This is a genomic window from Bacteroidota bacterium (assembly GCA_016711505.1).
In the GTDB taxonomy this organism is placed as follows: domain Bacteria; phylum Bacteroidota; class Bacteroidia; order AKYH767-A; family 2013-40CM-41-45; genus JADKIH01.
The window spans coordinates 115344-173014 of the sequence record JADJSV010000007.1 but is presented as its reverse complement, the minus strand read 5'-3'; the positions used below and the strand labels follow the sequence as shown (position 1 = coordinate 173014).

The window sequence follows — 57671 nt, the reverse complement described above, 5'->3', positions numbered from 1 at the left end:
CGAATGCGGGGATAGCGATCAGGTTTACGTTGGCGCAGTAAAATGGTGAGTGATGAGTAGCACTGAATACTAAATTGAAATCGTTTGCATTACAAAAATAGAAAGAGGTCATTGGAAATAACCAATGACCTCTTTCTATTTTTGTGTTATGATGATAGTCTGAAATTTGAAACTGGTGCTACTCACCAATTACCACTCACTACTTACCAATTTTCTAAAAGATTAAAATATTCCCATAAATACATGCGTTCTGGATCTCACACAAACGCACCGCTTGAAAATATTTTTCTCTGTCGTCTTTACGACTCTTTGCAGTTTTTCATATGCTCAGGAAAGTTCAACTCAATCAGGAGATTCATCAACGACTTCGGATTTTAAAAAAGTTTCAAGCACATTTGTCATTCGGACAGATGTATTGGACCTACTTGCAACATTGATTGAACCAAATAATTTAAGTATTACTGCCGGATTGGAATTTTCACTGGCTAAAAAATACTCGATTCGTCTTCATGCGAGAACTGAACATATTAGCGACAGATTTTTTTCTACAACAGAATTCAGAAGTGGTCCGGAAATAGTAAAATATTTTTGCGAGAATGTAAATGGGTCATTTTACGGAGGGGCATATCTGGAATATAATTTATATAAAAGCATAAAATACGAAGGAAAATTTACCACCACCAGAATCAATAAATTCTTCAGTCCGGGTATAACTACCGGTTATTGCTATTCAGCAGCAAAACATTTTATAATAGAACCATCACTTCGGTTCGGGTATGGAGACAGATTCGAAGAAACTCATATGAATGTACGGATTGGGTTGTATGTGGGATGGATCTTGTAGGTACTTGTATTTATTTAATTCGACAATAGATCATTAATCAGAAATTAGAAACCGTCAAATCTCTAATTACTAATCTCTATTCACGATTTTCCTTCTAGCCGCTGAAATCTGAAAAAAAATATATACGTTTGTAAAAACATACAAATATGAATTTCCCTGAAAACCTGAAATACACAAAAGACCACGAATGGGTTTTAATTAATGGCAATACAGCTACGATTGGAATCACTGATTTTGCGCAAAGCGAATTGGGTGATATCGTTTACGTAGAGATTGAAACGGAAGGTGATACTTTAGACAAAGAAGCGGTATTTGGGACAGTAGAAGCCGTAAAAACGGTTTCTGATTTGTTTATGCCGGTTTCAGGAAAAATTACTGAATTCAACAGCGGACTTACAAAGAATCCGGAATCTGTAAATAAAGATCCATACGGAAATGGCTGGATGATCAAGGTAGAAATGGGTAATGCTGCTGAAGCAGGCGAACTTATGTCTGCTGCTGATTACAAAAAACTGATTGGCGTAGACGCATAATTCATGTTCTGGCGATACAATAGGGCTGCTTTTCTATGGGCAATATTGATACTTGTCCTTTGTGGTCTTCCCGGTAGCAATTTCCCAAAACTATCATTTCTGGAATGGTTACGTCCTGATAAAATCGTACACCTTATCCTTTTTGGTATTCAAAGTTATCTTCTGATAATTGGATTTATCCGTCAAGATCGTTTTCCGGGATTAAGAGCAAATGCTATTCGCTTGGGAGTATTGTTAAGTATTTCTTACGGTGCATTAGTAGAAGTGCTTCAGACTACCGTTTTCATAGGTAGATCAGGTGATATCAGGGATGCACTTGCAAATTCTATCGGAGCATTTATTGGGCTTTACTTTTTCAGGAAATTTGGAAAAAGACAAGTTACCGGCAATGGTGAAAAAATGAAAATCTAAATTCAATCTGTGAGATCTGGGAGATCTGCGGGAGAAAAACACACAGCAATTTTTTCCCGCAGATCTCGCAAATTCCGCAGAAAATCCTCAGAGTTTCCTCCGGAAATAAAATTTATTTCTTTTAAGATTAAATTTATAGAATTCAATTGACCTGAATGATCTCGCAGAGGTCTCTGCGGATTTTCTGCGCATTCTGCGCAAATCTGCGGGAGCAAAAACACGAAGAAATTTTTCCCGCAGATCCCGCAGAACTCGCAGATTTTTCGCAGATTCTTTTTATCCAAACTTGAATGCAGGTCGGGTAATCATTGAACATTTTCAACGTACCTTTGTTTTTCAACTATGAATTCTCAAAAACACAAAATAATTGTTGCAGTTACCGGCGCCAGCGGAGCTATCTATGCAAAAGTACTTTTCGATAAACTTTTATTACTGAAAGATCAGATCGAAACTGTAGGCATAGTTTTTTCAAGTAATGCAAAAGATGTCTGGGAGTATGAACTTGGCAATAAAAACTATGATCAGATCCCATTCAAAATTCACGACAAAAATGATTTCTTTGCTCCTTTCGCCAGTGGTTCTGCCAAATACAATACAATGATAATTTGTCCATGTAGTATGGGCACGCTGGCAAGAATAGCAACAGGAATTTCAAATGACCTTATTACCCGTGCTGCAGATGTTATATTAAAAGAAAGAAGAAAGTTAATAATGGTAGTCAGAGATACTCCCTACAGTTTGATCCATTTGAACAACATGAAAACCGTCACAGAAGCCGGTGGAATTGTTTGTCCGGCCTCCCCTTCTTTTTATAGCAAGCCCAAAGATTTTGAAGCCCTTGCAGCCACAGTAATTGACCGCGTATTGGATCTGGCCGGATTAGACCAGAGCACATTCCGCTGGAGCGAATGAAGCCAAAAGGCCTTTTAGTTGTGTGTTATCAACCGATTGTCACAGAAAATCGTCTTTTTTAGTTAAAAAAAGAATATCTCTGATAATTAGCAGTTTAAAATGTTTAACACTCACATTCAATAAAACGCTTGACATTACGTATGGAATATGATAATTTAGACAGACCAAAAGCTAAACCGAATACCATGTTCGAGTATACAAAGCAAATTCTCACGAAAGTGAGTTTCGATAGAAACCTTTTTCGTAAAGAGTTGATCAAATCTCTTCGTCTGCTTAAAAGAGATGAACGTCGGTTATTAAAATTATGGTGTGTAGCTACTTTCGCTACATACAGCGATGTTATCATAGACGCTTTCAGGAAGGTTCACTCCTGATAAATTCCAGATTTCTTTTTATCCCTTGAAATCCCGTTCGCTTGACTGCGGACTTACTGAATATTGTTGTAAAAATCTCTGCTGTCATTTCATACCATTCTTCTTTGTTCAGATCCAGTAATGCTCTGTTGGCATTCAACCTTTTTTCTGTGAGTGGTTTTGAAAAACGATTCCACGGACAAACATCCTGACAAATATCACAGCCGAAAACCCAGTTTTCAAATTGACCTTTTACTGTTGTTGGAATTTCATCTTTTAGTTCGATGGTGAAATAAGAAATGCATTTGCTTCCATCGACAACATATGGTTTTATGATTGCATCCGTTGGACAGGCATCTATACATCTAGTGCATGTTCCACAAAAATCTTCTACAGCACCATCAGGAATAAGATCAAGATCTGAAATTATTTCTGCAATAAAATAAAATGATCCGCTTCCTTTATTAATCAGGTTTCCATTCTTACCAATCCAACCCAATCCACTTTTTTTAGCCCAGGCACGGTCAAGCACAGGTGCAGAATCAACAAAAACTCTTCCTTCAACATTACCAATTTTCACTTCGATTGAAGCAACTAATTCCTGAAGCTTTTCTTTTATCACAAAATGATAATCTTTTCCATATGCATATTTGCTGATCTTTGGTGCAGATTCATTTTGTATATCTGATGGGTAATAATTCAGCAAAAGAGAAATCACACTCTTAGCTCCGGGTACAAGCAACCGCGGATCAAGACGCTTATCAAAATGGTTTTCCATATAAGCCATTTTTCCATGACGATTCTGCAACAGCCATTGCTCAAGTCTGGGAGCTTCTTCCTCCAGAAAATCAGCCTTTGAAATTCCACAAAAGTCAAAACCCAGCCGTAAAGCTTCGTCTTTGATCCATTGTGAATTCTCGTGTTTTCTGATATCCATCCGGCAAATTTATTCCTTTTCCCATATAGTTTGGAAATAAATTGGTTTAAGGTGTTTAAGGGTTTAAGGTGCCACGCTCTTGTTAAGTTGCGACCACACCTTAACTCCTCAAACCTCCTCACTTTTCACTTTTCACTTTTCACTTTTCACTTTTCACTTTTCACTTTTCACTTTTCACTTTTCACCCCCCCCCTAAAAATATTTTCCAATTTCCTTGACTTTCTCGTTTTTTTAGTGATACCTTTGTGATATCATTTTAATATCAACCACAATGATCAAAGAAATTAACTACAAAGCATCATCAGGATTTCTGATGTTAGCTCTTTTGTTCGCCATTGTTATCGGCGGCATTTATTTTATTAATGAGCAATATCCATTGGGAATAATAATTTCCGGTTTATTGTTTTTTATGATCACACCAGGATTCATGATCGTAAATCCGAATGAAGCAAGAGTACTTGTCTTCTTTGGTAAATATTCAGGCACTGTGAAAGACAACGGATTTTTTTGGGTTAATCCGCTGATGAGTAAAAAACTTATCTCACTCCGCGCAAGAAACCTGAACGGACAATTCCTGAAAGTGAATGACAAAATGGTAAGCCCTATTGAGATAGCTGCAGTAATTGTATGGCAGGTGAATGAAACATCAAAAGCCTTATTCGAAGTGAATGATTACAACATGTACGTCAACATTCAAAGCGAAGCTGCCATCCGTCACCTTGCAAGTTCATTTCCTTACGATAATCTTGAAAGTAATGACGACGAAATTACTTTGCGCGGCGCACCTGAAAAAGTTCATGAAATGCTTGTCGTAGAATTGAACGAACGCCTTGCAACAGCAGGTATCAATGTTCTAGAAGCGCGCATCAGTCACCTGGCATATGCACAGGAAATTGCACATGCAATGCTTCAACGCCAGCAGGCAACAGCAATAGTTGCAGCACGTAAACAGATCGTTGAAGGTGCGGTAGGAATGGTAGAAATGGCATTGAAGAGATTGTCAGAAAACAAGATCGTAGACCTTGACGAAGAAAGAAAAGCAGCGATGGTGAGTAATCTCTTAGTTGTTCTTTGCGGTGACAGAAGTGTAAATCCTGTTATCAACACAGGCACATTGCACAATTAATAACTAGCCAATGGCGGAGAAAAAAGCTTTCGTTCTAAGAATCAATCCCGAAATCATCAAGCAGCTCGAAAAATGGGCTGCTGATGATTTTCGTAGTGTCAATGGGCAGATTGAGTTTCTTTTGCAAAAAGCGCTTGCAAGAAAGTGGAAGGATGAAGAAGGGGAAATGAAGAGGAATGAAGTGGAATGAAGTAAAATGAAGTGGAATGAAGTGGAATGAAGTGGAATGAAGTGGAATGAAATGGAATGAAGTAAAGAAAAAGTAATTTCTTTTACGGAAAAAAATTATTTCCTTGGTGATTTTGGATTGGGTGAATTTGCTTGGGTAAAATTTTCCTTTGAAGTTCTGATGCTTTTGGAAAGTAAATTTAAAAGATCATTGTTTAGAGATTTTATGTTTTCAAACTCTGATTGGTTCATGTAGCCTGTCGTGTGTAAAAGTTTCAGCCAATAGAAACTTTCTTTTGCTTCTTTTAGAGCGATAGAAAGTTTATGGATAAAGTCTGGTTTGCTCTGAGCGTATACAGATTCAGAAACATTTGCGCCAACCGATGTACCGGATCTTAGCAATTGCTTTGTTAAAACATATTCATTTTTTTCTTTAGCAATTCTTTCTGTGCATTTAATAATTGCAATGGAAAATTCAACACTCTTATCAAGACAAACATTCGGAGCTTTCATAAAAGAAATTTTCCATGAATGTAAATGGTCTTATTTTATTAAAAAAATTATTTCAAAACTCTCCTCTTAAAATCTCCTTATTATATATGTATTTATTTCATCCAAAGCTTTCATCCCCTTACTCTCTTCATTCCTGTTATTTCCTTCATTTCACTTCACTTCATTTCATTTCATTTCACTTATTTTAATTTTAACTTCATTCCACTTCTTTCTACTTCATTTCCTTCATTTCACTTCATTCCACTTATTTTCACTTCATTCTACTTCATTCCACTTCCCTTCAAAAGAGCCCTCCCGCTTGTCCAACGTATTTCTTCCCCAAGTGCCGATAGGCAAGTTCCGTCGCTTCCCTACCACGCGGAGTTCGCTTAAGATATCCTTCCTGAATTAAAAACGGTTCATAAACTTCTTCTATTGTTCCGGCTTCTTCGCTGACGGCTGTGGCAATGGTTGTTAGTCCGACAGGACCACCTTTGAATTTATCGATGATGACAGATAAAATTCTGTTATCCATTTCATCGAGGCCGTGTTGATCGACATTTAATGCTGCTAATGCAGTATGGGAAATATCAAGATCAATGACACCATTACTTTTTATCTGTGCGAAATCACGTACCCTTCTTAGTAGTGCATTTGCAATCCGTGGTGTGCCTCTGCTCCTTCTTGCAATTTCGAAAGCAGCTTCTTCAATTATTTCTGTTCGCAGTAATTGTGAAGAACGTTTGATGATCTTTTGTAAAAGTTTTGCATCATAATATTCCAGTCGACTTGTTATTCCAAAACGTGCGCGCAACGGTGAAGTCAGTAAACCGGATCGTGTCGTTGCACCGATCAATGTAAAAGGATTTATTTTTATTTGAACAGATCTTGCATTCGGACCGGATTCGATCATGATATCGATCTTGTAATCCTCCATCGCCGAATAAAGATATTCTTCCACGACTGGACTCAACCGATGGATCTCATCAATGAACAAAACATCATTCGGTTCCAGATTGGTGAGCAATCCGGCAAGATCGCCGGGTTTATCGAGGACAGGGCCGGAAGTAGTTCTGATACTTACCCCAAGCTCATTTGCAAGAATGTATGCTAATGTAGTTTTACCTAATCCCGGCGGTCCATGTAAAAGAACATGATCAAGAGCCTCATCACGTTGCTTAGCTGCCTGAACAAAGATCTGCAGATTTTCCAATATGGCAGCTTGTCCGGTGAAATCATCAAAACCTTGCGGTCGCAAGACTTTATCGAGTTCCTTTTCAGTTGAACTCAATTGATCGCCGGAAGGGTCTAAATTAGGATTGATCATATATGGCAAAAGTAAGGGTTTGAATCTCACGAAATCCAACAGGAGCGTATTATTTTGAACCCCTCAATTCGTAATACAATTCATCTAACGATAGTCTGAAATCGATAGAAAAATTAAATCCTGGCAGTTTTTTCGTTTGTTCTTTTGAGCGCAGCAAAGCGAATCGATATCCTGAAGAGATTCCGAAGCCAAACCAACGTAAGACATTATATTGTGCAGTAACTTCCGGCTGGTAGAGTATAATAAATTCCGAAGGTCCGTTGACCCTTTTGGATAAGTTTCTGCTGATATACTCGTAGTGAGCAGATCCCAAAGCCAGATTAAATGGAATTACTGAAAATTGCCAGGGGAATTCATGATAGAAAAAATATTCAGCAGATAAATTGAAATAATAAAGTTCCAGTTGGCCGTTAGTCTGGAATGTGTAGTTTTCTTCATCAACTGAAATTGTTGTTACCACACCATTATTTGCCAATGCAAAATATCCAATCCCAAACCTTACTTTTTTGTCGAACGTAACGCCGGTCTTTATACCATCAAAGCTGGCAAAGTCACCATCAATAAATGTATTGTAAGAAGCAAGGTTGAGGAAGAATTTTGGTTTTGTGCGCAAACTCTTTTCTATATCCTCTGTGAACTGTCCAATGCAATTGTTTTGGAATAACACCATCAAAAAAAAAGGAAGTAGAAAAAATCTGCGCTTTGACGGCATCTCGCTTTCCTCAGAATTTTTTTTCTACCGCTTCGATAACAATAATTTTCTTTCCAACCAATTCTTTACCATCCAAACCAACCATTGCTTTTTCTGCATCTTCTTTCTTTTTGAAAGTAACGAACCCAAAGCCTTTAGATTCCCAGGTAATTTTATCGTATACAATTTTTGTATCGACGATCTCTCCAAATTGACGGAAAATAGACTCAAGTAAAACTTCGTTCACTGAACCCTCTATGTTTTTAACGAATAATTTCATGCTGTAAATGTAGAAATTTTATGTAATCCTGTGACAATAAGGCTACGTCAAAACATCACATTTATTCGATCTGCAAATCCTCCATTTGTTCTGAATATTCAAAGTAAAAAGGCTAATATCAACGAGCTTCGAATCCCGAATTACGAATCTCGATTTTCGATTTTTTTACATATCTTCGCCTTTCATAAAAATTTTGTGAGCGATTCACTTGTCATAATCCCTACGTATAACGAAAAAGAGAACGTAGAAAAAATGATCCGGAAGGTTTTTTCTCTGGAGAAAGAATTCCATGTTTTAATAATTGATGATGGATCACCCGATGGTACAGCAGCTATTGTAAAAAATCTGATCCCGCAATTTTCCGGAAAATTATTCATTGAAGAAAGAAAAGGAAAACTCGGATTAGGTACCGCATACATACACGGTTTCAGATGGGCAATTGAAAGAAAATATGATTTCATTTTTGAAATGGATTGCGACTTCTCTCATAATCCTGATGACCTGATCCGGTTATACAAAGCTTGTAAAGACGAAGGCGGCGACTTATCGGTCGGATCGAGATATATTCGTGGGGCAAATGTTGTAAACTGGCCTTTAGGAAGAGTTGTGATGTCATATTATGCTTCTGTTTATGTTAGAATAATAACAGGTATCAGAGTGAAAGACACTACAGCAGGATTTGTATGTTACCAAAGAAAAGTCTTAGAAACCATTCCTCTTGATCTTGATTCGTTTTAAAGGGTATGCATTTCAGATTGAAATGAAATTTACTGCTATAAAATGCGGTTTCAAATTGATTGAAGTGCCGATCGTTTTCACAGACAGGACAGAAGGAACCAGTAAAATGAGCAAAGGAATATTTAAAGAGGCTATACTTGGAGTAATACAGATGAAATGGCAGAGCCTTTTCAGGAAATATCCTAAATGGAATAAGAAGTGAAAAGCTATATTATAAAGAATGCCCGCATCGTAAACGAAGGAAAGATCTTTTCTTCAGACGTGCTTTTAAAAAACGGACGGATTGAAAAAATTGCTTCTGAAATTTCATCACCAAATGCTGAAATTATAAATGCAGAAAACAATTTTCTACTTCCGGGAATGATTGACGATCAGGTACACTTTCGTGAACCCGGTCTAACACATAAGGCAGATATTTATACTGAATCAAAAGCAGCTGTTGCCGGAGGAATTACTTCCTTTATGGAAATGCCGAATACCGTTCCTAACACTTTGACACAGGCTTTACTGCAGGACAAATACGATCTTGCTTCATCGAAATCCCTTGCGAATTATTCATTCTTCATGGGTGTTTCCAACGACAATTACGACGAAGTCATGCGCACAAATCCAAAAACTGTTTGCGGTATAAAGATCTTCATGGGATCTTCTACCGGAAATATGCTTGTAGATGCACCTTCAACTCTTGAAAGAATTTTCGGAAATTCAGAAATGCTGATTGCTACTCACTGTGAAGACGAGAAGACTATCCTACACAATATGGAAAAAGCCCGCAATCAGTATGGAGAAAATGTTCCAATGTGGATGCATCCGCAGATCAGAAGCACTGAAGCGTGTTACCTTTCCTCCTCCTATGCTGTAGCACTTGCTAAGTCTAAAGGAAGTCGTTTGCATGTTTTACATATCAGCACTGAAAAAGAACTTGATTTATTTGACAACATAATTCCGCTCGGTAAAAAAAGAATTACTGCAGAAGCCTGCGTTCATCATTTGTTCTCTGACGAAAGTGATTACGATAGATTGGGCACAAAGATCAAATGGAATCCTGCCGTTAAAACGGAAGCAGATAAGATCGCAATATTAAAAGGCGTACTTGAAAATAAGATCGACGTCATCGCCACTGATCATGCTCCACATACTTTGGAAGAAAAATCGCAGACATACTTCAAAGCGCCATCAGGCGGACCATTAGTGCAACATGCATTGCTGTCATTGATGGAACATTACCATGACAAGAAGATCTCGATTGAAAAGATAGCTGAAAAAACCTCGCATGCACTTTCTGAATGTTTCGGAATTCCCGACCGCGGTTATATTCGTGAAGGATGTTATGCTGATCTTGTCCTGATCAACCCAAATAAAGAATATAAAGTTACACCATCGAACATTTTATATAAATGTAAATGGAGTCCGTTTGAAGATTACACTTTCCGTTCAACAATTGAAAAAACATTTGTGAATGGAAATCTGGTTTTTGATAACAATGAATTCGATGAGTCAAATAAAGGTCAGCGATTAGCGTTTACAGGATTGAACTGATGAAAAAAATCTTCGCAATTTTATTATTGATTATAACTCTGGTTGCATGCAGCAAGAAAAAACCTGATGTTCCGGAAGGTGTACTTTCTATGAAGGATCTTCAGGAAATTTTATCAGACATTCATATTGCACAAGCCGCTTCAACCAATGCTGTCTTGTCAGACTCATCAATTTACAACAACAAAGAGTATATTAATTATATTTTAAAACAGCACAACATTAAGCGTGAAGACTTTTTAAAGAGCATGAAATTTTATACCGAAAATCCTGTTTTGCTTGAAGAAGTATACGATTCAGTGATTACGCAATTGAGCAGAATGCAAGCGGAGAGTGAAGCCGGGAAATAAACGAAAAGTGAAAAGTGAAAAGTGACTTTTTTCTTAGTAAAGTGTTTAGTTTTTGAAGAGTGATGCGGTATGACTTATTGAATTTTCAATAGAAATAAATTCAATTCCGATTTCCTTTTTTATTTTTTCGTTCAGGTATTTCCAGTGCATGTTTCCATTTCTCGCTGTTTCTTTGGTGACCATGGATTTATCACGCATAATAAAACTGCGGAATGCTTCGGCGCGCCAGCCAAGTTCGGCGATTAATGGAGTAACTTTTATTGTTGCTTTTGGTTTATTTAATCCCTCGGCAATTTTGTCGAATACAAATTGATATGGAAGATTTTCACCGTTGATCACGAAACGTTTTCCGGTTACACCTTTATTCATGAGTTCAATTGCACATTTGGAAACATCGCGGTAATCGACAAAACCCGTACTGCCGGTTGCATAAAATTTCAATCCTTTATTGACAGACGAGAACATTTGAGAACTTCCCGAATTCCAGTCGCCCGGACCAATAATGATTGTTGGGTTAATGATAAAAGCTGAAAGCCCCTCTTCTATTCCACGCCACACTTCTCTTTCACCACCATATTTACTGATGGCATAATTTGAATTTTCAGAAGATGTTTTCCAGACATTGTTCTCATCAACGCTTTCACTACCTGCAATTCTTCCAAGTGCAGCAACAGAACTTACATGACAGAAACGTTTCACTTTTTTATCGAGTGCCATGTTTACAACATTGGCTGTTCCTTCCACATTCACTTTCATCATGAGATTTCTTTCCGATGGAAGAAATGAAATCAATGCTGCGGAATGATAAACCACATCAACATTTTCAAAAGCATCTTCAAGTGAAAAGATATCGTTTACATCACCTTCAACCCATTCAACATTTTTCAAACGTTCCGGATCAGCAGAAAAAATCCGGTTGACGACATCCATTTTACTGGAAATCCTGCGCATTGCTTTTACTCTTTCATTCACTGAAAGATCAAAAAGTAAACGGGCTCCGACGAGGCCGGTTGCGCCGGTGATTAGGATCATGGGGCGAAGTTATCTCAATTAGTTCAAGGTTCAAAGTTCAAAGTTGTCTTCGTAGGCGCCTACGAAGACAACTTTGAACTTTGAACCTTGAACTTTGAACTTTCAATTTTGAACTCTACATTAGCCCCATGAAAATGAAGAACTTTATTGAAGAATTACGCTGGCGGGGAATGCTGCACGATATGATGCCGGGAACTGAGGAATTACTTAATTCTGAAATGGTTACAGGGTATATCGGCTTTGATCCCACTGCTGATTCGTTGGGGGTTGGAAATCTGGTTCAGATCATGACTTTGCTTCATTTTCAGAATGCTGGACATAAACCGATTGCTTTGGTAGGTGGTGCAACAGGAATGGTTGGTGATCCTTCAGGTAAATCGGCTGAACGGAATTTATTGAATGAAGAAACACTTCAGCATAATCTGAACAGTCAGAAAAAACAACTGGAGAAATTTTTGAACTTTAACTGCGGTGAAAACTCAGCAGAGATCGTAAACAATTACGATTGGTTTAAGAATTTCTCTTTTCTTGAATTCATCCGTGATGTCGGAAAACATATTTCCATCAATTACATGATGGGAAAAGATTCCGTTAAAAACAGAATGGAAACCGGAATGTCGTTTACAGAATTTTCATACCAACTTGTACAAGGATATGATTTTTACTATTTGTGGAAGAATCACGGAATAAAAATACAAATGGGTGGTTCCGATCAGTGGGGAAACATTGTTACCGGAACAGAATTGATCCGTCGTAAAGATGGCGGTGAAGCATTTGCTTTAACGACTCCGCTTATAAAGAAAGCCGATGGAACAAAGTTCGGTAAAACAGAAGGCGGAAATGTATGGTTAGATCCAAAAAGAACTTCACCATATAAATTCTACCAGTTCTGGCTGAATACTTCTGATGAAGATTGTAGTACTTTCATTCGCATTTTCTCTTTGAAAGGACGTGAAGAAATTGAATCACTCGAAGCAGAACATTTAAAAGCTCCGCATCTGCGTCTGCTTCAAAAAGAACTTGCAAAAGAAATTACGATCAGAGTTCATTCAGAAAATGATTATAATGCAGCAGTTGAAGCATCGGAAATTCTTTTCGGAAAAGGAACAGCAGAATCGTTATTGAATTTATCGGAGAACGATCTTCTTTCCGTTTTTGAAGGTGTACCCCAAGTAAAAATTTCAAAAGAAGAAATGAATTCCGGAATAAACGTAATTGAATTTTTCTCCGACAAAACTCAGATCTTTCCATCACGTGGCGAAGCAAGAAAAATGCTTCAAGGCGGCGGTGTGCTAATCAACAAAACAAAAGTTGAAGACCCGGAATTAAATGTTAATGCTGAGCATTTGATGAAAGGGAAATATTTGCTGGCGCAGAAAGGAAAGAAAAATTATTACTTGGTAACAGTTGAATAAAATTTAACTAATAACGAATAACTATTGTTTCGTAACGAAGTTGGGTGTTTTGTAGCTACTCATTATTTACTATTAGCTATTCGTTCTTTTTTCCTTGCTCCTTATCGTACTTATTATTCATCCTCTGCAACAAAATCGAAACTCCAACCACCATTGCGACTGAAAAGAAAAAATTGAATCCAAGATTAATATAATCTTGTTTGCTTAATGTTCCCATTCGTTTTTGAATGAGGTAAATTGAAATTAAGCTTCCAACACCAACTGAGACAAAGATGATGGCGAAACGGCGTGTCTTATTCATTGTAATTTATTGAGAGGCCAAAAGTACACATTAAATTTATTCTACCATGAGATTACAACCGCGGATATCGCTGAAATCGAATCTTCCGATGATTTCAAACGAAGTAGGACTATGCGATATTCCAAGATCCTGAGTTGCAATAAAGGCGCATGAATCCAGATTGGCAAGATCGATAACATTCACTGCTCCGCTTTTACCCATTTCTGCGGATTGCATCGGATCATTCATTTCCCGTATTAATACGCGCATCCATGGAGGAGTATGAAAAACTCCTTCCCCTTTGGAATATGCCTGCGACAACATTTCTGTCATTCCGTATTCAGAATGGATAGATTTCACTCCAAAGGCAGGCTTCAGCAATTCATGAACTTCTGTACGGATCATTTCCTTCCGTTTGCCTTTCATTCCACCGGTCTCCATTACATTCAATTCCGGAAAACTAAGGCTATATTGATCTGCAAAATCAAGAAGAGCATAGGTTACTCCAATCAGTACAACATTTTTATTTTCTGCCCGCAATTTCATCAGCAGAGTTTTCAACTTATCATATTCATTCAGGAAAAAACCGCTTCGCAGATCCTTACTTTCAGAGATCAGTTTTTCCATCATGTAAATTAATGACGAACCTGATCGTTCCAGATATGAAGGAAGCAATGCAAGAAAAACAAAATCCTCAGGCTCTCCATAAAAAAATCTGAACGTTCTGATAAATGATTCTTCATACAGATCAAGTTCCTTTACAAAATGCTTTGAAGAAACACTTCCGGTTGTTCCACTGCTGAGAAAAATTGCCTGCTCCTGAAAATTACCGGTCTTAATTTCATTCGTCTTGAATAACTCAACCGGAAGAAATGGAATATCTGAAAGTTGTTTCACTGATTCAGGATTCACTTTACATCCTTCTACAAAAGTTCTGTAGAAAGAATTATTTTCAATTTGATAATTAAAAATATCCAATGCCAACTGAAGAAAAGATTCAGGTGTATGTTCTTCAAAAATTCGAAGACGAAGTTCATTTCGTTTCATGAGATCAATTTTTCGACTGGTGGATAATCGGTTGAATAATGTAGTCCTACACTTTCTTTTCTTGCTTGCGCAGATTTCACGATCAGATAAGCAACTGTGATCAGATTACGCAACTCACAGAGGCGAGGTGAAACGATCGTTCGTTCATACAAACCTTCTGTCTCACCATAGATAATTCTCAATCGGTCCATTGCCCGTTTCAATCGCTGATCAGATCGCACGATACCAACATAATTGCTCATCACATTCTGCAATTCACGCAAATTAGAAGTGATTAAGACAAGTTCATTCGGTTGTACTGTACCTTCTGAATCCCATTCAGGGACATTTGTATTAAATTCTATTGCCCCTACTCTTTTTATAACATCAGCTGCTGCGCGATGAGAATACACAAGTGCTTCAAGCAGAGAATCCGAAGCAAGACGATTTCCGCCATGCAGACCTGTGCAGGAACATTCTCCTGCAGCATATAAATTATTGATCGAACTTTTTCCATCAAGATCAACTACAATTCCTCCGCATTGATAATGAGCAGCAGGAACAACAGGGATCATTGCAGTAAAAGGATCGATTCCAAGTGTATTACATTTTGCTAAAATATTCGGGAAGTGAGATTTGAATTCTTCACGGTCAATATGCCGGCAATCAAGATAAACGAAATCTTCCCCGCGGACTTTCATTTCATTATCGATCGCGCGGGCAACAATATCTCGTGGAGCAAGTGATTTTCTTTCATCATAATTTTGCATGAACTCTGCACCATCTTTTGTCTTCAGTATACCGCCCATTCCACGGACAGCTTCGGTAATTAAAAATGAAGGATGTTCATTCGGATTATATAGAGCTGTCGGATGAAATTGTATAAACTCCATGTCCTTCACAATACCTTTTGCACGATAAACCATTCCTACTCCATCACCGGTTGCAATGACTGGATTAGTTGTTGAACGATACACTTGTCCGGAACCACCTGTTGCAACTAAAGTTATTTTAGAAAGAATTGTTTCAACTTCGCCGGTATGTAAATTGAGTGCATATGCACCAAAACTTTGTATATCCGGATTCGACCGTTTTACTTCTTCGCCTAAATGATGTTGAGTGATAATATCGAGAGCGAAGTAATGCGTATACATTGAAATATTCGGGTGACTTCTGATCTGTGCAAGCAATGCACGTTCTATTTCATTTCCTGTTGCATCTTTGTAATGCAAAACTCTGTTTGCACTATGTCCGCCTTCTTTTGCAAGATCATACTCACCATTCTCATCTCTGTCAAATCGCGTTCCCCAATCGATGATCTCACGGATACGGTCAGCACCTTCGGTAATCACAGTCCGCACGACTTTTTCATCGCACAAACCTGCACCGGCAATCAATGTATCCTTAATATGTTCTTCGAAAGAATCGGGAGCTTGTAAAACACCGGCTATTCCACCTTGTGCATATTTGGTATTCGTCTCATCAGCATTTGCTTTGGTGATGATCAGAACCTTACCAAATTCAGCAACTTTCAATGCAAAAGTTAAACCGGCAATACCGGACCCAATAATTAAAAAATCAACCTGACGCCTCATACTTTTGATTTCGGATACGGAATTCGGATTAGGCTAAACAATTAAAGCCATCTCTTGAAATTAGACATCAAAAATAAGGGTATAATGGTTATAAAACTAGTGAAATATGTATCTTCCTTTAAACGTTTTTTTATTTCCCCAAAATACCGAATAACCGCAGATTTTTGACTTTAACCTGACCTTGTCAAACCACTTCGGAAAAAATCCTCATCAACATCTACGCAGAAGCGACACCAAATCCTGCGGCGATGAAATTTGTTGTTAATCGATATTTACTGGAAGAAGGCAGCGTTGAATATACTTCTAAAGAATCAGCGCATAATTCACCATTGGCTCAACAACTGTTTGCATTCAGCGGAATTACTTCTGTTTTTATAAGTTCAAACTTCGTAACACTTTCCAAATCGAACGATCTCGATTGGTATGAATTGATTCCTATCATCAGAACTTTTCTGAAAAACTTTTTCGAAAACGATGAAAAAGTTTTTACCGGACCTAATCAACAGGTTGCGGATCCAACAATTGAAAGAACAAAAACAGCTTCAGCAGTTGAAACAAAAATAATTGAAGCGTTAGAAGAATATGTAAAACCCGCAGTCGAACAAGACGGCGGTGCAATTCATTTTAAATCTTTTGAAGATGGAATTGTAACTGTTGTAATGAAAGGCTCTTGCAGCGGATGTCCATCATCAACCGTAACTCTTAAATCGGGAATTGAGCGATTACTTAAACAGTTGGTACCTGAGGTGAATGAGGTGGTTGCAGAAGCCTTGTAAACTAATAACGAATAATTAATAACGAATAACGGGCGTTGTAGCAAGAATCTAATGTGCTACAACGCCCGTTATTAGTTATTAGTTATTCGTTATAATCCGAGTAACGTGCGATTTGGATCATTTCCGCCAAACAGCATCAAAGTCGGATTTTCCAGCATTTGTTTTACTTTAACGAGGAAGCCTACTGATTCGCGGCCATCGATGATGCGGTGATCGTATGAAAGGGCGACGTACATGATTGGGCGCACTTCAATTTTTCCATCAACTACAACTGCACGTTCAACTATGTTGTGCATTCCTAAAATTGCTGATTGTGGTGGATTGATTATCGGTGTTGAAAGCATTGAACCAAAAACACCACCGTTAGTTATGGTAAAAGTTCCACCGGTCATTTCTTCTAAAGTAATTTTTCCATCACGGGCTTTTGTTGCAAGTTCATTCACTGCAGTTTCAATCTGAGCAAGCGATTTGCTTTCAGCATTACGGATCACAGGAACCATCAGACCTTTCGGCGCGCTTACCGCTATTCCAATATCGCAGTAATCATGATAAACAAGTTCAGTTCCGTCAATTTGTCCATTAACAGCAGGAAATGACAGCAATGCTTCACAAACAGCTTTTGTAAAAAATGACATAAAGCCTAACCCTACACCATGCTTCTCTTTGAAAACATCCTTGTATTGTTTTCTGATTTTCATAATGGCACTCATATCAACTTCGTTGAATGTTGTGAGCATTGCAGTTTCCTGTTTCACTGCAACCAAACGTTCAGCAACTTTTTTACGAAGCATTGTCATTTTCTCACGACGAACATTTCTTCCGCCACGTGTACTCATGTCAATGATATTCGGATTAAGTACATCTGCTTTTGTAATTCTTCCGCCTTTACCTGTGCCTTCTATCTTGTCAGCAGCAATTCCTTTTTCACGAAGAATTTTTTCTGCAGCAACTGAAGGAACACCTTCAGCATATGTCTTTTCAGAAACAGGTTGATCTTTTTTTACTGTTACAGGTTCTTCTTTGGTTTTAGTTGCAGACTGAGGTTTTGATTCTGCTTTTGTTTCAACTTTCGCTTCAACTTTTTCTTCGGTTTTGGCGGCTGGCTTTTCACCTTTTGCTTCCGTATCAATTGAACAAACAACTGAACCTACAGCAATTGTCTCCCCTTCTTTTGCAAGGATCTTAATTACACCTGAAGCTTCTGCATTTAAAGTCAAGGTTGCTTTATCTGAATCAATCTCACATAACTCTTCATCCTTTTCAACATAATCGCCGTCTTTCTTGATCCATTTAGCAATTTGTACTTCCGTTATTGATTCACCCGGACTTGGTACTTTCATTTCAACTACTGACATAACTTCGAAAATTATAGGTATAATAATTATTTTTTAAACGCTTCTGCTAATAACTCTTTTTGTTCACGCTCATGAGCTTTGTAACTACCGGTGGCCGGACTAGCACTTTCCGGCCTGGAGATAACTCTGAATGGCATTGTTCCATTCGTCATTCGCAATATGTACGACCAGGCACCCATGTTTACAGGTTCTTCCTGCAGCCATACCCAATCTTTTGCATTCTTATATTTTGCTTTAATGTTATTCAATTTCTCAACAGGGAATGGATACAATTGTTCCATTCTGATTAAAGCAACAGTATTCAACTGATCTTTTTCTTTTTGTTCAAGTAAATCATAATACACTTTTCCTGAACAAACGATAACTCTGGACACTTTTGCTGCATCAGCAGAACTGTCGTCGATGAGTTCTTCAAAATGGCCTTTGGCAAGATCATTCATGGAAGAAGTACATCGTGGATGACGAAGCAAACTTTTCGGCGTGAAGATCACAAGTGGTTTACGAAACGGTCTGTGCAACTGACGACGCAACACATGAAAGAAATTCGCTGGAGTTGTACAATTTACGATCTGTAAATTATTTTCCGCACATAAATTCAGATAACGTTCTATTCGTGCACTTGAATGCTCTGCACCTTGTCCCTCATAACCATGCGGCAACAAAAGCACAATACCATTCATCCGGTTCCACTTATCTTCTGCACCGCTGATATATTGATCAATGATGATCTGTGCGCCATTATTAAAGTCACCGAATTGTGCTTCCCAGATCACAAGTGAATTAGGAGTTGGCAAAGCATAACCATATTCAAATCCCAAAACAGCATATTCAGAAAGCAGTGAATTGAAAATTCTGAACGGCGCCTGTTTACCACTTTCAATATGATTTAGCGGAGTAAATTGCTCTTCGGAATCCTCCATCTGTATTACAGCATGACGATGCGAAAAAGTTCCCCGCTCTACATCCTGTCCTGTGAAACGAACCGGAAATCCTTCATTCAACAACGAACCATAAGCAAGTAATTCGCCCATTGCCCAATCCAGACGGTTTTCTTTCACCATCTTCTTTCTGTCTTCAAATAACTTTACCGTTTTAGTAAAGAATTTTTTATCGCCCGGAAGAGATGTAATTTTTTCTGCAATAGTGTTTAGTGTTTTAAGATCAACACCTGTTTCAGGACTCATTTTAAAATCGTCAGGCGTTGAAAGGCGTAATCCTTTCCAGCTACCTTCTGCATATTCAGAAACGGGTTTGTTCTTCACAAGCTTTGCAACATCAAGGCTGTTCTGCAACATGTCACGGAAAGATTTTTCCATTTCCCGTGCGAGATTCGCTTCGACTTCGCCTTGCGATAAAAGTTTTTCATTGTAGATCTCTCTTGCATTTTTATGCGCAGCTATTGCTTTGTATAAAAGCGGCTGTGTAAAACGAGGTTCGTCACCTTCGTTATGACCATATTTTCTGTAACCAAGAATATCGATAAAAACATCGCGATGAAATTTCTGACGGAATTCCATAGCAAGTTGTATTGTATAAACAAGCGCTTCTACATCGTCGCCATTCACATGGAAGACCGGAGATAGCGTCACCTTAGCAACATCAGTACAATATGTACTTGATCTGCCATCAGTATAATTAGTTGTAAATCCGATCTGATTATTCACAACCATGTGAATTGTTCCACCGGTACGATAACCTTTCAGCAATGACATTTGTATCACTTCATACACAACTCCTTGTCCTGCAATTGCAGCATCACCATGAATGAGAATCGGAGCTATCTGATTTTCATCGCCACCCGGTGTATTATCAATTTTAGAACGTACGATTCCCTGAACGACAGGATCAACAGCTTCAAGATGCGAAGGATTAGGTGCAACACTCAGGTGAATATCTTTTCCTAAAGAAGTCTGAACATCACTTGAAAAACCAAGATGATATTTTACATCACCGGAAAATTCATGCTCATCATATTCCAACCCTTCGAACTCAGTAAAAATTTCTTTATATGTTTTTCCCATGATGTTCGCCAACACATTCAGGCGGCCACGATGCGACATACCGATCACAAATTCTTTTATTCCCATTTCTGCACCGCATTCAATAACTTCATCGAGTGCAGGAATAAGTGTTTCGCAACCTTCAAGAGAAAAACGTTTCTGACCAACAAATTTTGTATGAAGAAAATTTTCGAAGGCAACGGCTTCATTTAACTTAGAAAGAATTCTGCGTTTTTTTATCGATTGAAAACGGAGCTGTGTTCTTACTGCTTTCCATTTTCTGTTCAAGCCAGTCAACAATTTCCGGAGTCCGGATATATTTATATTCAGCACCAACACTTGCACAATACGTCTGATCAAGATGTGCTATAATACTTCTGAGAGTAGCCGGTCCAATTCCGAGCAATGATCCGGAATGAAAAGTTGAATCAAGATCTGACTCATTTAATCCGAAATTAGAGATCTCAAGTGTCGGAGTATATTGTCTTCTTTCACGAACAGGGTTCGTTTTTGTGAAAAGATGTCCGCGTGAACGATATCCGTTGATCAGGTTGATGACATTAAATTCTTTCTGAACATTTTCCGGAATAACATCCGAAGTAGAATGACCATTCTCTGCGAAATTTGTCCGTGCAAAATCGAATCCATCGAAAAATTTCCGCCAGCTTTCCGTCACATTCGCCGGATCGTTACGAAACTGTTTGTATAAGTCGTCTATCTGAGCAACATCAGCGCTTCCTAAATATGAAAATCTGTCCATTTACCTTTCTTCAATTGAAGGTGCAAAGGTACAAATTCATCTGTACATGGAAATAAGTTTTGTTCAAGGTTCAAAGTTCAAAGTTCAAAGTTCAAAGTTGGCTTCGTAGGCGCCTACGAAGCCAACTTTGAACTTTGAACTTTGAACTTTGAACCTTGACCTTCGGTCACCACCCCAAAACCCACCCAAACATCAACGGCGCCACAATAGAAGCATCCGATTCGACGATGAATTTTGGTGTTTTGATATCGAGTTTTCCCCAGGTTATTTTTTCATTGGGAACTGCTCCTGAATAAGAGCCGTAACTTGTAGTAGAGTCGCTGATCTGACAGAAATAAGACCAGAATGGAACATCATGCCATTCAAGATCCTGATACATCATTGGTACAACGCAGATTGGAAAATCACCGGCAATACCGCCACCGATCTGAAAAAATCCAACTCCTTTTCCACCTGAATTTTGTCTGTACCAGTCAGCCAGCCAAACCATATATTCAATACCACTTTTCATAGTGGTCGCTTTCATTTCTCCTTTGATCACATACGATGCAAAAATGTTTCCCATTGTAGAATCTTCCCAACCCGGAACTACGATAGGCAGATTTTTTTCTGCTGCAGCAAGCATCCATGAATTTTTAGGATCGATTTCGTAATATTGTTTCAAATCACCTGATAACAACATTTTGTACATATATTCATGTGGAAAATATCGTTCACCGCTTTTCTCAGCATCGTTCCAGACTTTGAAAATATGTTTCTGCAAACGACGAAAAGCTTCTTCTTCCGGAATACAAGTGTCTGTTACACGATTGTAATGATTTTCTAAAAGATCCCACTCTTCCTGCGGACTTAAGTCGCGGTAATTAGGAACTCGTTTATAGTGATTGTGTGCAACAAGATTCATAATGTCCTCTTCAAGGTTCGCACCAGTACAAGAGATGATCGAAACTTTATCCTGACGGATCATTTCAGCAAGTGAGATACCCAACTCAGCAGTACTCATGGCACCGGCAAGAGTGATCATCATCTTACCACCTTCATCCAGATGAGTAACATAACCTTTAGCAGCATCCATCATAGCAGCTGCATTGAAATGGAGATAATTTTTCTCCATGAATTGTGATATTGGGCCTTTTGACATTTTAATTTTTTATTGGGTGACGAAAATAATAAATCCGGCTGAAATGAGCCGGATTTATTTTGAAGAAAAATAATTTCAAGATCTGGCTTATTGCCTTTTCTTTAATAAAACGAGATAAGTAGGAAAGTGATCGCTATACCCTGAAATATAATTATCAAAATCATAAGTTCGTTTTGGGTATCCTTTATACTTGCCGTCTGTTTGCAACATCCAGGGTTTACTGAAGATATGAGCATCTCTGAAGAAAAAACCATTCTGATCCTTACTTAAAAATCCGCTTGATACCATGATCTGATCAAACAAATTCCAGCTATCATTATAAGCAAGTGTTCCTATACCTTGCTGATATGGTTCAACCCATGGATTAAACATTCCACCACGTTCAACTTTGTCTTTGTTTCCTTTTGCGCCTATAACCTTTGCGACACTTGGGCTAACAGGATCATCATTTAAATCTCCCATCAGAACAATTTTAGTATCAGGATTTATTGCAGTTAAAGAGTCAATTTTTCTTCTGCAAACTTCTGCTGCCTTCGCACGACCGGGAGCACTTACTTCTTCCCCGCCACGACGTGAAGGCCAGTGACCAACCATGACGAAAAGATCTTCACCATCATATTTACCGTGTACAAAAAGAATATCACGTGTAAATCGTGGAGTTCCATCAGTATCAAAAAGCGGAACGAAGAGCGTTTCGCTTCCTATTACCGTAAAGTATTTTGGATTGTAGAGCATTGCAACATCAATTCCTCTGACATCAGGTGAATTATAGTGGACGATCTGGTAATTACGACTCTTAAGCAATGGATGATTTACAAGATCGCGCAACACAGCTTCATTTTCCACTTCCGCATGTCCAATGATAGAAAGACCATCAGGAGAAATATCAGTTCCAATTTGCGAAAGAACTTTCGCAAGATTTCCGATCTTATCCCAATAAATTTCGCTCGTATATCTTTTTGTACCAGAAGGCAAGTATTCTGCATCATTAATATCAGGATCATCGATCGTATCGAACAAGTTTTCCAGATTATAAAAGCCCAAAAGCCCGACTTTATAATTTACTTTCTGAGCTCCTGCGCTTGATAGAATCACAACACAAAGAACTGCGAGAATTATTCTTAATCTCATCTATTGTTTTTTTGAATGGGTGACAAACATACAAAAACGATTGTCTTTGAAAGTAGAATCAAGGTGAATATTTTATTAAAGCTAAGCAATCAAAATAAAACAGCAGTCAACACACATATTCTTTCAAAAACCAAAGTACTGAACTATTTCAGGTCAAATGTTAAATTGAAGTCAATTCAATGTCATTTTTGCGAATAAACCGGAACAAAGTTGCTGATTCACAATAGCTTATTACGATTATATGAATAAATCTCTTACATTAGAGGTCTTTTGCTAAATTGATTAGCTTTGTCACCCCAAAAATATTTCTAATACCAATTTAACGAAACTATGAGTTTAATCAAAAAACTACTTTTCACTTTTATCTTTCTAATTCCTGCATTTGCATTTGCGCAAACAGGTAATATAAAAGGAGTCTTAAAAGATGAATTGAATCAGCCTATCAATAAGGCCAAAGTGATGGTGCAAGGAACAAGCATCGAAACACAAACTGATTCTACCGGTTCTTATGAACTGAAAGGTGTTCCTTATGGAAATCAAACGATAGTTGTTTCTGACGGGAATGCAGACCTCCTGACTGAATCAATTGTTGTGGATAAGCCTTCGATGGACAAGACATTTGTTGTTGTTGCCAATCCGATTACAGAAACCAATGATCTTCCTACCATTTCTCTTGCCGATGATGAAATCAGAGAAAGTGCTTCATCCAATGTATCAAGTGTGCTTTCAGCAGGACGCGATCCATTCAATTCCGCTTCAAGTTTCGTTTTCAGCATTGCACGTTTCCGTGTCCGCGGATATGATGGCGATAACGCTCCCGGTTACATGAACGGGGCTGTTGTAACAGATCTTGCAAATGGCCGTGTTGAATTTAACATCTGGTCAGGATTAAATGATGTTGTTCGCTCACGTGATAATTCACTTGGATTAAGTCCTGCAAATTTTGCATTTGGCGGAATTGGCGGCGGTTCAAGTATTGATAGCCGTGCATCTAAGCAACGTAAACAATTTTCAATTGCATATGCTTCTTCAAACCGCGTTTACGATAATCGTCTTGTCGTTACATACGGTTCAGGAGTAAGCGCAAAGGGCTGGTCATATTCTGTATCAGGTTCACGTCGTTGGGCAGATGAAGGATATATTCCCGGAACATTCTACGATGGAACTTCATTCTTTGGTTCGGTAGAAAAAAGCATCAACAAATCTCATTCATTGTCACTGACAGCATTTGGTGCACAAACAAAATCAGGAAGAAGTACAGCAGTTGTTCAGGAGATGTATGACCTCGCAGGATCAAATTATTACAATCCACTTTGGGGATATCAGGACGGAAAGAAAAGAAATGCATCAGTTGGAAATAATTTTCAACCAATAGCTATTCTTTCTCACGAATGGAAATTCAACGAAAAGTCATCACTTGAAACAGCAGTTGCTTATCAAACAGGAAAAAATACAATTTCAGGAATTGACTGGTACAATGCCGCTGACCCAAGACCGGATTATTATCGTTACCTCCCAAGTTTTGACCCTGCTTATGGCGACAATCCGGATGCATATGCAAAAGATTCTACAATGCTTGCAAATTTGTTGAGCTCAAATGAATCAATGCGTCAGATCAACTGGGACAAGATATATGAAGCAAATCAACTTCATGACACAGCAAAATATGTTATTTCAAACAGAGTAACTGATGCAGACCGTTTTAGTTTTAATTCAACATTTAATTCTGAGATCAACGACAAGCTGACATTTACTGCGGGTCTATCATATCAGAAACAAGATCTGAATTATTACAAAGAAGTTGAAGATCTTTTAGGCGGAAAATATTTTGTAGATTTAAATCAGTTTGCCGATCAGACGTCAATTGAAGACTCTTCAATAGTTCAGAATAATCTTGACAATCCAAATCAGAGAATAGGAGAAGGTGATAGATACGGTTACGACTACGTAGCTCATTTGCAAAAAACATCACTTTGGGCACAGGGAATGTGGAAGTATACAAAAGTAGATTTCTTCCTTGCAGGACAGTTTACGATGGACGAATTCTATCGTACAGGTAATGTACGGAATGGAGTATTTGCTGACGACTCATATGGCGATTCAAAAAAACAAAGTTTCACAAATCCGGCATTCAAAGGCGGAGTGACTTATAAATACAATGGCCGGAATTATTTTTATGTGAACGGTGCTTATATTAACCGTGCACCTTTGTTTGAAAACACATACGTTTCACCACGTACACGTGCTCTTGCAGTGAAAGATATTAAGAATGAAAAGATCACATCTGTTGAAGGTGGATACCTTTTCCGTGCTCCAAGAGTAAAAGCCCGCGCTACAGCTTATATGACACAGTTTGACGACATCACAGATACCCGTTCTTTCTATCATGGCGACTTCAAAACTTTCGTAAACTACACTTTGACAGGAATTTCAAAAACTCATTCAGGTTTAGAACTTGCTGTTGATGCGCAATTAGGTAAAGGATTCAGTGCTGCTGCAGTAGCATCAATCGGTCAGTATATCTTCAGTGACCGTATGAATGCAACAATCACACAGGATAACAAAGACACAATATTAGCAGAGAACGAAGTTGTTTATTCAGAAAACCTTCGTGTATCAGGTGGTCCTCAATCAGCTTATACACTTGGATTGACTTATCGTTCAAAGCAATACTGGACAGTGAATGTTAATTTCAACTACTTCGATAATATCTATACAGATTTCAATCCGGCGCGCCGTACTTTATCAGCTCTTGATCTGGTAGACAGCAATTCACCGAAATTTGCACAGATCCTCGGACAGGAAAAACGTGATGGACAGTTTACAATGGATGTATCAGCATTTTATTCATGGAAATTAAACAACAGATTCAAATCACTTAAGAAAAACACATTCCTTGTATTCAATTTAGGAGTTACAAATATTCTTGACAATCAGGAATTGACATCATGGTCATTCGAACAATTACGTTTCGATAATGAAGAGCATGATGTTAACACTTTCCCTGCAAAATATGCATACTCTTTCGGAGCATCTTATTTTGCCAGCATTACATTGCGTTTTAATTAATCCTCAGAAAAAAAAACAAAACATTATATCTAACAAATGAAAAGATCAACTCAAATCCTTCGCTCAATCATCTTAATGATGTTTACAGCGGTTATGTTCACTTCTTGTGTTAAGAAGGAATATGATGATTTATCAACTGCCAATGTAGATCCGGCAATTACAGTTACTCATTCGATAAAACAATTACAAGCGTATGCAACAGGTTCTGTTGGTGTGTTAATCACTTCAGATATCGTTGTAGCAGGTATTGTAGTTGGTGATGATGCATCCGGAAACATCTACAAAAAAATGATCCTTCAACAGGATTCTTCAGGAATCGCTATTGCAGTAGATGTTACTAACTTTAATACAGATTACCCAATCGGTCGCCGTGTATTTGTGAAATGTAAAGGACTTTACATTTCTAATAACGGTGGAAATTTTGAACTTGGAACTTCGCCGACAAATCCTGTTGGAAGAATTCCTGCAAATTTATTAGGCCAGTATCTTGTAAAAGGACAATGGGGTTTAAGTATCACTCCAAAAGTTTATGATCTTGCAACTGCAGAAGATTTCCCACTTGACATCCCGACAAACACATTAGTTAGATTTGAGAATGTAGAATTCGCTCCGGGAAGTTATGGCAAAACATATGCGCCAACATCAGGTTCAAATTTGACTATCAACAATTGTATGCCTAGTCCAAATCAAATGATTGTTTACTCATCTAACTTCTCAACTTTCGCTATGGCTCAATCGCCAACAGGAAATGGAAGTATTCAGGGTATATACACGATCTACAACAACGATGCTGAATTGCAGATTCGTGATCTTTATGATGTAGACATGCCAAATGCACGTTGCGACGGAACTTTCGGAACAACAACCCTTATGACAATTGATTCTGTTCGTTCGCTTTTAGGGGGAACTGTTCCTGCAGGAAGAAGAATTAAAGGAATTGTTACTTCTGATTATTCAACAGGAATGTTGACAAGCAGCAATCTTTATCTTCAGGATAGCACAGGTGGAATATATATTCACTTTGACGATCCGCATACATTTGCTGTTGGAACAGAACTTGAAGTTATTGTTAGCGGGTTTCCGGTAAGTACATATCAGGGCGTTCTTCAATTAGCTACAGTTGGTCTTGGGTATGCACTCCCTTTAAGCATTAATAATGTTGTGACACCAAGAGTAGCTACCGTTGCTGATCTGATCACAAATTATAATTCTTGGGAAGGACAATTGGTAAAAGTTAATACAGCTACCATTGCCGGTTCTTCTACAACTTATGGATTTGGTGTCAATAACATTAATGATGGAACAGGTTTGATTCAATTATATGTTTCGAACTTTGCATCCTTCTCTGGTGATACTTATCCAACAGATACAGTATCGGTTACAGGAATTCTTACACAGTTCAACGGAACTAAAGAGATCATCATCAGAAATACACTTGATGTTCAATAAAAGAGTTATCTAATTTTGTGAAGGGCTTCCGGAAGGGGGCCCTTTTTTTGTGTGAAATGGACAACGCTTAGTATTTCCCGCAGAGTTGCGCTGAACACGCAGAAAATCCGCAGAAATCTCTTCGAGATTGAAATGAAAGCTTTCTGACAGTCGTATTTATTTTACATAAAAAAATAACATAACATTTCTGATCCCGCAGAGATCTCTGCGAATTTTCTGCGGGATCTGCGAGTTCTGCGGGAAAAAATTTCTGTGTGTTTTTCTCCCGCAGATCTCACAGATCCCGCAGATTTTTCGCAGATTATTTTAATAAAAATTTAAGACTCATGTCCAAAAACGCTTTCGGGTTTTCCGCATGCACCTAATGCCCGGCATCAACGGAACTAAAGAGATCATCATCAGAAATACACTTGATGTTCAATAAAAAAGTTATCTAATTTTGTGAAGGGCTTCTGGAAGGAGGCCCTTTTTTTGTGTGAAATGGACAACGCTTAGTATTTCCCGCAGAGTTGCGCTGAACACGCAGAAAATCCGCAGAAATCTCTTCGAGATCGCAAATAAATAATTCTGAAATCTGTGTAATAATTATAAAAAGGTGCTGGACATTTCTGATCCCGCAGGGATCTCTGCGGATTTTCTGCGGGATTTGCGAGATCTGCGGGAAAGAATTTCTGTGTGTTTTTCTCCCGCAGATCCCGCAGATTTTTCTCAGATTATTTTAATAAAAATCTGAGACTCATGTCCAAAAACGCTTTCGGGTTTTCCGCATGTACCCAGTGCCCCGCATCAGGAACAGTTTCAATTTTCACATTTGAAAATCTTGTCTTTATTAATTCTTCCTGTTCAGGTTGAATGTATCCAGATCGTTCTCCCTTTAAAAACAAAGTAGGAACTTCGATAACTTTTGTTCCGGGCAAAGCTTCACCAACCATTTCAATATTCTCTTCTATCTCCTGCAAACCGAAACGCCAGTCGAGTTGTGTTTCAGTTTTCCAGTATAAATTTTTCAGAAGGAATTGAATAGTACCATCATCGTTTAAAGATTCTTTTAATTTTTCTTCGGCTTCCTTTCTGCTCTTTATCTCATTCAAATTAAGAGAATGCAAAGCAGACAAAACTGATTGGTGATGCTGCGGATAATAAGCAGGTGAAATATCAGCGACGATCATTTTATTTATCAGTTCCGGATATTCAAGTGCAAAATACATAGCAGTTTTTCCACCCATTGAATGGCCGATAACATCTGCTTTGTTCAGGTTTTCATCCTGCATCAGAATTTTAAGATCGTTCGCCATGAAATCATAGGAGAAATCAAAACTATGTTCACTTCGGCCATGATTTCTCTGGTCGATGAGATATGCACAAAAACCATTTTCAGCAAATGCCTTCGACAAAGTAGACCAATTGTCTCCTATTCCGAACAATCCGTGCAGGATCAGAAGTGGTTTTCCTTCGCCGACTTTTTTAAAATATAGTTTCATTTCAATTGACGTAAATATAGTTGAACAGTATTTTCAAGACCAAAATATAATGCATCAGAGATCAAAGCGTGTCCGATGGAAACTTCTAAAAGCTGTGGAATATTTTGCGCAAAATATTTCAGATTCTCCAGACTCAGATCATGTCCTGCATTAATTCCCAATCCAAGTTCAACAGCTTTTTTTGCAGCAGTGATGTACGGAGCGATTGCTTTTGCTTTATCAATTGAATAATGACTTGCATAAGCTTCAGTATACAATTCAACTCTGGATGTTCCGGTTTCTTTTGCATGCAGCATCATTTCAGGATCCGGATCTATGAAAACAGAAGAACGTACTCCATACGAATGAATTTCCGCTATACAATCTTGCAAAAATGTTTTTTGTTCACGTGCGTTCCAGCCTGCATTAGATGTAAGTACATGTGGCGGATCAGGAACAAGTGTTGCCTGCGCAGGTTTAATTTCTTTAATGAGTTGCAAAAAATCTTTTGATGGATAGCCTTCGATATTGAATTCAGTTTTAACAACAGGTTTCAGATCATACACATCTTTCCTGCGAATGTGTCTTTCATCAGGGCGTGGGTGAATTGTAATTCCTTCAGCACCGAATTTCTCGAGGTCAACTGCAATTTTTATCAGGTCAGGCACATTTCCTCCGCGTGCATTGCGCAGGGTTGCGATCTTGTTGATATTTACACTTAGTTTCGTCATTGCATCATCAGTAAAATGTAAAAATCAGTATAAAGATCGGAAATGAAAAGGAATGGTACACAAGTTGTTGTATATTGGTGAAAACAAAACGATTAAAAGAAATTGAATAAAATTGCATAAAAATCTCAAACTGATAAAATTGCGTAAGTTTGAAACCCGAAGTAGATCTGTAAACCTTATTTTCAGATAATCGTAAACGAATACCCACTATGATTGCGAAAGAACTGATTAATGATTCATACCCACCTCTAAAACTGAGTGACACCGGTTTGAAGGCTTTGAACTGGATGGAAGAATTCCGCCTGGAACATTTACCTATTGTTGATGGCGTGAATTATATTGGACTTGCAAATGAAGAAGATATTTTAAAACTCAGTTCACTTGATCAGCCGCTTGCAATACACAAGCTTCCATTGATCAGGCCATTTGTGAAATTCAATAAACCTGTTTTCGAAGTTGTAAAAATAATTTCAAAAGATAAGCTTACTATCATTCCTGTTCTGGATGAAGCTGATCATTATATCGGCCTGATCACATTAGCTGATATTTTAAAACATTACGCCGACAGTGGAATCTTTGAAGATGCAATGGGTGTGATCGTACTTGAAGTAAGCGCAAAGAGTTATTCTTTGAGTGAGATAGCAACACTTGTTGAAGCAGAAGGTGCAAAGATCATGAGTAGTTATATGACACCAAATCCCGAAAATGAAACTTTTGATCTGACTTTGAAAATAAATCAGCAGGAGCTTTCAAGAATTCTTGCTTCATTTAACCGTCGCGGATTTTATGTAAAAGAATTTTATCATCAAAGCGAATTTATCGATAGTATGCAATCCAGATATGATTCACTTATGAATTACCTGGGGATATGATCAGACATGCGGACATGCCAGACAATTTTCATATTCTTTTCACTCCTCTTTTCAGCAAACTTTTCTAAAGGTGCGACTGAATTAATTTCCGATACTACAAATACTACTGTTGATTCAGCATCGGTTTTATTAATAACAGATCAGATTGTACTGATCGGAAACAAGATCACAAAACCAAGGATCATTTATCGCGAACTTACTTTTAAAGCGGGAGATACAATTTCACTGAAAGATATCAGTCTACGCATCAAGCGGAGTGAGGAGAACCTTCACAATACATCCTTATTTAATTCAGTAAAGATCACATGGCTTCAGGAAAAAGATAAAGTAAATTTTTATATATTGGTAACTGAACGTTGGTATGTATTCCCTTTGCCAATTTTTGAAATTGCCGAAAGAAATTTTAATGTGTGGTGGGAAACTAAAGATTTTTCAAGAGTTATTTATGGCGGGACATTAAACTGGTATAATTTCAGAGGAAGAAATGAAGTACTTGCTGTTACAGCACGATTAGGATACACACAACGGTTGAGTTTTTATTACAGTCTGCCCGCTCTTACAAAAGGTCAAAAATCCGGACTTACATTCAGTCTGGCGTATTCAAGAAATCATCAGACATCCATAAGCACACAAGAAAACAAGATCGTTTATTATAAAGATTCAGAAATTTTTACACGTAGAGAAGCAGGTGGATCGATTGTATATTCATACAGACCGGGATTGAATGTTACACATAATTTTGAAGTTGCTTATCGTCACGCTGATGTTGAAGATACAGTTGTTACTCTGAACCCGAATTATTTTGCAGGTAGTAACGAAGTAAATTATACCACTTTACGATATTTTCTTAAAATTGAACACAGAGATCTTGCAGTATATCCTTTGAAAGGAAATTATTTTGATATTGAATTAATAAAAAACGGACTGGGATTTCTGAATGATGATATAGATCTTTCTTATGCAGTTACTCATTATAAACATTTCTGGCCTTTGAGTAAACGTTTTCATGCCGGAGCCGGACTGAGTGCAAAATATTCTTTTCAATCTAAGATGCCATATTATTTTACAAAAGGTCTCGGTTACAGTCGCGATTTTATAAGAGGTTATGAATATTATGTAATGGACGGAGAGCACTTTGCATTGATGAAAACAGGAATAAAATTCACATTGCTTCCAAAGAAAGAAGTGTACGCATCATTTATTCCACTTAATAAATTTGCAACAATACCTTTTGCGTTCTACCTGAATCTCTTTTCCGATTTCGGATATGTCAGTGATTCACAATTCAAAGAGACAAACTTTCTGAATAATAGCTGGCAATATGGTTATGGGGCAGGTATAGATTTTGTTACTTATTACGATATGATTTTCAGACTTGAATTTTCCCGTAACAAATTAGGAGAATCAGGATTTTTTCTTCATTTTACATCACCAATTTAGAAATGCACAGTCATCAGACTTCATGAAAATATGTATTTACGGTCGTCCCGGTATCGGTAGTCAGGGCGAACTCACAGAAGGAATTATCAGCATACTTATCAAAGGTGGACATACTGTATCCATGCATAAGCCATATTATGATTTCATGCGGACTCAGGCTAAGTTGCCACTATCAGTAGAGTGCATTGAAAGCGGCAAAGATCTTTCGGGTAATACCGATTTTCTTTTTAGCATCGGTGGCGATGGAACTCTGCTTGATACAATATTCCTTGTCAAAGAATCGAATGTTCCTGTTGTAGGAATTAATGCCGGCAGACTAGGATTTTTAGCTTCTATTTCGAGAGAGAATCTTGAAATGGCAATTGAAAGTCTTGCAAAAGGACACTATGCAATTGATGCACGAACGCTGCTTCGTCTGGAAACCAATCATCCGATTTTTGAAGGAGAAAATATTGCGCTTAACGAATTTACTATTCATAAGAAAGAGACTTCAAGTATGATCACCATTCATACTTATCTGAACGGAGAATATCTGAATTCTTACTGGGCCGATGGAATCATGATCTCCACTCCTACCGGTTCAACAGGATATAATCTGAGTTGCGGCGGACCCATCATTGTTCCGCAATCCGAATCATTTGTGATCACACCAATTGCACCACACAACCTGACGGTCAGACCTATTGTTGTATCCGATAAAAATGTGATCTCACTGGAAGTTGAGGGCCGGAGCCAGCATTTCATGGCAACACTGGATTCACGCTCTGCAACAATTGATAGCAGCTTTCAGCTTGCCATCAGGAAAGAAGCCTTTAATATAAATCTGGTCCGATTGAATTCCGAAAATTTCCTTAACACTTTGAGGAAAAAGTTAAACTGGGGTCTGGACACAAGAAACTGAAAATAATGGGATTACTTTGTAAGAGAAATCCAAGGAAAAAATAAAAAAATAGTGGAACATCCTTACCTTTATCTAACGTATAGGTGTTCATATTTTTAATTTATTATATTTGCCCATCTCACGCTAACTCATGAAGAAAGCATTACTAGTTATAATATCTGTTATCCTTCTGATTCCATCCGTTTCAGAAGCCCAGAGATGGAAGCGTCAGCGCTATGAATTCAGTTTTGGCGCAGGAATCAGCAATTTCTTAGGCGAATTAGGAGGAGCAAACCAGATAGGAACGCATTATTTTAAGGATCTTGAATGGTCGATGACCCGTCTTGCACTGTCAGTTGGACTACGATATAAACTGAGTAATTATTTTGCATTGAAATCTCATTTGAGTTATGGACGTGTTGCCGGAGATGATAAGCTAACAACAGAATATTTCCGAAACTATCGGAACCTCGATTTTTACTCTGACATATACGAATTCAACCTGAACTTTGAAGGTGCATTCCAGCAGGAACAAGTTGGTCACCGGTACAGGTTGAGAAAAGTAAAAGGGATGAAGGGCTATGAGATTTATACCTACGCTTTTGTTGGCGCCGGAGTATTTTATTTCGATCCAAAGACCAATTATCAGGGTAATGTCGTCCGTCTGCAGCCATTAGGAACAGAAGGTCAAGGCTTTATCGCTACCCGAACGAAATACTCATTGATTCAATTATGCGTTCCTGTGGGGATCGGTTTTAAATATACTCTTGACAGAAGCTGGGGTGTTGGTCTTGAACTTGGCATCAGAAAAACTTTCACTGATTACATTGACGATGTAAGTACAACTTATTTCGATTTCAGCAATTATTCTGGCACAAATCCACTATCTGCGCAACTTTCTGATCGCTCAAATCATTCAGTTCAATTTATTACTGATCCAGGAGCACAGCGAGGAGATCCCCGTGAAAACGACTCATACATGGTTGCGATTTTCAGCTTAAATTACAAGCTAACAAACGGAAGAGGAAATTTGCCACGATTCTGATCATTCAATTTTTCGGTTCAAAAGCCGTTAACTGACTTCTGTACCCATCCTATTCATGCCGATCCGATTTATAAAATATTGCCTCATTGCGATTCTATTTGCCTCATTTTCAAATGTTAAAGCGCAATACAATGAATTTGGAATAATGATCGGCGCCTCTAATTATAAAGGGGAACTTTCCGCTCATACATTCAATACCGATTTCCTACATCCCGCTTTCGGCGCTTTTTACAGGCATAACTGGGATCGCCGCTGGAGCTGGAAGCTTGAATTAAATTATGGAAAGATCTCAGGAGACGATGCCTATGCAAAGACTGCCTATGAAGTCGACAGAAATCTCCATTTTGAAAGCAATATTCTGGAACTCTCGCCTCAGATAGAGTTCAATTTTTTGCCTTACGAAACAGGACGGCCCGACTATCCATTTACACCCTATATTTTTACAGGAATCAGTATTTTCACATTTAATCCGAAAGCCTATTTTGGTGACGATCTGATCGAATTACAACCTTTAGGTACTGAAGGTCAGGGAATAAATGGAACCAAAAAGTATAAGAGGACAGCAATTGCAATTCCTATCGGAGGTGGGTTAAAATTCAATGTCGGCCGCTTTGGGGTTGGAATTGAAGTGGAGCCCGTCGGTCGTATTCTGACTATATTGATGATGTAAGCACAACATACCCCTGATCCTGCTCTCCTGCAGGCAGCAAATGGAACCGTTGCGATGATCATGTCAAACAGGTCATTTATCTACAACGACCCAACTTTAATTCAGCCCACCTTTAATTACAAGCAACGCGGAAATTCGACAAATAAAGATTGGTTCGTATTTGGTGGAGTCACCATCTATTTCCGATTGACAAGTTTTTTGAAAGATATTTGTAAACCGTTCAAGTTCAGGAGATACTGACAGAACTGGTGAGTAGTAAGTAGTGAGTGGTAATTAGCACAGCTTTCTTATTTCACAGAAATTCTCATTAACAAATTGCCTTAAAAAGCTCAATTGAAATTGATACTCGACCCTTTTACGAGCATTGCTACTCACCACTTACCAATTACTACTCACTAAAAAACTATTAACACATTTTATCACTCCAACTCCTTAAAAAAGAGGGCTATTTTATTAACTTGCGCCGCTTTCTAATTTTGCAAATGAGTCTAAAAGATCAGATAAATACAGAAAAATTGCCTCAGCATGTTGCTATCATCATGGATGGTAATGGCCGTTGGGCAGAGCGCCATGGTGAACAAAGAGTTTTTGGTCATCAAAATGGTGTTAAATCTGTTCGTGATACTACAGAAGCAGCTGCAGAACTGGGTATTAAATTTTTGACACTTTATGCTTTCTCCACAGAGAACTGGAATCGTCCGGTAGAGGAAGTGAATGCATTGATGGAATTATTAGTCCATACGATAGCTCAGGAAAAAGAGACATTGAATAAAAATAACATCAGGTTATTAGCCATCGGTGATCTTGATTCACTTCCGGGAAATTGTCAGGCAGAATTAGCAGAAGCGATTAAAGACACATCTAAAAATACCAGAATGAGTCTTGTTCTTGCATTGAGTTATTCTTCACGCTGGGAGATCACCAATGCAATGAAAAAAATTGCAGCAGGTATAAAAACCGGAACAATTTCACCGGAAAACATTGATGAGAAACTTATCTCATCATCACTTACTACGAATGGAATTCCTGATCCTGAATTAATGATCAGAACCAGTGGCGAAACGCGCATCAGTAATTTTCTTTTGTGGCAGCTCGCTTATACAGAATTATATTTTACAGAAAAATTATGGCCTGAATTCACTAAAGAAGAATTTTACAAAGCCATCCTTGACTACCAAAACCGGGAAAGAAGATTCGGAATGGTAAGTGCACAAATCTCCCCCACTAAATGATAAAACGCTTTCTGGCAGTAATTGCCCTGACTATCTCTGTCTTTACCGCTTCGGCACAAGTACAGATCGGCGGTGAAACCCAATCGATCGACTACGGAAATCCGGGTACGTATGTAATTGGCGGTGTTGTTATCACAGGCACAAAATATCTTGATGAAAATGTTTTGATCAGTATTTCCGGATTAACAGTTGGAGATTCTCTTGAAGTTCCAAGTGAAAGAACATCTGACGCAATAAAAAATCTCTGGAAGCAAGGATTATTTTCTGACATTCAGATTCTGGTTCAGAGAATTCAGGGAAAAACAATTTTTCTTGAACTTAAATTAACTGAACGTCCAAGACTTTCTTCTTTTAAATTTAATGGTGTCAGTAAATCTGATGCAGATAAAATTCGCGAGAAAATAAAACTTGAACGCGATAAAGTCGTAACCGAAAGTGTACTGGCTTCTACAAAAACTGCTGTGGTAGATTTTTATATTGAGAAAGGATACCTTAATGCAACAGCTGAAGTACGCGAAGTAAAAGATTCAACTTTTGCAAACAGAGTTGTATTGATCATCGACGTTGATAAAAAGAACAGGATCAAGATCCATAGTCTTGAATTCGAAGGCAACACTTATTTCTCCGACAAAAAACTTCGTAAGGCTATGAAAGAAACGAAGGTGAAGAAATGGTATAAGATCTTTACTTCTTCAAAGTTCCTTGACGAAAAATATCAGGAAGATAAAGCAAAGGTTATAGCAAAGTATACCGATAAAGGATATCGTGATGCCAAGATCGTAAGCGATACAGTTTTCAAACACGATGAAAAAACAGTTGATATCCGGATCACAATTGATGAAGGGAAACAATATTATTTCCGCAATATCACATGGGTTGGAAATATCAAATACACATCTCACGTTTTAGATTCAATTCTTGGAATCAGAAAAGGTGATATTTACGAAGGAAGTGTACTTGATGAAAGGTTATTCATGAACCAGAGTGGCCGTGATATTAGTTCGCTTTATATGGACGATGGATATCTTTTCTTTTCAGTAACACCTGTTGAAGTAAATGTAGAGAATGACAGTATCGATCTTGAAATGCGCATCTATGAAGGTAAGCAGGCACGCATCAATAAAGTAACTGTTGTAGGAAATGTAAAGACAAACGATCGCGTGATCATGCGGGAGATCCGTACAAAACCGGGTGAGTTATTTTCAAGAGAGAAAATTATCCGTACACAAAGAGAACTTGCGCAATTAGGATATTTTGATCAGGAAAAACTTGGCGTTAATCCAAAACCTAATCCAATTGACGGAACTGTTGATATAGAGTATACAGTAGAAGAAAAACCTTCAGATCAATTAGAACTTTCAGGAGGTTATGGTTCTAATCAGCTTGTTGGAACGCTTGGTCTTTCATTCAACAATTTCTCTGCAAGAAATATTTTTAACGGCGCATCATATTCGCCATTGCCTTCCGGTGACGGACAAAAATTGAGTTTGCGTGCGCAAACGAATGGAAAATATTATCAATCTTATAATGCTTCTTTTACTGAGCCTTGGCTAGGTGGAAAAAAACCGAATTCATTAAGTGTTTCCATCTTCCGATCTATTCAATCGAATGGTGTTTCAAAAGGTGAATTAAATCGTCAGTCAATTGAGATCACAGGAGCTTCAGTTGGATTAGGTAAACGTCTGAAAAAACCGGATGATTATTTCACAAATTATATTGAAGCAAGTTATCAGTATTACGTATTGAACAATTATGGCGGAACATTTCTTTTCGCAAACGGTTATTCGAATAACCTGAGTTTCCAGGAATCCATTTCAAGAAACTCTGTTGATGCACCGATCTATCCGAGAACAGGTTCTACTGTATCGCTTACTCTTCAGTTTACATTGCCATATTCTTTATTCAACGACATTGATTATAGAACAGCGACAGATGCAGAGCGGTATAAATTCATTGAATATCACAAATGGAAGTTTTCTTCCAGCTGGTTTACGAAACTTGCAGGTAATCTGGTCCTGAACACAAAAATCCAATATGGCTTCTTAGGCTTATATAATCGAAATGTGGGTGCTTCGCCATTTGAGCGATTCTATCTTGGTGGTGACGGATTAAGCGGTTATGCACTGGATGGACGGGAAATTATCGCTTTAAGAGGTTATGCAAACAACTCTGTGACTCCGCGGAATGCCAACAATGCACAGGTCGGTGGCACAATCTTTGACAAATACACTTTAGAATTAAGATACCCACTTTCATTGAATCCATCAGCAACTATTTATCTCCTTGCTTTCGCAGAAGGCGGAAATTCCTGGTTAAAGTTTAATGAATTTAATCCGTTCAGCGCTAAACGTTCTGCGGGTATGGGTGTCAGAATTTATCTTCCGGTATTTGGTTTACTCGGTTTGGATTGGGGTTACGGATTTGATGAAATTCCGAATGATCCGGGTGTAAATAAAGGCCAATTCCACTTCTCAATTGGACAACAGTTTTAAATTCATAAATTTGATTCCCATGAAAATGACAAGCAAAAAAACATCCGTTATGAAACGAATGAATATGGTAAAAGGAATTATTGCTTTCGCAGCGATTGCAATACTTTCAATGGGCACTGCCAACGCTCAGAAATATGCGTATGTGAACAGTGAATATATTTTAGAAAATATTCCTGAATACAAAACAGCGCAACAAACACTTGACAATTTATCGTTGACCTGGCAAAAAGAGATCGAAGATAAATACGCTATCATCGACAAATTATACAAAGCTTATCAGGCGGAACAAGTTCTTTTAACAGAAGAAATGAAAAAACGTCGTCAGGATGAGATCACTTCAAAAGAAAAAGATGTAAAGGATCTTCAGAAACAACGCTTTGGTTACGATGGTGATCTTTTCAAAAAGAAACAAGAAGTGGTGAAGCCGATCCAGGATAAGATCTACAATGCTGTAAAGAAAATGGCAACGGATCAAAGTTATGCTGTGATCTTTGACAAATCGAGTGATCTGATCATGTTGTATACAAATCCAAAATACGACAAGAGTAATGATATCCTTTTAGCAATGGGCTACAAACCGGCACAAGCTGCAACGAAAGAAGCAAAAGGAAGCGCTCCGTCTGGCACTACAACACCTAGAACTCCGACGAGAGAAAATAAGGATGCTGATCAACCTAAAAAATAATTTAAACCTATATTACCACTATTATGAAAAAACAAATGTTGTTTGCGGCAATCGTAATGTTATTCTCAGGAATGACAGCAGTTGCTCAGACTTTAAAATTCGGGCATATCGATTCAGGAGCCTTGATTCAGTTAATGCCGCAAACAAAATCAGCGGATAGTACATTAAAAAGATTCGGTGAGTCTTTGGATGGACAATTGAAAGCGATGACTGCAGAATACCAGTCGAAACTTCAATCGTATCAGTCAAAAGCAGATTCTTTACCTGATGCGATCCGCGCAACTAAAGAAAAAGAGTTAACTGATCTTGGGCAAAGAATCCAGGATTTCCAGCAGACAGCTCAGGAGTCTATCCAAAGCAAAAAGCAAGAGATCTACGGTCCGATATTAAAGAAAGCAGAAGATGCGATCAAAGAAATTGCCAAAGAAAAAAGTTACTCTTATATCTTTGACACAAGTCTGGGATCAGTGATCTTTGCACAGGAAGGTGACAACATTATGCCACTGGTAAAAGCTAAATTAGGAATCAAATAATATTTTCGTCTAACCGAAATGAAAGGGCCGCTTCGAAATGAAGCGGCTTTTTTTATGGCAATTTTTTATTTTCTTTCAAAATGATTGTAAAACCTTACCATTATACAATCTATCTTTCATTTATTAATTCAATTATCAAATTGAATTTTTGATTTCTATTCTGATCGTACGATTAAACATTTTCAAAAAATGCAACTGTCTTCCGATTCATGTGCGACCCCTCCGGAGTCGATGCGATATGCTGTTTGATATCTTTCTACAAATATGCGACCCCTTCAAGGTCGGGTGGTTGCGAACTGCAACTGTTGTCTAAAATCAAACCGAGTAGGATTCGTTGGTTAATTTCTATCTACAAATATGCGACCTCTTCAGGCTCGGGTAGTTACGAATTGATACTGTTGTCTAAAATCAACTAACATTTCAATTAAACATTTTCAATAAAATGCAACTGTTTTCCAAATCATGTGCGACCCCTCCGGGGTCGATACGATATGGTTGTTACAATCTAATCTACAAATGTGCGACCCCTTCAGGGTCGGGTAGTTACTAATTGATACTGTTGTCTAAAATCAAACCGAATAGGATTCGATGTTTATTTCTTTCTACAAATATGCGACCTCTTCAGGGTCGGGTAGTTACAAATTGATACTGTTGTCAAAAATCAAACCGAATAGGATTCGTTGGTTAATTTCTATTTACAAATATGCGACCTCTTCAGAGTCGGGCTGTTGCTAACTGCTGCTGTTGTATAAAATCTACTAACATTTCAATTAAACATTTTCAATAAAATGCAACTGGCTTCCAATTCATGTGCGACCCCTTCGGGGTCGATAGGATTGCATGGTAAATTTGTTTCTACAAATGTGCGACCCCTTCAGGGTCGGGCAGTTACTAACTGAAACTGTTATCTAAAATCTGGCTGAAATCACATTACAAATTATTAGTCTTGCAACTGTTTCTGTTTTCTAAAATCAAACTGAAATCACATTACACATTAATATTTTCAACGCTTCTGTTTTCCAAGATCAAACTGAAATCACATTTCCAAATATTAATTTCGCTTTTAAGAATTGTTCCAGAAGGGATAATATGTCACGACCCTGAAGGGGTCGCATATTTGTAGAAAAACGAATGAAACACCCGACCCCACGACCCCGAAGGGGTCGCACATGATTTGATGTAATTTCTGATTATTGAAAACAAACAGAAAAAATTCAATTCGAAAATTAGGTTCTTTTGTTATGTCTGATAATTTACAATTGAGCCCCATAATACAAATTTGCTATATTTGGGTTTATAGATAAACCCAAATTCCTGTTTTTTAATTAAGCACAACCGATGAAATATATAATCTTATTTTTCTTACTTCCTGTTTCCGTTGTAGCACAATATGGTTTTCGTACTGAAATTCCTTACAATGAACTTTCTTTGGATACACCACTTGTAGATGAAACTGTTGAAGATTTTTTTGAAATTTATACTGGTGTAAAAGCTAATTCAGATACAATTGTTCAATGTTCTGTAAACAAAGATGGCAACGAAATTTTACGTATTGCAAAACGAAGAGGCAGAAACTCAGTTATACAAAAGTCGAAACGAAGTTATGATGAAAAGGGACGTTTGCTTTCCCGCGTGGACTACGGAACACCAAATACAATCAGCAAACTCTTGGTCTCATATAATAAGAATGATAAAAAAGAAATGATAGAAGAATTTTCATACCTGCCAATCAAGAAACTGAAAAGCCCTGAACTGAAGCAACAAAACAACTCACAATTTTTTTCAATTTCGGACGAAGTCGATTCAAATTATATCTTTTCCAACGAATGGGTTCAGAAGCATGTCTGGTTTTTCAAATATGACAAAAACGGAAATCTAACAGAATATTATTTCGGTGATAGTTTTAATCAAAGCATCAGAGAAGTTTCAAATTATAATCGCGAAGGGAAGATTTCAGGGAAAATTACCTATTCAGGTAGTTGCTGTAATTCTGCAGGTAGAGACCCTGATGAAATAATTGATACAACAAATTCTTACAGCGAAGAAATTACTATGCGTGATACTTTAATTTATTTCAACAATGGGTATCTGGTTGATCATATAATGTACAATCCATTCAATGAAATTAAAATCAGCAGAGATTCGATAATTACAGATTCAAAGAATAGAATAGTTGCTGAATTCTGGTCCAATACAATGTCTGGACAGGAATTCCCTGACGGTGCTAAACTAAATTACGAAAGAGGAAAACAAATTGAATATGATAATTACGGAAGGAAATTGCGGGAAATCAATTTTGATCACGAGAAGAAAACCGAATCAAAATATCTGTACAAGCATCCTCGAAAATTGACCTAGTCAGGGATAGATTTTGATCCAAAAAATAAGCCCTGTTCCATCAATACATCAGCCCCTATTCCGTTAATATCTAATTCCCCAAAAAGCCCCTGAATTCAACGGATACGTTAAATTTACGCAATCAAAAGTGCCCGGATGCGGTTAAGCCTTGTAGTCTTGTTTTCATTTTTCATTTCAGTCGCTTTTGGACAAAACCTGAGCAATCTGAGAACGAAAACTATTTCGATTGCTCCAGACAGTATACAGATCGACTCCTTTTCAATTGCCCCTGGTACATTCCGTATGATTGTTCTGGGTCAATCAGTGGACACAAGTGCTTATACCTTCGATTTTATCAATTCCATATTACGCTGGAATAAAAATTCAGAATCATATAAAAAACTCAGCACTGATTCAGTTGTCATAAAATACAGAGCATTCTCATTCTTGTTTTCTAAGGAGATATCTCACAAGAACAAAGCGATAATCAGTACAAATTCGCAATTGCCTTTCTACTATACTGCGAAATCGCGTGAGCCTGAATTATTCAAACTTTCCGGGCTCACACGTAGCGGAAGTATTTCAAGGGGTGTAACGTTTGGTAATAATCAGGATGTTTTTGTAAACTCAAGTTTGAATCTACAGCTTTCCGGAAAACTTAATGAGGATGTGGAAATCCTTGCCGCCATCACTGACGAAAATATTCCAATTCAACCGGAAGGAAATACTCAGCAACTACAGGATTTCGATAAAGTTTTTATTCAGATCTCGAATGCAAAAAATAAACTTATCGCCGGTGATTTTGAATTGAAGAAACCAACCGGCTACTTCATGAATTATTACAAGAAGGGACAAGGTGCAGCATTTTCTTCCATCATTGATATCGACACAACAAAAAACCAACTCGTTAAAATCGGTGGCGGGCTTGCAGTGAGCAAAGGTAAACTTGCAAGAAATACAATTGCTACATCAGAAGGAAATCAAGGTCCATACAGATTGATAGGAAGCAATGGTGAAACATTCATTATCATTTTAGCAGGGACAGAAAAAATTTATCTCGATGGACAACTTTTACAAAGAGGATTGCAAAATGATTATACAATAGATTACAATACTGCAGAACTTACATTTACAACCAAGAGAATTATTACAAAAGATTCGAGAGTTGTGATTGAATTTGAATACTCGGACAAAAATTATGCAAGATCACTGATAACATTCAATTCAGATTATGAAAGTCGAAAATTGAAATTGCATCTCAATATATACTCAGAACAGGATAGTAAAAATCAGGCATTGAATATTGAACTTGACAGTGCTAAGAAATCACTTCTTGCCTCAGTTGGCGATAGTATTCAGAATGCATTTTATCCCACTGCTGATAGTGTCGAGTTCAATAGCAGTGTTGTTCTTTATCAGAAGATCGATACAATTACAGGATCAGGAACATATTCAATTTTCAAATATTCTACCAGTGCTGATAGTGCTTACTGGCAGGTGAACTTCAGCGAAGTTGGAAATTTCAGAGGAAATTATATTCAAACTTCCAATTCAGCCAATGGCAGAGTCTTCAAATGGGTGGAGCCTGTTAATGGAATTCCTCAGGGTAATTATGCACCGGTTGCTTTATTGGTTACTCCCAAGAAACAACAGATGGTTACTGCCGGGGGTGAAATAATATTGAATTCAAAAAACAGCGTTCTGTTTGAGGGCGCACTGAGCAACTATGACGTGAATCTATTCTCAACACTCGACAAAAAGAACGATGCCGGGTATGCTGCGAAAATTATTTACAAAAATTTAATTCAACTAAGTCAGGACACATTGAAAGGCTGGCGACTCAACAGTGCATTAAATTATGAGTACACAAGTAAGAACTTTAAGCCTATTGACCGATATAGAAATGTTGAATTTGAACGTGACTGGAATCTCGGCACTTCATCGATCTACAACGATGAAAATATTGGCTCACTTCAGACCACACTCTCAAAACCGGAAGCATTGAGTGTGACTTACCAGATCAAAACTTACTTAAAAGGCAGTGCCTACAATGGTCTGATGCATTCAGAATCAACAAAGGCTACATGGAAAAAATTTGATCTTATCTCTGATGCAAGTTTGCTGAATACAACCGGTTTGTTGACGAAAACTAATTTCATCCGACATACAACAGAGCTTTCCAGACCTGTGTGGAAATTGAGATTAGGAGTGCGTGAGAGTGGAGAGCGCAACAGATTTCTTCTGAAGAACAGCGACACTCTTTCAGCTTCGAGTTATTCCTTTAATGAGATACAGGCTTTTCTAAATACATTGGACAGCACAAAGGCAAAAGCAACTTTAGTAGCCAAACAGAGAACGGATCAGCTTCCTGTTGGTGAAGGTTTCAGAAATTCAACTTTAGCGCAAGAACTTTCACTGACAACAGATTTCTCAACAAATCAAAAGCATACAGTAAGAACAACAACAACATACCGTAAACTCTCCTCCGCCGATTCTGCATTAGTTCAAATTGAACCAACAAAAACTTTGCTGAACAGAATTGATCACTTTGTGAGTTTATTCAAAGGCGTACTTACTGCAACTACTTATTATGAAGTTGGTACAGGCCAGGAAAGAAAACAAGATTACTATTATCTTGAAGTTCCGGCAGGCCAGGGAGTGTATGCTTATCTGGAAGATTACAATGGGAACGGAGTCAAAGATCTGGATGAATTTGCGCCGGCAGCATTTCAAAGTGATGCAAAATTCATCAGAGTATTTGTACCCACCAACGAATATGTGATCACCAGAAGCAATCGGTTCAGTGAAGTATTGACTATAACACCATCAGGAAAATCAAGTTCGTTTCAGGGTAAAGAAAAATTCATTTTTCGTTTTACAGATCAGTTATCCGTGAGTTTTGATAAAAAGACAAAAGATGAAACATTGCTGTCTTCTCTGAATCCTTTCTCTTTAAAATTAACTGACACTTCTCTGATTGCAAACAATTCCAGTTTCAGAAATACAATTTACTATAACAGGAACAGTCCCGTTTACGGATTTGATTTTACGATTCAGGAAATCCGAAATAAGGCATTATTGAGTAATGGCTTTGAATCGCGCTTGAACAGAAATCGCATTTTCAACATCAGATGGAATCTCAACCGTGAATTTTTATTAAGCAACAATTACGAAAACGGCGAGAAAGTAAATACATCAGATTTCTTTTCTACCAGAGATTATCACATTTTCTCAAATGCTTTTGAACCAAAATTATCATTCCAACAAGGAAATTCTCTTCGGCTTTCTTTCTCATATCGGTACAGTGAAAAAAGAAATACTATTGGCGAAGAAAAAGAGAGAGCTTTTCTAAACAAATTAAATCTGGAATCGAAATATACTACAGTTAATTCCGGAACGATAACAGGAAAGATCAGCTATGTAAAAGTAAAGTTCAATGCTCTTCAATCAAGTTTGCTTGCCTATGAAATGCTTGAAGGATTTAAACCCGGTGAAAATTTTATATGGAATCTTTCAGTGCAGAGAAATATAAGCTCGTATATGCAATTGAGTCTTAATTATGAAGGACGTAAGTTGCAGGATTCCGAGACTGTACATACAGGCGGAGTTCAGTTCAGGGCTTTTTTCTAGTTTAATATTTTTTTATCAAAAAAAGTTGCTGAAATACTATTTTAAGAGATAGAAAAAAATAAAACACTAAGATCACTAAGTTTTTAGCACAAGATCACAAGTGATGCTTTTTTCATAGGTCATCTTGTGACAAATTTTAGTGAGCTTAATGTTCAAAAAACTACTTAAGTTCAATCACAGATTTGCCTATAACAGCACCGGCATGATAGATCTCAACATTATATTTTCCTTTTTCAAAAGAACCACCTTTACCAAAAGATATATCAACAGGTGTATCTGAATTAGTGTATTCGACAGTTTGTTTTATAGTGTAGATGAGATCACCACTTGCCGTTTTGAAACTTTCTTTATTGGTTGACTTCATCACATCTCCATCCGGTCCTAAAACTCTAACATAAATATCAATTGCGCCGTTGTCGATAACTCTATTTTCTGCGAGAACAAATTTTGTTCTGAATTTTTGTACTTGCTTGGCTTTATTGGTTAAAACTTCATCGCCATTACTTTTAAAACGAAATCCTTCCGTTTTCACATTCATTGCTTTCAAGACAGAGCCTGCAGAAACTTTACTGAATAACCGATCGTTTTCTGACAACAAGCTATTATTCTTAGAACGTTCCTGAGAGAGATTTGTATTCAGAGAATCATTCGCTGCCAGCAACTGTGCATTTACTTTATTGATTGAATCTATTTGAACAGTATAAACATCATTCATTTCCTTCAACTTAGCCAACTCCGCTTTCGCGCGGGCGATCTGAGCAGGGCCACCAAGAAGAATGAGTTTTTGAATTTCAGCAACCTTTGCTTTGATCTGTTCATCCTTTTCAGTAAGCTGATTCTGAAGTGTTGAATTATCGGTTTTCAGTTTTTCAAATTCAACTTTGAATTGATTCAACTGTACTTGCAAAGCATCCTTTTCAGCCGTTGTAGTAACGATCGTCTGATTCGCCTGATCCAGGTGGTTCTTTTTATCAAAAAATTGCCAAAGCAAAAGACCATTTGTTCCCAATAAAATTGTGATAACAATAATTACAATTCCCTTTTTCGGGCCTTGTTCCTGGTAATCTGCTTTATTAATCTCTTGTGAATCCATAGTATGGTAGTTCGTGTGGCTTTATTGAGGTAAAGTATCTTTCTTTTTTTCGTCTACGAAGTTCAATCTTAGATCAGTCAGTATACTCTCAAGCATCCTGGATTGTTGCGGTGAAAGATTACCTGCGGTTTTATTTTTGATGACTTCGAGCATTTCTATTGAATTCTGTGCCTGATCGAGATTCCGTTCAATTTGATCTGTTGAAGGATTCTTTAATTTGCCCAGAGCAACCATTGCTGATGAGTAGAAAATAGAGAGTAGCTGAGTGAATAGCTGATCTTCGTTTTGCATAATAATTTGGGGTGAAAACCATACAAATGTAGTATTTTTTTGAAGTTAAAAAATTTATTTATGGCTTAAAAAGGGCCTTTTCATGTTAGAATCAAATTGTTGAATTTCTTTTGGAACTATACGATTCAATCAAAACTAATACGGCGGAAAGCGGGTATGATTTTCATTAATATGCATTTGTTAGTCTACCTTTGGGGTATCTTAATCACTATATGAAAAGCCGATCGATCCGGAGAAATTTTAATAAGCCGTATACACCCAATCATTCAATTGAATGGGTTCAGAGTGGGAAAGAGTATTATGATAATCTGGTACAGATCATCAATTCCGCTGCAGAGGAGATTCACCTGCAAACCTATATTTTCAATGATGACAAGACAGGAAAAAAAATTGGTGATGCACTGATCAGTGCTGCAAACAGAGGTGTAAAAATTTACATCCTCATTGATGCATATGGGTCGCAAGGAATGGGTGCGGCCTTTCAGAAAACTCTGGAAAATGCCGGCATCAACATAAAACGGTATGGCGAAATATTTTCAAGTGGTCGCTTTCACATATCCAGGCGGCTACACAGGAAGGTTCTTGTTGTAGACAGTTCCATATCGGTTGTAGGTGGTATAAATATTTCTGATCATTATGCAGGTACATCAAAGATGCCGGCCTGGCTCGACTTTGCTGTTATAGTCAAAGGGAGAATCAGTTTGAGACTCGAGATGATCTGTCGCAAGAGATGGAAATCGGTCAGCTTTCCAAAGAAAAAGGGCATTGAAAATCTTCCTGAAAAATCTGATTATTCTGTATCAGTAAGAGTAAGAAGAAATGATTTTATTCGCAATCAGAATGAAATTGCAATTTCCTACCGTCAGGCGATCAGACATGCGGAAAAATCTTTGCTCATTGTTGGCGGATACTTTCTTCCGGGTGGACGAACACGCAGACTTCTTCGGAATGCTGTTCGAAAAGGTGTTGATGTGTGTGTTCTGGTAGCTGAAAAATCTGATGTCGGTATCATGGTAAATGCAAGACGCTATCTTTATAGCTGGCTTACAACGAATGGAATTCGTGTTTATGAATATAAACCTTCCAACGTTCATGGAAAAGTATTGATAAGAGATGAAAAGTGGACATCCATCGGTTCTTATGATCTGAATAATCTGAGCACGTATAGCAACATCGAATTGAATCTGGATATAAATAATTCCCGGTTTTCAGAAAGTCTGGGAGCCCATATCCGACACATACTTGCGAACGAAAGCACTGAGATCACACTAAAAGCAATGTTATTAAGAAGAAATATTTTTACCCGTTTTAAATCATGGGCAGCTTATCGGTTTGTGAAAATTATGTTTGTCCTTTCTGTTGTTCTTGCAGGCAAACACGAAAAGGATTTCTGAAAATTTTAACTCGCCAGTCTTTTTACCAATGTCCTTTTAGCTAAAGGAAGAAAAGTTTCTTCGAATGGTATTGAAAGTTCCGTTTCGATTACAAATGTTGCCGGGTTCGGAAACTTTTTATTGAACGAGATGAGATCAGACTTTATTGCTTCGAAAGTATTCATAATAGACTTTTCATAAACTGTCAAAAATGAAAAGTGAACTCCTCTGAATTTCTCGGATGGATTTTCGAAAATGGTAACCTGATATTCATAGACTTTTGTTTCTGTAGAATGTACTTCTTTCAGGAAGACATAACCAAATTCAGAATTCAAAGGCATCAAACCGACAGGATAAATTTTCATTCTGTCTTCGATAAAATCATAGATCTTTTTTCCTTCCCGTAAATAATCTTCCATTTTCGGAATGGAGAAATCCAGAATACTTTCGATCTCTGACATAATTGCATCATCGCCCACCATTTTCTCATAGATCAGATTGAAATGTTCAAGATCGGTACCTAACAGTCGTTCCGGAAACATATTGTACAACTGATGCTTGTTTTCCTGAAGCACTTTCAAATTTCGATAATGCTCTACCAGATCACTCAGATATGGATAAAGTCTTTTATCTGTGAAATTCTCGGACACATGCTGCAAGTATGCCAGGAGCATGTATTTCTTATATTCAAAATCGATTCGATTTTCAGTGATCCAGTTCTTATTAAGAAATTCCATAACTGCTTTGATTTAGAGGATGAAAGCCATATATAAAAACGAACTTTTGAGAATAATGTTCTATAAATTGTTGAAAATTCTCAACTGAATGAGTTTTTGCACCCTTTTATTAATGGTAACTTAGCAAAAACGAACAGTACAACATCTAATATAAGTCCTAATGAAAAAAATAATGAGCAAATACGCAGGTTTTCTTGCATTCAGTCTGATGATTACCGGAATCTATTCATGTATTCCGGCCAAAAAATTTGAAGATCTGCAGAGAAAAGAACAAACATGTCAGGACGAAAATAAAAAACTCCGGACAGACAATCAACAATTAGTAACAGAAAATACGGAGATGAAAGTTTCCGGTGCTGAGATGCAGAAAAATCTCGTTCAGCTTGTAAAAGATACAACCGATATGGGGAATGCCTATCATCGGTTAACTTCTTTGTATGGTGAATTGAATAAATCGTACGACAAACTTTTATTCAACAATGAAAAACTTTTAGCCGGAAATACTGAAGAAACCCGCAAGCTTATTGGAGAATTGAATTCTACCCGCGATGAATTACAACGCAGAGAAGATCGTATGAAAAAAGATTCTCTTGCATTGAATGAGAGGGAAAAAAATCTTGCTGAATTACGTACAGGAATAAAAGAAAAGCAAGCAAGAGTTGACGAACTGGAAGGAATCTTAAACAGAACTGATAGTACTGTGAATAGTTTGAAGAAAGCAGTAAGTGATGCTTTGCTTGGCTATGAAAATAATGGATTATCAGTCTACAGAAAGAATGGCCAGGTATACGTATCAATGGAAGAACGCCTCTTATTTGCTTCCGGAAGTACCAACGTCGAGAAAGCAGGAACAGATGCTTTAAAAGATCTGGCGAAACTTTTAGGAACAAAGAAGGATATCAGTATCGTTGTAGAAGGACATACTGATAATGTTCCGATCAACGGAGTTTTAGCAAGTGGAGCGAAAGACAACTGGGAGCTGAGTGTATTACGTGCAACCGCAGTTGCAAAAATTCTTTTAAAAGATGCATCTATTGATCCGACCAGAATTGTTGCTAGTGGAAAAGGGCCTTATTTCCCGATCGATCCGGCAAATACAGCTGAGGCGCGCAAAAAGAACAGACGAACTGAAATTATACTTTCGCCGAAGCTGGATGAGTTGATGAAGGTGCTGGGGATACAGGATAAATAGTGAAGAGTGAAAAGTGAAGAGTGAAAAGTGAAAAGTGAAGAGTGAAAAGTGGTCGTTTGGAAACTTTTTCCAGACGACCACTTTTCACTCTTCACTTTTCGTTTTTCACTTTTACACGTTAATTACTGTCCATAAATTCCTTTTTTCTGCCATGTAAATTTATAAGCCATTTCAAGACTGAGATAAGTAAAAGAATCTTTCCGGGTCGGGTTACCACGAATACTTGTGATAGGACCAATTACACCGTTCGTACCATAACCGGTAGGATCAGAAATGTATTTCGCAAGTTCGTATTCAGTTGCGTCAGGGAAGGAAGCTTTTAGTTCTTCGTAAGTGGCATATCGTCCACTAACATCATCCAGATAATCTGAAAGAAATAAATACCAGTTCAATTCAGCAGAAAGTGTCAGGCTTTTGTTGAAGCTGTATCTGATTCCGCCACCTAAAGGGAAACCAATGTTCCAGTTACTATATGGTGGTTGTGAATTCGCTTCTTTATTGTAGCCTTGCCCTTCAGTCATCCATTGCTGAAGATCTGTTTCATATTTACCATCTTTCTCGATCACATTTCCGATTTGTTTATCGTTTTCTTTTACGTCACGAATAGAACCATCTTTCCAGTAATAATATCTGTTTTCCATTGCAACATCACCATTGAAGAGGTCTGCAACCGGTTTACCATAAAATACACCCACGCCTGCAGAAACAAATAAGCTGAACCGTGGTTTTGAAAGAGGAGCATAACGGTTTATATAAACGTTATAAGTGAAATCCATTTCTGTTCCGAAAAGATCATTTCTGAAATTTATACCACGCAGGTAATTTCTTAACTGAGTACCTTTCTTATCGCCGATGGGAGTTGATTCATCGTACTGTAAGCGATGCCAGCTTAATCTTAATTGAGCATCAAAGGAAGGATAAAGATTTTTCGATCTCTTTGGATTATTCAAAAAGTTCCGCAAGGTTATAGCGGCACCGGAATTTGCTGAGGAAAAAGGAAAAATCTTTTCATTTCCAAGATCACCTGTGTAGTTAGTCACACCACCGGAAAATGCAATATTCGCAGTCCGTTGACCAAAGGCCAAAGCGGAAACAAACAAAAGGACAATAGTACAATGTAATGGTGCTTTCATGGAGAGAGAATTTTTCAGTATGAAAGTAACGGAAATATCAACACGCAATACCGGAATTTGACTAATAGGCCAAATTTCAGGGTGAATTAGGGGTGATTGGTGGGTGGTTGTCTTTTGACTTATATCTTAAACCTAAACTTAAACTAAATCATCCAAGAAATTACTTCCTCTAAAACACTAACTCACAAACTCTACAGAACGAACACACTTCACACTCAAACTTACATAGTGGAGAATGTGAGTGTGGTGAGTTTGTTTAAGAGTAAGAGTAAGAGTAAGAGTAAGAGTAAGAGTAAGAGTAAGTTTTAAGTAATAAAACCTACCTCACCGGCAAGATCACATTGAACCGCGAACCATTATTTACTTTACCATGTCCTTCGATTTTTCCGCCATGATTTTCGACAATTTTTTTACATAGGGCAAGACCGATTCCTGTGCCTGAATAAGATTGCTTGTCGTGCAACCTTTGGAAAATAGAAAATATCTTTTCATTGAATTGCGGGTCAAACCCTATTCCATTGTCTTCAACGGAAATACATATGTATGAACTATTCTGATTCAGATCCGGATATGAGTTCAGTTCTTCAGAAGTAATATCACGACAGGAAATTGTAATAAGCGGGTCGCGTTCTGTGTATTTTAAACTATTACTCATCAGATTTGAAAACAATTGTGACAGTTGAAGTGGAATACCTCTTATTACAGGCAATCCCGAAAAATTTATCGTTGCCTTTTTTTCCCGGATCAATAATTCAAAATCTATCAGAAGGCTTTCTATAGTTTTATTTAAGTCAACAGGAACAAATGCCTCTTCTGCCCTGCTGATTCTGGAGAAATTTAAAACTTCCTGAATCAATTGTTGCATCCGGTTAGCAGAGGAGTTTATTTTCTCAAGATACCTGCTGACCATTTCCGTATTATCGCGATCATGAATAATCAATTGAGAAAAAGTCTGAATCTTTCTTAAAGGTTCCTGCAAATCATGACTGGCAATATATGCGAATTGTTCAAGATCCTGATTAGATTTTACAAGTGCACTATTTACACTTTCAAGTTTTTCATTTGCTTCCATGATATCTGAAATATCATGTCCAATGACCAAAACTCCGTACACTTCATTCAACTCATTCATTAAAGGAATATAATAATTCTCAAAATATCTGTTAACAATTGGAGATTTATATTTCTTATCATGTACTATCTCTCCTTTCAATGCCATTTGCAGATTTTTATACATGGCTGAATCGGAAAGATCAGGAAAAACTTCCAGAATGTTTTTTCCGACAATTTCATCTCTCTTGTATTCATCGAAATCACCAACACGTTTATTTATCATGACATAATTCAAGTGTGCATCAAACACACCAATTATATCGACAGATGAATTAATAATTGTTTCAACAAATTCTTTTTGTTGCCGTAGAACTGAGTTTGCTTCCACTAATTCGAGTGTTCTTTCTTCCACCGTTCGTTCCAACGTATGATTGAAAGAAAGAATTTCTTTGTTTTGAACTTCTATCTGGGAGAGCATAAAATTAAAAGCATTTGTTAATGCTCCAAGCTCATCATTACCATGTTTCTTTGCACGGACACTGTAATCACCTTTTTCAGAGATGCGTCTGGCAGTTTCTTCTAATTGTAATATTGGTTGAGAAATAGATTTTTGCAGGATGTGAGAAAGAAAATACGCTATTAATAAAGAAGAGGCAATCAGAAAAAAAGCAATTGCAGCAAAGTGCCGAAGTTGTTCATACAGTCCCTGCATATCTGATTTGAGGTAAAGCATTCCCAGAATTTTCCCATTCTGTACTACCGGTTGAAAGCCTTCCAGAAAACCTTTTGAAAAATAAAATCCGGCTTCGCCGGGAGAAGATGGTACTGAGGAATCCTGAATATAAACAGGAAACTTTGCAAATATTTTTCCGTCACTTTTATAAAGTGATGCTGCAACAATGTGTTTCTCTTCACTTAATGCACTCAGGATATCTACTCCGTCTTTTTGGCTATCAAATGCAAGTGCAGCAGAACTGTTTGAAGCAACTACAGCAGCAATAGTTGAAACATGTACTTTGGTAACATTTCTGAAAGATATGTACTCAAAAACCATATATGCAGAACACATCAATGTCAGGACAATTGCACACGTGATGAGAATCACGGTCATTATCTTTCTTTGAATGGGTATATCACGCAACTTCATGGTTTAATAAATTTGAGAAACACTCAGTAATTTCGAACTAATAGAAAGCTGTGCCGCTTTTGCAGCAGTAGTATTAATCTCGATCTTTACTTTGCTTTCCTCGGAATAAAACCGGATAATCCCACCCCAACCTGCGAAGTTATTTGCATCGCTGACTGTTAAAATATTTTTGCCGGATACATGTGCAACAACTTGTTTGATCATTCCACCATCATGCAGGTTGACAAACAGAATATGACAGTCTTCTATTTCAGCAATAGAATTGAAACGTCTGATCACAATTGGATGTGAATTAACTTTTTCTCCTACGATTGCCTGTTCTATATACGCTCCAAAAGGATCTTCGCCGATAATACCGATTACAAATGGAGCCGTTTCACTTGAAAAAGATCTGGCAGGCCATTCTACAAAACGTGTGAAGTTATACAGAAATACTGCCTTTATCTTAGCTTCGCTGTTTGCTCCTTTTTGAGCAGACGAAGAAAAGATCATAAATGTAAATAATAACAGAATTCTGATTTTCATATAATAACTGGAAATTCCAATTTAAATTTTTCCATGAGGATTAGAAACGAATCATAACTTTTCCGGTAACACTTCTTTTAACTAAAACTCTTCCAAATTCCGTATGATGATCGGATAACAGGCTATTTCCATTAACTGAAATAGTCAGATTTTTATACTCCCATGCAACTCTGGCGTTGAGTTCAAAATAGGCCGGGGTTGTTGGTAATCCTGTAACACTTTCTGCAGGCAGTGCATCAACATAGCGGCCTATAAGATCTAACTGAAAATTCTTTGGCAGATCCATTATCGAATGAATCAAAAACTGATTAGCAGGGTCAATTCCTTCAATCAATTCATGATTCTGAAGAACTAAAGGAGATGTTTTTTCGAATTTTTTATTCAGGTATGTGTAACCAACTTTTATTTTCCACCAGTTAGTTGCAATATATGTAGCAGAAAGTTCTGCTCCCCATGTGGTAGCATTCATGTTGTTCCCAAAAACAAATGGAGCAAGTTGGCTTCCTGTGCTGTCAAGTGTACGAAGATCAGTATAGTAATTCAGATACGTAGAAATAGAAATTGACATTGGCTGAATTGGTCTGAATCTGTATCCGATTTCATTTGCTACAACTTTTTCTGACACATATTTTTCATGTTCAACTCTTGTAAAGGAAGTAACATCAGTATCAAACCGGCTTGGTGTACGAACAGCTCTTGAAACTGCAGCCCACAATGTATTATCATTTACAAATTGCCATGCAAAACGAATTGTAGGTTGTAATTCTACACCTGTATAATAATTATACAAAAATTTAGAGCCGAGTGTGACATCAAATTTTTCATCTATGATTGATATTCTGTCCTGTAAATAGAAATTGATCTGATCAAGAGTTCTGCTGGCAGGAGTAAAAGTAGGATTTGGAGCTTTGATATTATCTACAAGCATCCTGTATCCGATTCCCCATAACATTCTGTGTTTATTTTTTAAAACAAAACGATGTTGTGCTTCAAGGTCGGCTGTATTAACAACATAACTTGTTCTCGAAGATCCGAAATAACGATATGCTCTATCGAAATACATTTGAACGGAGATGTCTGCTGTATTAGAAATCGTATGTCCAAATCGAGCCGGAACATTTTGTCCATTCATATTTGAAGTAAGCGTATCACCTTCTTCACCGCCATAAACATCACCTTGAACAGTCAAATGATTTCTTTTGGAAAGATTTGCATCCATTCTGAAACCTCCCTGACTAAGATGCCATTCATCTCTTGCACTTGTACCATCAATGAATTTACTGCTTCCTACAACAAACCTTTGACCATAGACCCGGAAGAATACTGAAGAGTCAACATGTGAACCATAACGAACAGCAGCCTGTCCCGGAGCAAAGGTACCTGAAGCAACACTTGCAAAAATTCCCTGCGTTTCTTTAGCATCTTTTGAAATAACATTAACAACTCCATTTACTGCATTAGCACCCCATAGAGTTCCACCCGGACCACTGATGACTTCAATTCGGTCGAGATCTTCAAGTAATACATTTTGCACATCCCAGTAAACTCCTCCGAATAATGGTGTATAAACAGTACGACCATCTATCATCACCAAAAGTTTATCTGCTAAAGTGCTGCTAGCAATCGGCGCTCCATTAAAACCACGGGAAGAAATTCCCCAATCATGCGAGCCACCTTGTGCAACTTGCAAATTTGAAACAAGCCTCAATGCTCCGGGCAATCGGGATGCAGTAGATCTGATAATATCTTTTCGTGTAAGTACTTGTACGGCTGATGCAACATCGGTTAACTTTTCGGGGGTTCGTGAAACGGAAGTAACAGTCAAATTCATTAATTCAGTAACTGAAAGCTTTTTCAATGCATTGATCTCTGAAATAGAATCTGTTTGTCCTGAACTTATCTGTGGAATCATTGAGATACTGAAGAAAATCATTAAAGCAGTAAAAACTTTTGTCTTGATTATATTTTTCAAAATATCTGTCAATTCAAAAATACTGGAAGGCTTCATGATATAATCAGTAGCGCCAAGGGATTTTGATTTATCTATTCCAACTGCGTCGAGCGAAGTTGAATAAAGATAAACGGGTATATGATTTAATCTGGGAATCTTTCTTAATTCAGTCAAACATTCTGAACCATCCATACGTGGCATATTCATATCCAGAAAAATAAAATCCGGAATGAATGAATCATCGTTCTTTATTTTTTCGATTGCATGAATCCCATCATTTGCAAAAACACAATTTGCATTTTTACTTGCCCGATCCAGAGCTATTCCAAAAATTTCCTGATCATCTATATCATCATCGATGACAAATACTACCGGTTCGTTAATCATAATCTTACTACAAGTTTATAAGTGGGTTAACAGACTATTTCTACTTAATTTAACTTCATTAACAGATTTCTCTTTTCAAATAAATAGAAGATTTAAACATAAGTGTCTTCTCTTTCTCTCTTAATTACTATAAGTCAATATTGATTTTGAACTGAAAACGATTCAGGATATTAAAAATAGGCCATCAAAACTATGGAAGCAAATTTATTTGCTTTTTAGTTTACAATCAAAGCATATCTGCAATTGTGGATAATTAATTTTTTTGAGTAATAAATTACCCAACCATTTAAATTAAAAAACTACTTTTTTGATTCTTACAAAATTTAAATCCCATTTCGATCTCATCTACAATTAATGAACGTCAATTGTGATAGCAACATAGTGAAGAAGGCTAGAGTAAACAAAAGCAAAAAGTAATGATGCTACTAAAATTTTAAGTACCCGGCGGCGGTCATGACTTTTATTTTGAGAATTCATTACATGATCTAAATTTCCCAGTTGTTTAAAATTATAAAGGCTGAAAAAACCAAAGAGTACACAGAATTTAGTTGTAATTTCTCTGATCAGAACAATTGCGGAAAAGGATGATAGAAGTAAAATCGTCCACATTAATTTTGATTCAGGAAATGCAAATATTGCAATTGAAAGTCCGAATGAAACAGGCAAAAAGAACATTAAAAATTTTCTGCGAACCATTAATTCTTTAGGTCCGATATTACAACGACCCGGAATATAAGACATACCTGATTTTTCAGCGATATTCACACTTCTGTAACAAGGCTAGCGTCAAAAAGTTCAAAAAACCTTTAATAAAACCTATATAACTGTTTCACAAGAAATTAGGAAATCTATCACTACCTCGATTATTCTTAAAAAAACTCGATAATTGACTACTTTCGCATCAAATCCAATGGCCCTGTAGTTCAATGGATAGAATAGAAGTTTCCTAAACTTTTGATGCAGGTTCGATTCCTACCAGGGCTACTATACAGTTTGAGTTTGGGGTGTGGGGTGTGTCGCGTCCTCTCACACTCACACTCACACTCTACAACCAC

The 57671-nt window shown here is 37.5% G+C and carries 49 protein-coding genes, 1 tRNA gene and 2 pseudogenes (1 of these 52 only partly in view); 29 read left to right on the top strand and 23 right to left on the bottom strand.

All coding sequences use genetic code 11. The features are described from left to right. The 6 genes from sprA to IPL24_10140 form a co-directional block, all read left to right on the top strand. Positions 1–41: the 3' end of a cell surface protein SprA gene (gene sprA / locus IPL24_10165; protein MBK8364026.1), read on the top strand. The gene continues 7162 nt to the left of window position 1, outside the view; only the last 41 of its 7203 coding nucleotides appear in the window; the start codon falls outside the window, past its left edge; its stop codon occupies positions 39–41. Between the two features lie 233 nt (positions 42–274). Continuing rightward, the gene (locus IPL24_10160; GenBank protein ID MBK8364025.1) at positions 275–844 is read left to right on the top strand and encodes a DUF3575 domain-containing protein; all 570 of its coding nucleotides are present in this window, start codon (positions 275–277) and stop codon (positions 842–844) included. 146 nt (positions 845–990) lie between these two features. Then, positions 991–1377 (top strand): glycine cleavage system protein GcvH, encoded by a 387-nt coding sequence (gcvH, locus tag IPL24_10155; protein ID MBK8364024.1) that lies wholly within the window; start codon positions 991–993, stop codon positions 1375–1377. Positions 1378–1380: 3 nt separating this feature from the next. Then, positions 1381–1788: a VanZ family protein gene (vanZ, locus tag IPL24_10150; GenBank protein MBK8364023.1), complete on the top strand. Its 408-nt coding sequence runs from the start codon at positions 1381–1383 to the stop codon at positions 1786–1788. Positions 1789–2130: 342 nt separating this feature from the next. Next, the gene (locus tag IPL24_10145) at positions 2131–2700 is read left to right on the top strand and encodes a UbiX family flavin prenyltransferase (protein MBK8364022.1); all 570 of its coding nucleotides are present in this window, start codon (positions 2131–2133) and stop codon (positions 2698–2700) included. A 185-nt stretch (positions 2701–2885) separates the two neighbouring features. After that, the gene (locus IPL24_10140) at positions 2886–3074 is read left to right on the top strand and encodes a hypothetical protein (GenBank protein ID MBK8364021.1); all 189 of its coding nucleotides are present in this window, start codon (positions 2886–2888) and stop codon (positions 3072–3074) included. On the opposite strand, the gene queG is transcribed toward IPL24_10140, so the two are convergent. Then, a complete protein-coding gene (queG, locus tag IPL24_10135) occupies positions 3055–3990 on the bottom strand; it encodes a tRNA epoxyqueuosine(34) reductase QueG (GenBank protein ID MBK8364020.1) in 936 nt (311 codons plus the stop codon). The genes IPL24_10140 and queG overlap by 20 nt on opposite strands. 271 nt (positions 3991–4261) lie before the next feature. Between queG and IPL24_10130 the strand changes: the two genes are divergently transcribed. Together IPL24_10130 and IPL24_10125 are read left to right on the top strand one after the other, a co-directional pair. Beyond that, the gene (locus IPL24_10130; GenBank protein MBK8364019.1) at positions 4262–5116 is read left to right on the top strand and encodes an SPFH domain-containing protein; all 855 of its coding nucleotides are present in this window, start codon (positions 4262–4264) and stop codon (positions 5114–5116) included. Between the two features lie 10 nt (positions 5117–5126). Further along, positions 5127–5306, top strand: coding sequence for an Arc family DNA binding domain-containing protein (locus IPL24_10125; GenBank protein MBK8364018.1), 180 nt, complete (start codon positions 5127–5129; stop codon positions 5304–5306). Between the two features lie 95 nt (positions 5307–5401). On the opposite strand, the gene IPL24_10120 is transcribed toward IPL24_10125, so the two are convergent. The 4 genes from IPL24_10120 to IPL24_10105 form a co-directional block, all read right to left on the bottom strand. Further along, a complete protein-coding gene (locus IPL24_10120) occupies positions 5402–5797 on the bottom strand; it encodes a four helix bundle protein (GenBank protein ID MBK8364017.1) in 396 nt (131 codons plus the stop codon). A 280-nt stretch (positions 5798–6077) separates the two neighbouring features. Further along, positions 6078–7100, bottom strand: coding sequence for a Holliday junction branch migration DNA helicase RuvB (gene ruvB / locus IPL24_10115; protein MBK8364016.1), 1023 nt, complete (start codon positions 7098–7100; stop codon positions 6078–6080). Between the two features lie 52 nt (positions 7101–7152). Further along, the gene (locus tag IPL24_10110) at positions 7153–7716 is read right to left on the bottom strand and encodes a hypothetical protein (GenBank protein MBK8364015.1); all 564 of its coding nucleotides are present in this window, start codon (positions 7714–7716) and stop codon (positions 7153–7155) included. A 109-nt stretch (positions 7717–7825) separates the two neighbouring features. Next, the gene (locus IPL24_10105) at positions 7826–8074 is read right to left on the bottom strand and encodes an RNA-binding protein (protein ID MBK8364014.1); all 249 of its coding nucleotides are present in this window, start codon (positions 8072–8074) and stop codon (positions 7826–7828) included. Positions 8075–8269: 195 nt separating this feature from the next. Here IPL24_10105 and IPL24_10100 point away from each other — a divergent pair. The 3 genes and pseudogenes from IPL24_10100 (at position 8270) to IPL24_10090 (ending at position 10698) form a co-directional block, all read left to right on the top strand. Continuing rightward, positions 8270–9014 (top strand): annotated as a pseudogene (locus IPL24_10100) (polyprenol monophosphomannose synthase). Beyond that, positions 9011–10351, top strand: coding sequence for a dihydroorotase (locus IPL24_10095; GenBank protein ID MBK8364013.1), 1341 nt, complete (start codon positions 9011–9013; stop codon positions 10349–10351). Before IPL24_10100 ends, IPL24_10095 begins: the two are co-directional and overlap by 4 nt. Next, complete coding sequence (locus IPL24_10090) at positions 10351–10698, top strand: DUF4296 domain-containing protein (GenBank protein MBK8364012.1); 348 nt, start codon at positions 10351–10353, stop codon at positions 10696–10698. The genes IPL24_10095 and IPL24_10090 overlap by 1 nt, the downstream gene beginning before the upstream one ends. Positions 10699–10743: 45 nt before the next feature. On the opposite strand, the gene IPL24_10085 is transcribed toward IPL24_10090, so the two are convergent. Then, complete coding sequence (locus IPL24_10085; protein ID MBK8364011.1) at positions 10744–11730, bottom strand: NAD-dependent epimerase/dehydratase family protein; 987 nt, start codon at positions 11728–11730, stop codon at positions 10744–10746. A gap of 134 nt (positions 11731–11864) precedes the next feature. On the opposite strand from IPL24_10085, the gene IPL24_10080 reads away from it, so the two are divergent. Continuing rightward, positions 11865–13145: a tyrosine--tRNA ligase gene (locus IPL24_10080; protein ID MBK8364010.1), complete on the top strand. Its 1281-nt coding sequence runs from the start codon at positions 11865–11867 to the stop codon at positions 13143–13145. A gap of 76 nt (positions 13146–13221) precedes the next feature. Here the strand turns inward: IPL24_10080 and IPL24_10075 are convergent, their stop codons facing one another. The 3 genes from IPL24_10075 to nadB are packed head-to-tail and all read right to left on the bottom strand — an operon-like array spanning position 13222 to position 16046. After that, positions 13222–13446, bottom strand: coding sequence for a hypothetical protein (locus IPL24_10075; protein ID MBK8364009.1), 225 nt, complete (start codon positions 13444–13446; stop codon positions 13222–13224). Between the two features lie 36 nt (positions 13447–13482). Further along, entirely contained in the window at positions 13483–14472 is a 990-nt protein-coding gene (locus IPL24_10070; GenBank protein ID MBK8364008.1) for an acyl transferase, read from the bottom strand. Further along, entirely contained in the window at positions 14469–16046 is a 1578-nt protein-coding gene (gene nadB, locus IPL24_10065; GenBank protein MBK8364007.1) for an L-aspartate oxidase, read from the bottom strand. Before nadB ends, IPL24_10070 begins: the two co-directional genes overlap by 4 nt. A gap of 203 nt (positions 16047–16249) precedes the next feature. Here nadB and IPL24_10060 point away from each other — a divergent pair, with 203 nt between their 5' ends. After that, the gene (locus IPL24_10060) at positions 16250–16822 is read left to right on the top strand and encodes a NifU family protein (protein MBK8364006.1); all 573 of its coding nucleotides are present in this window, start codon (positions 16250–16252) and stop codon (positions 16820–16822) included. An 89-nt stretch (positions 16823–16911) separates the two neighbouring features. Here the strand turns inward: IPL24_10060 and odhB are convergent, their stop codons facing one another. The 4 genes and pseudogenes from odhB to IPL24_10040 all read right to left on the bottom strand — a co-directional run bounded on the left by odhB (position 16912) and on the right by IPL24_10040 (position 23209). Beyond that, positions 16912–18177, bottom strand: coding sequence for a 2-oxoglutarate dehydrogenase complex dihydrolipoyllysine-residue succinyltransferase (gene odhB, locus IPL24_10055; protein MBK8364005.1), 1266 nt, complete (start codon positions 18175–18177; stop codon positions 16912–16914). Between the two features lie 26 nt (positions 18178–18203). Further along, positions 18204–20937 (bottom strand): annotated as a pseudogene (locus IPL24_10050) (2-oxoglutarate dehydrogenase E1 component). 166 nt (positions 20938–21103) lie between these two features. Then, positions 21104–22078 carry a deoxyhypusine synthase family protein gene (locus IPL24_10045; GenBank protein ID MBK8364004.1) on the bottom strand — a complete coding sequence of 325 codons (975 nt, stop codon included), beginning with the start codon at positions 22076–22078 and terminating at the stop codon, positions 21104–21106. 87 nt (positions 22079–22165) lie between these two features. Then, positions 22166–23209, bottom strand: a complete 1044-nt coding sequence (locus IPL24_10040) for an endonuclease (protein ID MBK8364003.1) — start codon at positions 23207–23209, stop codon at positions 22166–22168. Positions 23210–23539: 330 nt separating this feature from the next. Between IPL24_10040 and IPL24_10035 the strand changes: the two genes are divergently transcribed. Beyond that, a complete protein-coding gene (locus IPL24_10035; GenBank protein ID MBK8364002.1) occupies positions 23540–26278 on the top strand; it encodes a TonB-dependent receptor in 2739 nt (912 codons plus the stop codon). Between the two features lie 36 nt (positions 26279–26314). Beyond that, entirely contained in the window at positions 26315–27727 is a 1413-nt protein-coding gene (locus tag IPL24_10030; GenBank protein MBK8364001.1) for a hypothetical protein, read from the top strand. A gap of 713 nt (positions 27728–28440) precedes the next feature. Here IPL24_10030 and IPL24_10025 read toward each other — a convergent pair. After that, positions 28441–29208 carry an alpha/beta fold hydrolase gene (locus IPL24_10025; protein ID MBK8364000.1) on the bottom strand — a complete coding sequence of 256 codons (768 nt, stop codon included), beginning with the start codon at positions 29206–29208 and terminating at the stop codon, positions 28441–28443. Next, the gene (locus IPL24_10020) at positions 29205–29918 is read right to left on the bottom strand and encodes a pyridoxine 5'-phosphate synthase (protein ID MBK8363999.1); all 714 of its coding nucleotides are present in this window, start codon (positions 29916–29918) and stop codon (positions 29205–29207) included. The genes IPL24_10025 and IPL24_10020 overlap by 4 nt, the downstream gene beginning before the upstream one ends. A gap of 209 nt (positions 29919–30127) precedes the next feature. Between IPL24_10020 and IPL24_10015 the strand changes: the two genes are divergently transcribed. From IPL24_10015 to IPL24_09965, 11 genes are all read left to right on the top strand, one after another. Further along, on the top strand, positions 30128–30790 hold the full coding sequence (locus IPL24_10015; protein ID MBK8363998.1) for a CBS domain-containing protein: 663 nt from the start codon (positions 30128–30130) through the stop codon (positions 30788–30790). A gap of 6 nt (positions 30791–30796) precedes the next feature. Next, entirely contained in the window at positions 30797–32230 is a 1434-nt protein-coding gene (locus IPL24_10010) for a hypothetical protein (GenBank protein ID MBK8363997.1), read from the top strand. Between the two features lie 22 nt (positions 32231–32252). Beyond that, on the top strand, positions 32253–33131 hold the full coding sequence (locus IPL24_10005; protein MBK8363996.1) for an NAD kinase: 879 nt from the start codon (positions 32253–32255) through the stop codon (positions 33129–33131). 130 nt (positions 33132–33261) lie between these two features. Next, positions 33262–34155 carry a hypothetical protein gene (locus IPL24_10000; GenBank protein MBK8363995.1) on the top strand — a complete coding sequence of 298 codons (894 nt, stop codon included), beginning with the start codon at positions 33262–33264 and terminating at the stop codon, positions 34153–34155. Between the two features lie 55 nt (positions 34156–34210). Next, on the top strand, positions 34211–34825 hold the full coding sequence (locus tag IPL24_09995; GenBank protein MBK8363994.1) for an outer membrane beta-barrel protein: 615 nt from the start codon (positions 34211–34213) through the stop codon (positions 34823–34825). A 482-nt stretch (positions 34826–35307) separates the two neighbouring features. Continuing rightward, positions 35308–36057 (top strand): isoprenyl transferase, encoded by a 750-nt coding sequence (locus IPL24_09990; protein MBK8363993.1) that lies wholly within the window; start codon positions 35308–35310, stop codon positions 36055–36057. Then, positions 36054–38549: an outer membrane protein assembly factor BamA gene (bamA, locus tag IPL24_09985; protein ID MBK8363992.1), complete on the top strand. Its 2496-nt coding sequence runs from the start codon at positions 36054–36056 to the stop codon at positions 38547–38549. The genes IPL24_09990 and bamA overlap by 4 nt, the downstream gene beginning before the upstream one ends. Positions 38550–38613: 64 nt before the next feature. Further along, positions 38614–39234, top strand: coding sequence for an OmpH family outer membrane protein (locus tag IPL24_09980; GenBank protein MBK8363991.1), 621 nt, complete (start codon positions 38614–38616; stop codon positions 39232–39234). A gap of 23 nt (positions 39235–39257) precedes the next feature. Then, positions 39258–39767, top strand: coding sequence for an OmpH family outer membrane protein (locus tag IPL24_09975; GenBank protein ID MBK8363990.1), 510 nt, complete (start codon positions 39258–39260; stop codon positions 39765–39767). Between the two features lie 1338 nt (positions 39768–41105). Further along, positions 41106–42125: a hypothetical protein gene (locus IPL24_09970; protein ID MBK8363989.1), complete on the top strand. Its 1020-nt coding sequence runs from the start codon at positions 41106–41108 to the stop codon at positions 42123–42125. Between the two features lie 135 nt (positions 42126–42260). Next, positions 42261–45734 (top strand): hypothetical protein, encoded by a 3474-nt coding sequence (locus IPL24_09965; GenBank protein ID MBK8363988.1) that lies wholly within the window; start codon positions 42261–42263, stop codon positions 45732–45734. 160 nt (positions 45735–45894) lie between these two features. On the opposite strand, the gene IPL24_09960 is transcribed toward IPL24_09965, so the two are convergent. Both IPL24_09960 and IPL24_09955 read right to left on the bottom strand, forming a co-directional pair. Beyond that, the gene (locus tag IPL24_09960) at positions 45895–46827 is read right to left on the bottom strand and encodes a hypothetical protein (GenBank protein ID MBK8363987.1); all 933 of its coding nucleotides are present in this window, start codon (positions 46825–46827) and stop codon (positions 45895–45897) included. Between the two features lie 21 nt (positions 46828–46848). After that, positions 46849–47118, bottom strand: coding sequence for a DUF1844 domain-containing protein (locus IPL24_09955; protein MBK8363986.1), 270 nt, complete (start codon positions 47116–47118; stop codon positions 46849–46851). A 212-nt stretch (positions 47119–47330) separates the two neighbouring features. Between IPL24_09955 and IPL24_09950 the strand changes: the two genes are divergently transcribed. Further along, positions 47331–48512 (top strand): hypothetical protein, encoded by a 1182-nt coding sequence (locus tag IPL24_09950; protein MBK8363985.1) that lies wholly within the window; start codon positions 47331–47333, stop codon positions 48510–48512. A 5-nt stretch (positions 48513–48517) separates the two neighbouring features. Here the strand turns inward: IPL24_09950 and IPL24_09945 are convergent, their stop codons facing one another. Next, complete coding sequence (locus tag IPL24_09945; GenBank protein MBK8363984.1) at positions 48518–49228, bottom strand: hypothetical protein; 711 nt, start codon at positions 49226–49228, stop codon at positions 48518–48520. Between the two features lie 172 nt (positions 49229–49400). Between IPL24_09945 and IPL24_09940 the strand changes: the two genes are divergently transcribed. After that, positions 49401–50420, top strand: coding sequence for an OmpA family protein (locus IPL24_09940; protein MBK8363983.1), 1020 nt, complete (start codon positions 49401–49403; stop codon positions 50418–50420). A 122-nt stretch (positions 50421–50542) separates the two neighbouring features. Here the strand turns inward: IPL24_09940 and IPL24_09935 are convergent, their stop codons facing one another. From IPL24_09935 to IPL24_09915, 5 genes are all read right to left on the bottom strand, one after another. Next, positions 50543–51553 (bottom strand): hypothetical protein, encoded by a 1011-nt coding sequence (locus IPL24_09935; GenBank protein MBK8363982.1) that lies wholly within the window; start codon positions 51551–51553, stop codon positions 50543–50545. 319 nt (positions 51554–51872) lie between these two features. Next, positions 51873–53717: a HAMP domain-containing protein gene (locus tag IPL24_09930; GenBank protein ID MBK8363981.1), complete on the bottom strand. Its 1845-nt coding sequence runs from the start codon at positions 53715–53717 to the stop codon at positions 51873–51875. A 39-nt stretch (positions 53718–53756) separates the two neighbouring features. Then, positions 53757–54278 carry a YfiR family protein gene (locus IPL24_09925; protein ID MBK8363980.1) on the bottom strand — a complete coding sequence of 174 codons (522 nt, stop codon included), beginning with the start codon at positions 54276–54278 and terminating at the stop codon, positions 53757–53759. Positions 54279–54318: 40 nt separating this feature from the next. After that, entirely contained in the window at positions 54319–56616 is a 2298-nt protein-coding gene (locus tag IPL24_09920) for a TonB-dependent receptor plug domain-containing protein (protein ID MBK8363979.1), read from the bottom strand. Positions 56617–56967: 351 nt separating this feature from the next. Beyond that, positions 56968–57381 carry a hypothetical protein gene (locus tag IPL24_09915; protein MBK8363978.1) on the bottom strand — a complete coding sequence of 138 codons (414 nt, stop codon included), beginning with the start codon at positions 57379–57381 and terminating at the stop codon, positions 56968–56970. Positions 57382–57528: 147 nt separating this feature from the next. Between IPL24_09915 and IPL24_09910 the strand changes: the two genes are divergently transcribed. Then, positions 57529–57600 (top strand) — tRNA-Arg (locus IPL24_09910). Positions 57601–57671: the final 71 nt, after the last annotated feature.

Excerpts from the sequence above, each read along its gene's own strand:
- gcvH (MBK8364024.1), top strand. The coding sequence starts at position 991 with ATGAATTTCCCTGAAAACCTGAAATACACAAAAGACCACGAATGGGTT.
- vanZ (MBK8364023.1), top strand. The coding sequence starts at position 1,381 with ATGTTCTGGCGATACAATAGGGCTGCTTTTCTATGGGCAATATTGATA.
- IPL24_10145 (MBK8364022.1), top strand. The coding sequence starts at position 2,131 with ATGAATTCTCAAAAACACAAAATAATTGTTGCAGTTACCGGCGCCAGC.
- IPL24_10140 (MBK8364021.1), top strand. The coding sequence starts at position 2,886 with ATGTTCGAGTATACAAAGCAAATTCTCACGAAAGTGAGTTTCGATAGA.
- queG (MBK8364020.1), bottom strand. The coding sequence starts at position 3,990 with ATGGATATCAGAAAACACGAGAATTCACAATGGATCAAAGACGAAGCT.
- IPL24_10130 (MBK8364019.1), top strand. The coding sequence starts at position 4,262 with ATGATCAAAGAAATTAACTACAAAGCATCATCAGGATTTCTGATGTTA.
- IPL24_10125 (MBK8364018.1), top strand. The coding sequence starts at position 5,127 with ATGGCGGAGAAAAAAGCTTTCGTTCTAAGAATCAATCCCGAAATCATC.
- IPL24_10120 (MBK8364017.1), bottom strand. The coding sequence starts at position 5,797 with ATGAAAGCTCCGAATGTTTGTCTTGATAAGAGTGTTGAATTTTCCATT.
- IPL24_10105 (MBK8364014.1), bottom strand. The coding sequence starts at position 8,074 with ATGAAATTATTCGTTAAAAACATAGAGGGTTCAGTGAACGAAGTTTTA.
- IPL24_10090 (MBK8364012.1), top strand. The coding sequence starts at position 10,351 with ATGAAAAAAATCTTCGCAATTTTATTATTGATTATAACTCTGGTTGCA.
- IPL24_10085 (MBK8364011.1), bottom strand. The coding sequence starts at position 11,730 with ATGATCCTAATCACCGGCGCAACCGGCCTCGTCGGAGCCCGTTTACTT.
- IPL24_10080 (MBK8364010.1), top strand. The coding sequence starts at position 11,865 with ATGAAGAACTTTATTGAAGAATTACGCTGGCGGGGAATGCTGCACGAT.
- IPL24_10075 (MBK8364009.1), bottom strand. The coding sequence starts at position 13,446 with ATGAATAAGACACGCCGTTTCGCCATCATCTTTGTCTCAGTTGGTGTT.
- IPL24_10070 (MBK8364008.1), bottom strand. The coding sequence starts at position 14,472 with ATGAAACGAAATGAACTTCGTCTTCGAATTTTTGAAGAACATACACCT.
- nadB (MBK8364007.1), bottom strand. The coding sequence starts at position 16,046 with ATGAGGCGTCAGGTTGATTTTTTAATTATTGGGTCCGGTATTGCCGGT.
- odhB (MBK8364005.1), bottom strand. The coding sequence starts at position 18,177 with ATGTCAGTAGTTGAAATGAAAGTACCAAGTCCGGGTGAATCAATAACG.
- IPL24_10045 (MBK8364004.1), bottom strand. The coding sequence starts at position 22,078 with ATGTCAAAAGGCCCAATATCACAATTCATGGAGAAAAATTATCTCCAT.
- IPL24_10040 (MBK8364003.1), bottom strand. The coding sequence starts at position 23,209 with ATGAGATTAAGAATAATTCTCGCAGTTCTTTGTGTTGTGATTCTATCA.
- IPL24_10035 (MBK8364002.1), top strand. The coding sequence starts at position 23,540 with ATGAGTTTAATCAAAAAACTACTTTTCACTTTTATCTTTCTAATTCCT.
- IPL24_10030 (MBK8364001.1), top strand. The coding sequence starts at position 26,315 with ATGAAAAGATCAACTCAAATCCTTCGCTCAATCATCTTAATGATGTTT.
- IPL24_10025 (MBK8364000.1), bottom strand. The coding sequence starts at position 29,208 with ATGAAACTATATTTTAAAAAAGTCGGCGAAGGAAAACCACTTCTGATC.
- IPL24_10020 (MBK8363999.1), bottom strand. The coding sequence starts at position 29,918 with ATGACGAAACTAAGTGTAAATATCAACAAGATCGCAACCCTGCGCAAT.
- IPL24_10015 (MBK8363998.1), top strand. The coding sequence starts at position 30,128 with ATGATTGCGAAAGAACTGATTAATGATTCATACCCACCTCTAAAACTG.
- IPL24_10010 (MBK8363997.1), top strand. The coding sequence starts at position 30,797 with ATGCGGACATGCCAGACAATTTTCATATTCTTTTCACTCCTCTTTTCA.
- IPL24_10005 (MBK8363996.1), top strand. The coding sequence starts at position 32,253 with ATGAAAATATGTATTTACGGTCGTCCCGGTATCGGTAGTCAGGGCGAA.
- IPL24_10000 (MBK8363995.1), top strand. The coding sequence starts at position 33,262 with ATGAAGAAAGCATTACTAGTTATAATATCTGTTATCCTTCTGATTCCA.
- IPL24_09995 (MBK8363994.1), top strand. The coding sequence starts at position 34,211 with ATGCCGATCCGATTTATAAAATATTGCCTCATTGCGATTCTATTTGCC.
- IPL24_09990 (MBK8363993.1), top strand. The coding sequence starts at position 35,308 with ATGAGTCTAAAAGATCAGATAAATACAGAAAAATTGCCTCAGCATGTT.
- bamA (MBK8363992.1), top strand. The coding sequence starts at position 36,054 with ATGATAAAACGCTTTCTGGCAGTAATTGCCCTGACTATCTCTGTCTTT.
- IPL24_09980 (MBK8363991.1), top strand. The coding sequence starts at position 38,614 with ATGGTAAAAGGAATTATTGCTTTCGCAGCGATTGCAATACTTTCAATG.
- IPL24_09975 (MBK8363990.1), top strand. The coding sequence starts at position 39,258 with ATGAAAAAACAAATGTTGTTTGCGGCAATCGTAATGTTATTCTCAGGA.
- IPL24_09970 (MBK8363989.1), top strand. The coding sequence starts at position 41,106 with ATGAAATATATAATCTTATTTTTCTTACTTCCTGTTTCCGTTGTAGCA.
- IPL24_09965 (MBK8363988.1), top strand. The coding sequence starts at position 42,261 with ATGCGGTTAAGCCTTGTAGTCTTGTTTTCATTTTTCATTTCAGTCGCT.
- IPL24_09960 (MBK8363987.1), bottom strand. The coding sequence starts at position 46,827 with ATGGATTCACAAGAGATTAATAAAGCAGATTACCAGGAACAAGGCCCG.
- IPL24_09955 (MBK8363986.1), bottom strand. The coding sequence starts at position 47,118 with ATGCAAAACGAAGATCAGCTATTCACTCAGCTACTCTCTATTTTCTAC.
- IPL24_09950 (MBK8363985.1), top strand. The coding sequence starts at position 47,331 with ATGAAAAGCCGATCGATCCGGAGAAATTTTAATAAGCCGTATACACCC.
- IPL24_09945 (MBK8363984.1), bottom strand. The coding sequence starts at position 49,228 with ATGGAATTTCTTAATAAGAACTGGATCACTGAAAATCGAATCGATTTT.
- IPL24_09940 (MBK8363983.1), top strand. The coding sequence starts at position 49,401 with ATGAGCAAATACGCAGGTTTTCTTGCATTCAGTCTGATGATTACCGGA.
- IPL24_09935 (MBK8363982.1), bottom strand. The coding sequence starts at position 51,553 with ATGAAAGCACCATTACATTGTACTATTGTCCTTTTGTTTGTTTCCGCT.
- IPL24_09930 (MBK8363981.1), bottom strand. The coding sequence starts at position 53,717 with ATGACCGTGATTCTCATCACGTGTGCAATTGTCCTGACATTGATGTGT.
- IPL24_09925 (MBK8363980.1), bottom strand. The coding sequence starts at position 54,278 with ATGAAAATCAGAATTCTGTTATTATTTACATTTATGATCTTTTCTTCG.
- IPL24_09920 (MBK8363979.1), bottom strand. The coding sequence starts at position 56,616 with ATGATTAACGAACCGGTAGTATTTGTCATCGATGATGATATAGATGAT.